This window comes from Moorella mulderi DSM 14980, from assembly GCF_001594015.1.
Taxonomy (GTDB): domain Bacteria; phylum Bacillota; class DSM-521; order Neomoorellales; family Neomoorellaceae; genus Neomoorella; species Neomoorella mulderi.
This window is the reverse complement of sequence record NZ_LTBC01000014.1, coordinates 1-57671: the sequence shown is the minus strand read 5'-3', so window position 1 is coordinate 57671 and position 57671 is coordinate 1. Positions and strand designations below refer to the sequence as shown.

Below are 57671 nucleotides of genomic sequence, written 5' to 3'. Positions count from 1 at the left end.
CCAGTTCCGTTTTCATGAGGTCGCAGAAAAGGCAGCGTTCTTTTTCCTGCCAGTAAGCTTTGATCCTGGCCATCTCCTCGTTAACGGCTCCCGGCACCAGGGGGGTGGCAATGAGCTGGCTGTGGGGGTGTTCCAAGGAAGCCCCGGCGGTAGGGCCGTGGTTTTTAAAGAGCTGGATGTATTGCAGCCTTTTGTCCCGCTCCAGTTGCAGGTAACGCTGCCGCCAGGCTTTGAGAACCTGGACAGCATGCTCGGGAGTCAGATCGGGGAAAAAGGTATCATGATCGGGACCCTCGATGATAACCTCATGCACACCGGTACCGGACATAGTCCGGTACATCCCTTTACTTTCGCTGGCCACCTCCCCGCCGGCCACCAGGGCGGCAAACTTGTTGGGCACTACCCGTACCTGCCAGCCAGGGGTATCAGGTTCAGTGTTAGCGGCGCGGAAGGCCAGAACTTCCGGCGGTGTTTCCTTTTCGTGGCCGGGACAGAAGGGGCAGCTGGCGTTGCCATTCTTTTCTTTATGAGGAGGCTTGAAGTCCGACGGTCGTTTGGCCCGCTCAGTGGCAATGATTACCCAGCGCTCGCTCACCGGGTCCTGGCGTAATTCGGGCATACTGGAACCTCCAAATCAGTAACTTGCTACTAGGTTTTATCTATCCGGGGCAAATTATGCGGTATAAGATTGGCCGGCACTGCCAAAATAAGAAGGTAGAAATTTAGTGAAGGTGGCAGGTTATGCGTATCTTAATGCTTTCCTGGGAATATCCCCCGCAGAGTGTCGGCGGGCTGGCCCGGCATGTGGAGGACCTGGCCATATCCCTGGCGCACCTGCGCCATGATGTCCATGTGCTGACCCTCGGACGGCCCGGCCAGGTTTGTGAAAACCGGGAAAACGGGGTAATTGTCCACCGGGTGGAAGCCTACCCTGTTCATGCCCCCGATTTTCTCACCTGGGTGCTGCAGCTCAATGCCCGCTTTCTGGAGGAAGCAATGATCCTCATGCGTAAGTATGGCCCCTTCCAGATTATCCACGCCCATGACTGGCTGGTGGCCTTTACCGGCCGGGCTTTAAAACATGCCCACCGCTTGCCCCTCATTGCCACCATTCATGCTACCGAAGCCGGCCGCAACCGCGGCTTATATAATGACATGCAGCGCTACATTAACAGCGTGGAATGGTGGCTGACCTATGAGGCCTGGCGGGTAATCGTCTGCAGCCAGCATATGCGCCAGGAAGTCCAGGGATTATTCCAGTTGCCGGCCGATAAAATTACCATTATCCCCAACGGGGTTTACAGCCAGAAATTCCGGGTCGTGGCCGTTGACCCAATGGTGCGGCAGCGTTACGCCGCCCCCCACGAAAAGATCATCTTCTTCGTCGGCCGCCTGGTAATCGAAAAGGGGGTCCAGGTCCTCCTGGAAGCCATGCCCCGGATCTTAACCGCCTGCCCGGAGGCCAAGCTGGTGGTGGCCGGCCAGGGGCCCATGGAAAGCCAGCTCCAGAACCGGGCCCGGGAGCTGGGCATCAGCCACAAGGTCTATTTTGCCGGCTATATTGACGATCATACCCGCAACCAGCTTTACCATGCCGCCAGGGTGGCCGTTTTCCCCAGCCTGTACGAGCCCTTTGGCATTGTGGCCCTGGAGGCCATGGCGGCCGGGACGCCGGTGGTGGCCAGCGAGACGGGCGGCCTAGTGGAGATTATCACCCATGGCGTTGACGGTATGCGCGCCTTGCCGGGTAATGCCGGTTCCCTGGCCGATAATATCCTGGCCGTATTACAGGATGAAGCCCTGGCGGAAAGGTTACGGGCCAACGGCCGCCGCCTGGTAACGGAAGTTTACGACTGGGAAAATATTGCCCGGCGGACGGTTGATGTCTACCAGGAGGTTTACAGCCAGTACCGGCGCACCCCCTGGCCGGAGCGGCCCTCAGTGGTCGCCCGCCTCTGGCGCTTTACGCCCCCCACGGGGGCAGAACCGCCCCGGGAACAGCCGTTACCACTGGCAGGTCGCTATGACCTGCCCCAACGCCGGGCCGCCCTGGTGAACCAGCGCCGGGGTAGAGGGGAGGGGTAGAGTTCTGCAAATGGGAACTTTTTCCCCTGTCCGGCGTCTATATAGTCAGGAAGGACGGAGCCACCGGGTGGAGACCGGGGAAGGAGGGAAATGCTCATGATCTGAAGGGACGGATAAATTTAACGCTTCTGGCAGGTTTAAAAGCGCCCGATCTTAGACATATCCCAAGGAGGAGCTAAAGGAGGAAGAGCAAGGTGGTAAGAATTTGGCGACGCTTGCTGGCCTGGGGCCTGATGGCCTTATTACTATTGTCCTTTTTTCCCGGCATAGCCGTAGCGGGCGATACACCAGCTGTTTCCCTGGAGGAAGCTATTCGCGCGGTTAAAGACAACTTTAATATTCCTAAAGAGTATAATATTTTTACCTCTAGTTACAACAGCTACGATAACCGCCAGACCTGGTCCCTGCACTGGAATGCTCCCGGCGAGCCGGGTGGCAGTTTTAACGCCGATGTGGATGCCAAAACGGGTGAAATCTTAAATATGAATACCTGGAAACCGGAAAAACGGCCCGAACCGGGCCTGCGGCTGCCGGTTATTTCCGCCGCCGAGGCCCGCCGGGTGGCGGTTGAACTGTTAAACCGTCTGGCTGCCAGCTATGTTCCTGAATTGCAACCCCTGCCCGATGATAATCAACTAATTCCCTTGAACAATTATGGACCGGTTAGTTATACCTTCCGCTGGCAGCGGGTAGTCAATGGCATTCCCTTCCCGGGTAATGGCGTGACCATAACCGTCCGCGGCGATGACGGCCAGGTAACGAACTACAACCTCAACTGGACGAAAGTCGATTTCCCTGCGGCCACAGGAGCCATATCTCCGGAAAAGGCGCGGGAGGTATTTGCCAGCGCCGGCATGCTGGAACTGCAGTATTACCTGCAACCCCCTGTCAGGCCCCTGGCCGCCGGTGAGAAACGCCCGGTGTTGCTGGTTTACCGGCTCAGCCATCCCTCCCGGGGGTTGATTGATGCCCTGAGCGGTAAACCACTAGATTTGGGAAACGGCGGGTGGTTTGATAAAGGCGGCGCCGGGGGGATGGGAGATGCTTCTCTGGAGATGGCCCGTAAGGCCGCGGCTTTACAGGGTGGCACCCAGTCCAAACCCTTAAGCCCTGAAGAAATGAAGGAAATCGAAAAAACCGCCAAATTAATCAGCCGGGAAGAAGCTATTGCCGCCGTTAAGAAGTGGGTGGATATCCCGGCCGGCCTCACCTTACGCAGCGCCAACCTCTACGCCGACTGGCAGGACCCGGAAATCCGCAGCTGGAATTTAACCTGGAGCAGCGATAAACCCCAAACGGGAAAAGTCAATTTTATGAGCGCCAGGGTCAATGCCGGCAATGGTGAATTGCTGGGATTTGACCTGCCCTCTACCCCTTCCGGCAATGACAGGAGCGGCAAACTGGACCGCAAAGCGGCGCAGCGCCTGGTCGAGGATTTCCTGCAAAAGGTACAACCGCAACGCTTCAAGGAAGTTCGGCTGGATGAAAACAGCCGGCCCGGCTGGGAGCCGGTAATCATGGAGGACGGCAAGAACCCGGCGGTCCAGTACTTTTACTACCGCCGCCTGGTCAACGGCATCCCATTCCCCGGCAACGGCATCAACGTGACGGTGGACGCAGTGGCCGGGCGCATCACCAGCTACAACCTTAACTGGGGCAATTTTGATTTTCCGGCAGCCACGAAAATCCTCGATGGGCAGCAGGCAGTAGAAACCTTCCTGAAAAACCGTCCCCTGACCCTGAGCTATACCCGCATCTACAGCCCGGGCGGTCCGGGTCAGGGTGAATTACGCCTGGTCTACCAGCCCCTTGGTGATACCAGCAGTGCCACCTCCGACATGATAGATGCCAGGACCGGCCAGTTCCTGGACTGGGAGGGCAAACCCATCGCCCAGCAACCCCGGCCCTACCGTTTCAACGACATCGCCGGCAATTTTGCCGAAAAGGAAATCAACCTCCTGGGCCAGGCCGGGCTCTTCGGGGAATACGGCGACGCTTTTCGTCCTGATGAAAACATCACTGTTGTTTCTATGTTACGGGCCATGCTCATGGCCAGGAACGGCGTCTGGGGTTATAAAGACATGAAGGACGAGGAGATTCTGAAGCGGGCCCGGGATGAGAAGTGGCTGCAGGAAGACTTGCAGGCCGGGGCCACCGTCAGCCGGGAACTCTTGGCGAAGTTCTTGATCCGTTTCTTAAACCTGGAGCGCGCCGCCCGGGTGGAGGGGATCTATAAAGTCCCCTACAGTGATGCCGGCTCCCTCGCCCCCGGTTCCCTTGGCTATGTGGCTCTGACGTGGGGCTTAGGTATCTTGAAGGGCAATGGCTCTACCTTCGAACCGAACCATACTGTGACCCGTGCCGAAGCTGCTGCCGCCCTGGTCCGGGCCCTGCAGGTAAAACAGTAACCGGAAACGATGCCCGTTAACTTCCGCCAGCCTGGCGGAAGGACAGTAGCCATGGCATGAGGAGAATTCCCGGTGGGTCTTAAGGATTAAAGGCCCGCCGGGAATTTTTTATGGGGAGAAGGGGCAAAATGCTAAAAAGTGCTAATCTGGATCTTGCAGGAGGTAGACTATGAAGGCGATTATCATGGCCGGCGGGGAGGGGTCGAGGCTCAGGCCCCTGACCTGCAAGCGGCCCAAACCCCTGGTGCCGGTGGCCAACCGGCCGGTAATGGAATACTGTGTGGATCTGTTACGTGACCTGGGTATCAAAGAAGTAGGGGTGACCCTGCAGTACTTACCGCGTTTAATAGAGGAATACTTCGGTGACGGCAGTGATTTTGGCCTGCACTTGCATTATTTCGTGGAGGATAAACCCCTGGGTACCGCCGGCAGCGTTAAAAACGCGGCTTCCTTTTTAGATGAAACCTTTGTGGTGGTAAGTGGCGACGCCCTGACGGATTTTGACCTGCGGCCGGCTATTGCCCGGCACAAGGAAAGCGGCGCCCTGGCCACCCTGGTACTGACGACAGTTGACAACCCTCTGGAGTACGGGGTGGTGATTACCAATCCGGACGGCAGCATTCGCTCCTTCCTGGAAAAGCCCAGCTGGGGGGAGGTTTTCAGCGACCGGGTCAATACCGGCATCTATATACTAGAACCCGGGGTCCTGGAACTGGTGCCGGAGGGGCAGCCCTTTGACTTCAGCAAGGACCTCTTCCCCCGGTTGCTGAAGGAAAAACGGCCCCTTTTCGGGGTGACCCTCTCCGGCTACTGGTGCGATATCGGTAATTTAACGCAATACAGGCAGGCCCAGGAGGATATCTTGAGCGGTAACGTTAAAGTAAGGGTGGTGGGGGAAGACCGGGGTAAGGGTATTGTTACCGGTGAAGGAGTGGAGATTGACCCTGCGGCCAGGATAGCAGGCCCGGTTCTGATAGGCAGCTATTGCCGTATCGGCCCCGGGGCTGCGGTCGGTCCTTTTAGCGTCCTGGGGCCATACACCCGGGTGGATGAAGGAGCCAGCGTCAAAAGGTCCATCCTCTGGGATAATGTGTATGTCGGGGAAGGAACCAGCCTCCGGGGGGCAGTGGTCTGCAGCCGGGCCAGCCTGCAGCGGCAGGTGCGGATTTATGAAGGCGCGGTTATCGGTGACGGCAGCCTGGTAGACGCCGGGGCGGAGGTGCGGCCGGAGGTAAAGGTCTGGCCTGAGAAAATCCTGGGACGGGAGACGGTGGTCCATGAAAGCCTCATCTGGGGCCAGGGGACGGGCCGGCCCCTCTTTGTTGGCAGCCAGGCGCCAGGTTACCTGAAAGGAGATTTAACCCCCCTCCAGGTCACCCGCATGGGGCTGGCCTATGGGGCCAGTTTTAAACCAGGGGCCATGGTGGGCTTGAGCACCTTTGCCGGCGGGGCCGGGGAAATGCTCTTTAAGGCCATGGCCGCCGGCCTGATGGCTGCCGGGGTCAAGGTGGCCGACCTGGGCCAGTTACCAACTCCGCTCCATCGTTTTGCCGTCCGCTCTTTAAGGCTGGCCGGTGGCTGCCATATTAAACAGGATGCTGCTAACCGGGATAAGGTCTGGTTGCACCTGGTCAATGAGCGCGGCCACGATTTAGCCCCTGGAGCGGTGCGTAAAATCGAAAACCTCTACTGGCGGGAAGACGGCCGCCAGGTGAAAGAGGTACAGGCCACTACCTATTTCCCGACCCTGAAGGAAGCTTACCGCGAGTGGTTACTGTCGACCCTGGGGGACAATGGGCTAAAGAGAAGGCCGGTACGGATAGCCCTGGGGTGCCAGGGAGAAATAGCCGCCCTGGCCGCCGAGGTTTTACAGCGGGCCGGCGCCGACGTGGTCCGGCTGGATTTCGACCCCGGGAAAGGATGGGGGGCTATCCAGGAGGATATGCCCTTTTTCGCCGCAGAAATCGAACGCTATGGTGCGGGGCTGGGAGCAGCCCTTGATCAAAATGGCGAGGAATTAATACTTTTTACCGGTGAAGGCCGCCGGTTGACAACCTCCCAGCAACAGGCCCTCCTGGCCCGGGTCTACCTGGAAGCCAACCGGGAGGCGCGCCTGGTCCTGCCGGTGACGGCATCCCGGGTGGTGGAACTGGTGGCCGGGCGCCTGGGGGGAAGGGTGGAGCGAGTGAAGAGCCATCCCGGTATCCACCAGGAAGCCATGGCCAGGGTGGATGGTGAAGCCGCCCCGGAGCAGCAGCACCTGCAGCTGGATGCCCTGGCAGCCCTCCTTTATATCCTGGACTGGCTGGCCCGGCGGGATGAGAGCCTGGCTGAAGCGGTGGCCGGCCTGCCCGCATTCCATACCGTTACCCGGACCGTACCCTGCCCGTGGGAAGCCAAGGGCCGGGTTATGCGGACCTTGATCAGCGAGGAACCGGCCGAAAGGGTGGAACTGCTGGACGGAGTCCAGATACGCCATAAAGATGGCTGGTCCCTGGTATTCCCCGACGGGGAAACACCCCATTACCGCATTTACAGCGAAGCTTTTTCCCAGGAGATGGCTGAAGAGCTGGCCGGTTTTTATGAGCAGCGCTTAAGGGAATTAATCGCCCGGGAGAAGGATTGGGAGTAAGGGCCACCTTACCAAGGTGGTCTTTTTTATCGACAAATATTACTTGCTACTGATATTACCTGGTGGTAGAATAGGAAGGTAGGGGGTAGAAAAATGTTACAGATTCGCTGGCATGGTCGTGGCGGCCAGGGCGCCGTTACTGCGGCGCGCATCTTTGGCCTGGCGGCAGCTGTCTATGGGGACTGGTATGCCCAGTCTTTTCCTTCCTTTGGCACGGAAAGGCGGGGAGCGCCGGTGACGGCCTTTACCCGCCTGGATGACCGGCCCATTCGCGACCGCAGCCAGATCTATAACCCTGATTATGTGGTGGTACTGGACGCCACCTTGCTGGAGAGCACTGATGTCTTTGCCGGCCTGGCACCAGGGGGGACGGTCCTCATCAATGCCGGCCGGGAGAAGGCGGCTGTACGGGCGTTGGACCGCGCCCGGGTCTATTACCTTGACGCCACCCGTCTGGCCCGGGAAGTACTGGGCGTTCCAATAGTCAATACAGCCATGGTGGTGGCCCTGGCCGGGGCGACCGGCCTCCTTTCCCTGGAGGCGGTAGAAAAAGCCATCGCTGCCGTCCTGCCACAAGAGCTGGTTGCCCAAAACATTGCCCTGGCCCGGCGAGCCTATGACCTGGCAAAGGTTCTCGGCGGTAAGGAGGCAATAGCCAGTGGCAGCCGGGTTAAGAGGGAGGCGTTAGTGAGTGCTGACTGAAGGTGATTTAAGGAAGGGGCCCAACCTGGCAACACCCTTATTGAGTACGACTACCGGTTCCTGGCGCTTGGTACGGCCGGTTCTAAATCCTAAACGCTGTAATAATTGCCTCACCTGCTGGCTCTTTTGCCCGGAAGGCTGCTTTACCAGGGGCGAAAGTATAGTTAGCCTGAATCTAGATTTTTGCAAGGGCTGTGGCATCTGTGTGGCGGAGTGCCCGCGGGAAGCCCTGACCCTGGTGGAAGAAGGTAGTAACGATGCGCGCCTATCTGAACGGTAACGAGGCGGTGGCGGCGGCCGTTAAACTCGCCCGGACGGAAGTGGTGGCCGCCTATCCCATTACTCCCCAGTCGACCATTGTGGAGAAAATAGCAGAATACATAGCCGCCGGTTCCATGGAAGCGGACTATATAAGGGTGGAATCTGAACATGCCGCCCTGGCGGCCTGCTACGGGGCGGCAGTTACGGGAACGCGGGTCTTTACGGCCACCTCTTCCCAGGGGCTGGCCTACATGTTTGAAATGCTCCATTATGTCAGCGGCTGCCGCGTACCCATGGTCATGGCTGTGGCCAACCGCGGCCTGGCGGCTCCCTGGACCATCTGGGCCGATCACCAGGACGCCGTTGCCTGCCGCGATACGGGCTGGATCCAGCTCTACGTGGAAACGGCCCAGGAAGCCCTGGACACCTGCCTGCAGGCCTATAAAATTGCGGCCCACCCGGAGGTGCTGACGCCGGTTATGGTCTGCCTGGACGGCTATGTCCTCTCCCACACGGAAGAAATTGTGGACGTGCCGGACCAGGAGGCCGTGGACCGCTTCCTCCCGTCTTACCGGCCGGAGTATAGTGTGGATACGCAGCGGCCCTATGTCTTTGGCGTCGGTGCGGGGCCGGACCTGTATTCTGCCTTTAAGTATTACCAGCAGCAGGCCATACTGAAAGCGAAAGAGGTTATTAAGGAAGTAGACCGGGAGTTTCAGGCCCACTTCCAGCGCAGCTACGGCGGCCTGGTGGACCTTTATTATTGCCATGATGCCAGCGTGGTGCTGGTCGTCATGGGTGCCACCGCCGGAACGGCCCGGGAAGTGGTGGAGTATTTACGCCGGCAGGGTGAAGCGGTAGGCCTCTTGCGCCTGCGGAGTTTCCGGCCTTTCCCGGTGGAAGACCTCCGGGCGGCCCTTAGCAGGGCGCGAGTAGTTGCCGTCCTGGATCGCGATTGCTCCTTCGGTTATGAAGGGGTGCTGGCCACGGAAGTAAAGGCGGCCCTGGCTGATCTACCGGCGCAGCCGCAGGTGGCCGGCTTCATCGGCGGCCTGGGTGGCCGCGATATCAGCCAGGAGGAACTGGCAGGTATTTTCCGCCATTGCCTGGAGGCGGTACGGCGCCAGGACAGGGGTGAAGAACTGGTTGTTAGCGGCGGCTGGCAGAAGTAAAAGCCTGGAGGTAGGTACCAATGGTTAAAATAAAAGAATTACCTGATGCCGAACTGGTGCAGGGTTCTTACGCCTGCGCCGGCTGCGGCGGGATACTCGCCGTCCGTCTGGCCCTGAAGGTCCTGGGGCCGGAAACGGTCATCGTCACCACGCCGAGCTGCCTGCTGGGGGTAACCACATTCTATCCCCAGCTGGCCTTCAAAGTTCCCTGCGTCAATGTCACCTTCCCCAGCACGGCGGCGGCCGTTTCCGGGGTGGTGGCCGGCCTCAAACGCCGGGGCAAAAAAGGGGTTAAAGTCGTAGGCCTGGCCGGCGACGGCGGTACCGTCGACATCGGGCTCCAGGCTTTATCCGGTGCCCTGGAGCGGGGCGACAATTTTATCTTCATCTGCTATGACAACGAAGCCTACATGAATACCGGGGTACAGCGGAGCGGGGCTACACCTTTAGGGGCGCGGACGACGACGACCCCGGTCGGTAGCATCGGCCGGGGGGAAGAACGGCCCAAAAAAGATATGCTGGGTATTGTGGCTGCCCATAATATCCCCTATGCGGCTACGGCCAGCATCGGCTATCCCCAGGATTACCTGAGCAAGGTGCAGAAGGCCATGCAGGTGGAAGGCCCGGCCTACCTCCAGGTCCTTTCCCCCTGCCCGCCGGGCTGGGGCTACCGCAGCGACCTGACGGTGAAACTCGCCCGCCTGGCCGTCCAGACCGGCCAGTGGCCCCTGGCCGAGTATGAAAACGGGAGGCTGACGGTAAAAGAGATCGCCAACCCCAGGCCCTTACGCGACTACCTGGCACCCCAGGCCAGGTTTGCCCACTTGCTAGGGTAAATGGGTTAAAATAGCACGCATTAGCCTGGCTCTGCTAGAGCCGGGCTTTTTCTTTTAGGTTAATTTATCAACAGAAACGGGTCGCCCATTTTTCCTGGCCCTCTTTATTTACAGCTTTAGCCTCTCCGCATACCGCCCCAGTTGTGGCACCATCTTCATTTTTTGTTCGGGCGTTAGCTGTTTAAAGTATTTAATGAGGTTTTCCTTTTTTTTATCCACCTGGGATCACTCCTGTTAGAAGCGGGGTTGTTCTCCCGCCTTTTTTGATCTAAACTACGGTAGAAAACAATTTTTGCGGAGGCTGAACTATGGCTTATCTGCCGGAGAACCCCCTGGTAGTCCAGAGTGACCGGACCATTCTCCTGGAAGTGGATAACCCCCTCTACCCAGAGGTGCGGGACGCCCTGGCCCGCTTTGCCGAGCTGGTCAAGAGCCCTGAGCATATTCACACCTATCGCCTCACCTCCCTCTCCTTATGGAATGCTGCCGCCAGCGGGCTGGATGCCGCTACTATCATCGAGGTACTGGATAATTATAGCAAGTACCCGCTGCCGGCCAACGTGGTCGCCGACATCAACGAATATGTCGGCCGTTACGGGAAAGTAAAGCTGGTGAAGCAAGGTGACGAGTTACACCTGGTAACGGCCGACCCGGTGGTGGCCACGGAGATCATCAACAACAAGGGCGTCCAGCCGTACATCAGGGAGCGCCGCGATGACTGCACCCTGGCCATTGAGCCCTGGCAGCGGGGGCCGGTCAAGCAGGCTTTGATTAAAATCGGCTATCCGGTAGAAGACCTGGCCGGCTATGTTTCTGGGGCACCTTTGCCATTCAGCCTGCGCGGCAGGACGTTGAGTGGGGAGGCTTTCAGCCTGCGCCCCTACCAGGCGGAGGCGGCGCAGGTCTTTTTTGCCGGGGGCAGCTCCCGGGGCGGCAGCGGCGTGATCGTCTTGCCCTGTGGTGCGGGGAAAACCATTGTCGGCCTGGCCGCCATGGCCCTCTGCCAGTGTTATACTTTAATCCTGGTGACCAGCGTTACAGCGGCCCGGCAGTGGCTGGCGGAGATCCGGGATAAGACGGACCTGCCGGCGGATCTGCTGGGTGAATATAGTGGGGAAAAAAAGGAGATCAAGCCCGTCACAGTGGCTACCTATCAAATCATCACTCACCGCCGCCGGCGCAACGAGGACTATCCCAACTTCCAGCTCTTCAACCAGCAGGACTGGGGGTTGATTATCTATGACGAAGTCCACCTGTTGCCGGCGCCCGTTTTCCGCATCACGGCAGAACTCCAGGCGCGCCGGCGCCTAGGCCTGACGGCCACCTTAATCCGGGAAGACGGTCACGAAGACGATGTCTTTTCTTTAATCGGTCCCAAGAAATATGATTTGCCCTGGAAGCAGCTCGAGGCCCAGGGCTGGATCGCCAAGGCCACCTGTTATGAAGTAAGGGTTAATCTACCGCCTGAAGTTCAGCTGGATTATGCTGTGGCGGGCGAGCGCGATAAATACCGCATAGCCGCCACCAATCCCCTTAAAGAGGCTATTGTTGAGACTATTATCCAGCGCCATGAAGGCGAGCAAGTCCTGGTCATTGGCCAGTATCTCGAGCAGCTGGAGCGCCTGGCCCGGCGGCTGGAAGCGCCTATTATCACCGGGAAGACCGGCAACCGGGAACGGGAAAGGCTTTACCAGGCCTTCCGCGAGGGGACAATGAAGTGCCTGGTAGTTTCCAAAGTGGCCAACTTTGCCATCGATCTGCCGGAGGCCAGCGTGGCCATCCAGGTATCGGGAACCTTTGGCTCCCGCCAGGAAGAGGCCCAGCGCCTGGGCCGGATTTTAAGGCCCAAGAAAAGAGGCCTGCCGGCCAGCTTTTATTCCCTGGTAACCCGCGAAACGGTGGACCAGGAGTTCGCCGTCCACCGCCAGTTATTTTTGACAGAGCAGGGTTACCGCTATGAGATTGTCGGGCCGGACCTGCAGCCGGAAAAGGTTTATTCTTTGTCAGCCCGGAGAGAAAAAACCGATCCCGGCAGGCAGGAAATCCGGCAGGAAAAGGCGCCGGTAATGCTTGCAGTTGAGCCGCAGCAGGAACAAATTACGCAAGGTAAGGTCATTAATCTCGCGGCCTGGCGACAGAAAGCAGGACGTTAAACGGGGTGAGGAAATACACATGGACAGTTACCAGGACATATTAGCGGCAATACCCCTGGATTTTTTGCAGCGGTTAAGCCAGAACCTCAACCTGAAGGTAAAAATGGAAAAACCATCAATCGCCCAGTATAAAGAAAAGTTGCGGGAAAAATTATATACAGAGTTGCTTTCTTTTTACAGTTCCCCGGCGAATATAGGAAAACTATGGCAAAAAGCAGGCCCGCCGGGCCAGCTGATGCTGGAAACAATCCTTTTCAATAGCAGTCTGGGTGGCCATATCAACCGAGTCCATGAAAGGATTAATCAGGTACTGGGCAAGGGTACTGCCAGGGAGGTGGGTAATAAGCTTTTAAACCAGGGTTTGCTATTTATCCAGGACGGCGGCTATGGACAGAAGTATTATTACCTTCCCGCGGAAATAAGGGCTTTCATTTACTATAAAAAAGCGTTCTCCCTGCTGGAGCAGGAAGAGAGAACCGCCCCGGCGTCCATTGAAGACCAGGGCCAGTTCCTCTTAGTGGATTTCTATATCTTGCTGGCCGCTGTTTTTCGAGGGGACATAAAAATAGCCCAGGCGGGCCATATTTACAAGCGGGACCGCAAGAAAATCATGCTTTTACAACACTACCAAGCGGAAGAACGCTATGAATTGCTAGAACAGCTGGCGATAAAGATCGGTTTCATAGGAGAGGAAGATGGCAGGGCTATTTTGAGCGCAGGGGCCTGGGATTGGCTGCAACTATCCCGTTTTGAGCAATGGGCCTACTTCGTCGACTGGCTGGTGGGCAGTGAAGTTAAAGATAACTGGCAGGTATGGCCGGCCCATATTTTAAGTTTGCTCCTGGCGGCGCCCCCTGACCGCTGGCTATCCCTCCCGGCCCTGTACCAGCTCATACCCACCTATTACAGTAAATCTGATTGCGAATATATCACCCAGAAACTCAGAACCCTGTTACAAAAGTATCTTTGGGTTGGCCTGATAGCCCGGAAAGGTGACGAGGAAACCGGAGCTATAAAAATGACCGAGGTTTTTCGCAGTTATTTCTTGGCGGGCGAGAATTGGGAAAAGGATATAGAGACAAATGAGGAAGAGCAGGAAGAGGCAGAAGCAGAATACTATAAGGCGCTGATGGCCCCTTATTTCCCGGAAGAAAGCTCCTTTGTCGTCCAGCCCAATTTTGAAATCATCGCCCCTCTGGAGATTGCCCCTGCCCTCCTCCTGCAGTTGAGCAGCTTTGCCGACCTGGCCAGCGCCGACCGGATGTTTATTTTCAACCTCAATGAAAAATCCTTCTATCGCGGCTTTCGTTCCGGCTGGCAGCCGGAAGAAATGATTGACATGCTCCAGGAACACAGCAAATACGAACTCCCGGCCAATGTGCTTGCTTCCCTGGAAGAATGGGCTGCCAGGATGGGTAAGGTTTCCCTAGTCAGGGGAGTGCTGGTGCGATGCCAGCGGCCCGAGCAGGCGCTGCAGGTGAAAGCCCTGTTGGAAAAGAACGGCTGGCTGCTTGAAGCCATAACTCCCCGGGATTTTCTGATTCCTGCAGCTATAGCCCCGCACGTCCTGGATATTTTGGAAATAGAGGGTTATATGCCCTACCCCAGGATTATCGGCGATGAAGCGACAGACGAGGATTACTACGAGGACGAATATGACCTGCAGGATCTGTTGACTGGAGCGGTGGAGGCTATTGTAAAAGGCAAGTCCCTGGATTAAGGCAGCCGGAGGATGGCCCGGAAGCGATGCGATACCCAGGGACGGGCAGCCTCAGCTGCCCGTTAATAGCACTCTGTCGTCGGCAAAGGAGCTGCCGCTGGCCTGTTCAAACATTTTCAGGAGGTCGGCTACCGTGGTTCTGGCCCGTTCCGGGCCGGACAGGTCCAGGATAATACGCCCCTCGTGCATCATAATGGTGCGGTTGCCGGTGCGCAGGGCCTGCTCCAGGTTGTGGGTAACCATCAGGGTGGTGAGCTGGTGGCGGGCTATGATTTTTTCCGTTAGTTCCAGCACCGTCCTTGCCGTCCGCGGGTCCAGGGCCGCCGTATGTTCGTCCAGTAAGAGCAGCTTGGGTGTGGCAATGGTGGCCATGAGCACCGTCAAGGCCTGGCGCTGGCCGCCGGATAACAAACCCACGCGCGTGGTCAGGCGTTCTTCCAGGCCAAGCCCCAGGAGGGCCAGGTGTTCTTTGAACTTTTGGCGTTCGGCCGGGGTGATGCCGGGGTGTAAACGGCGGGGACGGCCCCGCCGCAGGGCCAGGGCCAGATTTTCTTCAATAGTCATGGAAGCAGCCGTACCCCTTAAGGGGTCCTGGAAAACCCGGCCAATCAAGGATGCTCGCATATGCTCGGGCCAGCGGGTAATATCCCGGCCATCTAAGTGCTGTTATTCTGCCTTCCCCAGCAGCAAACTTAGAATTAACATAGCCAGCACATAAGTAGTAATCAGTACATAAGGGCGGTCGCGATCAAAGATAAAGGCAATAATCGATGCGGCGACGCGGAAAATGGGAGTGGCGATGAGGAGTAAAAGCCCCAGGTCAATAATGGCAAAGGACTTAAAATGCACCACATCCCTGAGCGCCTGGAGGGGGCTGGTGGGGAAGAAACCGGCCGGGTAGCCGCTGTCGCCGGTGAGTAAATATAGTACCAGGCCGGCAGCAATTATTACGGCGCTGATAACTACGCCCCAGCGTAAAGACTGGCTGATGATATCCTCGACGACGATGGCATGGGATTCTTGAGGCGTACTTTTACTTTGGTTATTTTCCATTACTTATCACCCTGATCTATATCAGTATAAGATGCCTTTTCTTTTTTTCTATAGTTTTAACCCCTTAGCCCTTTTAAAAGCATCTGCAGGGAAACATAGAGCAATACCGGCACAAAAATCTTTCTCAAGGTGGTGTTGCGCAGGCGAACCATGAGGCGGGTGCCCAGGGTGGCCCCGATAACTACGCCCAGGGCTACTGGAGCGGCAATGGCGGGGTGGATATCACCCCGGGCGAAATATATACCGGCACTGGCGGCGGCGGTGACACCGATCATGAAATTGCTGGTGGCGGTAGACACCTTCATGGGTAATTTCATAAACATGTCCATAGCCATGACTTTAAAGATCCCATTGCCAATGCCCAGCAGGCCGGAAATAACGCCAGCCCCGTACATAATGCCAAAACCCTCGTAAACCCCTGTTGCTGTATATTCTACCTGCCGGTTCAGGACCTGGTCGTAATAACTTCCCTCTAATTTCAATTTTTTCGCCAGGGGATGGGCGACGACTCCTTCCGGAAGCTCAAGGTTGCGCCGTTTAAACATGGCCAGGGTAGAATAGCCCAGGACAACGGCAAAAATGATATAAAGATAGTGGGGGCTAATTAAACCGCCTAAATAGGCTCCGGTAATAGCCCCGGTGGTAGTGGCCATTTCCAGGAACATGCCGATGCGGATATTGGTAATACGGTCACGAATATAGGCAGCTGCAGCACCGCTGGAAGTAGCGATAACGGAGACGATGCTGGCGCCAATGGCATAACGGATGTCAATATTGAGGAGCAGGGTCAGTACAGGGATGATGATAATTCCGCCACCCAGACCCAGCAGGGCTCCCACTATACCGGCAAGAATTGAACCGGTAAAAATCAGTAGTGCCATGGAAAGACTGACCAAAATAAGGACCTCCCGGGAAACCTGGTTTTAAGTGTTTATTTACGTTAAAGACATCGAAATTGCGCGCCATGTTGGCGCCGATGGCCTGAAGCATAAGGATGGGATTGGTTCCCATACCCGGACCATAGTGAAAAGTTCTGGGTAAACCCAAAACCATGATATCAAATTTATCTTTAATGTCCAGATAGAGATTGGTGCGGCGCTCGGCCAGCTGCCAGCTGGTTTCCTGTACTTCTTTGGCCGGAAGCGAGCTTATTTTTGACCATGGCCGGGCGGCCTATGCTGCGGCCGGCTTCCCCGACGAATGGCAGCGCCATCACCAGGGGGGAGCCATTGGCTACGCGCCCCGGGAATACCGGGCCGGGGAAGGTGGCGGGTAAACTGCCCGATTCCCGCCGTACAAGTTTGTAATTTTTAGCCACCAAGTATATAATGATCCTAAAGACACATTTAGGAGTGATTCTAATGCATATAGTAAACGTAACAGAGGTCAGGAGAAATATCCGTGAGATCCTGGCAGAAATCGCCAGGACAAAAGCTCCGGCGGTCATTGTCCAGCGGTCAAAGCCTGTCGCGTATCTGGTTGATGCAGACACGTTTGAGAGGATGCGACAATACGATGCCGTGGATATTTTATCCCAGGCCAGGAGAGAAAGCCTGGACAGGATGCTCCGGTTAAGGGCGAGGGTTGCCAGGAAAACAGAGGCCCGGGGAGATTCCGTGGCTGTGATCCGCGAACTGCGGGAAAGGTTGGGCAGGCATGAGTAGCTATATCTGCCTGGATACTTCCGTTCTAATGAAAGTGCTTGTCGAGGAAGAAGACAGCGATAAAGCCACGGTGCTGATGCGAAGGATAATTGAAGAACGTAAAATAATTGTCCTTCCTGCGTTTGCCTGGGCCGAAGTAGGAAGCGTTTTGCGGCAAAAATGCAAGAGAGGGGAATTGAGCACCCCGGATGCTGACGATTTATGGGCGGAGTTCCAGCAGTTTCCCGGGATTGAATACCTGAACGACAATATGGTGATGGGACGGGCCTGGGAGCTCGGTAAGCATTTTGATATGCCTACGCTGTATGATGCAGCTTTCATGGCCGTCGCGGAAATAGTAACCGAAAATACGGGCGAAACCTGTGAATATTGGACAACTGACGAAAGGCTTGTCAAAATAGTCAGCGAGCAAAAAGAATATGTAAAATGGCTGAAAGCGCTGCCACAGGCAGGTGAGTGTGTTGGGCTAAAAAAGTAAGCCCCGGGTTACCCTAAGCAAAGAATAGTACTTCAAGGGGGACCGTTATGACTGATTATCCTGGGTATATCGATAGCTCCAGGAGCGGCAGGCTAAAGGACCTGGCTGCCGGGCTTATGGAGCTACTCAAGGATTGCACTGTTTGTCCCCACCATTGCCATGTCAACCGGCAAAAAGGGGAGCTTGGCTTTTGCCGGGCCGGCCGGGAGGTGGAAATCGGCGGCTACGGCCCCCACTTTGGCGAGGAGCCGCCCCTGGTGGGCAGGGGTGGCTCGGGGACCATTTTCTTCAGCCACTGCAACTTAGCCTGCGTCTTTTGCCAGAACTTCGATATCAGCCGCGGTCAACATGGCGAAAAGGTTTCCCTGGAGAAGCTGGCCCGCATTATGCTATCGTTGCAGGACCGGGGCTGCCATAACATCAATCTGGTAACGCCGTCCCATTATGTCCCCCAGATTATCGCCGCCCTGGCCATTGCCGCCGAAAAGGGCCTGGTGTTACCCCTGGTCTATAACTGCGGTGGTTATGAAGAGAAGGCGACCTTGGAGCAGATTGATGGCCTTATAGATATCTACATGCCTGACTTTAAGTATGCCGATCCTGAGGTTGGCAAACGTCTTTCCCATGTGCCGGATTATCCCCAGGTGGCTAAGGAAGCCATCAAAGAAATGCAGCGCCAGGTGGGCGACCTGCAGGTGGATGACGAGGGAATAGCAAGGCGAGGGTTAATTATCCGTCACCTGGTCCTACCGGAGGGCCTGGCCGGAACCAGGGAGGTCATGGAGTTTATCGCCCGGGAAATCTCACCCCATGCCTATATCAACGTCATGAACCAGTATTACCCGGCCTGCGAGGCCTATCGTTACGGCCCTTTGAGCCGGCGGATTACCCGAGAAGAATTTAAAGAGGCTTTAGAGGCGGCCCACCGGGCCAGCCCCTATTTCCGGCTGGCGGAGTAGCTTTTTTATGGACGGCGCATAAGCTATAAAGAAACAACTTCCAGGGAGGATATAATATGGAAGAAGCACAAAACTTCTGGCTATCTCCTCCCGTGCCTCCCGGCGGGCACCGGTTGCCGCCTTTACCTTATCCTTATAATGCTCTGGAACCGGTCATCAGCGAGAGGCAGTTGCGCCTCCACCACGACCGCCACCATCTGGCCTATGTTGAGGGGCTCAACAAAGCGGAATTAAAGCTGGTTGAGGCCCGGCAGAAGGGCGACTTTGCCCTGGTAAAGCACTGGGAGCGGGAGCTGGCCTTTCACGGGTCCGGGCATATCCTGCACAGCATCTACTGGACGGTAATGGCCCCCTGGAGCGGGAGCGGGCCGGGGAGTTTACTGCAGGAGAAAATTTACGGCTATTTTGGTAGTATGGCCGCCTTCCAGGAACAGTTTAGCCGGGCGGCTGTAGATGTGGAGGGCTCCGGCTGGGCTATCCTGGCCTGGCAGCCGTCCTGGGGCCGCCTGGAGATTTTGACGGCAGAGAAACACCAGGATTTGACCCAGTGGGGAGCCATTCCCATCCTGGTGCTGGATGTCTGGGAACACGCCTATTACCTGGACTACCAGAACCGGCGAGGCGATTATGTTAAAGCCTGGTGGCAGCTGGTCAACTGGCCGGAGGTTGAAAGGCGCCTGCAGCTGGCCTTGCCAGCTTCAGTACCATTAACGATATATAACGTCTAGTTTGTGCTTGCAAAAACCCTGTAGTGTATATCCGGAAAGATATTATTAGCCTCCTCCATGGCCTGTACCTTTTCGGGGTCCAGGTCGTTATTGTCAACTGCCCGCGTGAGATCCCAAAAATTCAGCAGGTGTTTTTTCGTTCGCTGGACAGCGTAATCTACCATGGTGCCGGTTTTCATGATAAAGGCCCAGTCACTGCTCTGGGCCACCAGGAGTTCCCGGGCGGCCTGGTTTAAGGCGCGCAGCAGCAGGCCTTGGGCGGTCTGGTACTGGTTGGCCAGGCGGATCATTTCGTCAGCGGCGTGGTGGAGATGGCGGTAAATCCAGTCGTTGGAACCCTCCAGCCAGACCTCGTTATAACCGTTATTCCCCCAGCTGGACATGCAGGGCGTGGCCGGCTGGTTTACGGGGAAACGCTCCAGGTACTCGCTCGGCGTGATAAAGGTAAAGGGTTGATGGGCGAGCCCCGCCACCTGGCGGAAGAGTGATTCCAGGAACTGGGGTCCTTCGAACCACCAGTGCCCGAAGAGCTCGGCGTCATAGGGGCAGACAATGAGGGGCGGCCGGTCCATGTAACCGGCCAGGTAGTTAATCTGGTGTTCCCGGTTAAATAAGAAGTTGCCGGCATGGGTGTGGGCTTTGAAGCTCGCCCACTCCGGTACATAAGGCTCTTTATAATTGGATTTCCCGGTGATGCGGTAGTACTTCAGGCCCGTATCCACCCGCAGGCCGGAGGGATGGATGTACGGCTTGATATATTCATAATCCAGGTCATAGCCGATATCCCGGTAAAACTCCCGGTAATCGAAATCGCCGGGGTAGCCTTCCTGGGCACTCCACACCTGCTCTGAAGACTCCAGGTCGCGGCCGAAGGCAGCAACTCCTGCCGGGGTGTAGACGGGGGCAAAAATGCTGTAGCGGGGCCGCGGCGTGGCGTAAAGGATGCCGTGGGCGTCGACGAAGAAGTATTTGATGCCGTAATCCCTTAAAATGGCGTCATCTCCCGGATTATAGGCACATTCGGGCAGCCATAGACCCGCCGGCGGACGGCCGAAGAAGCGGCGGTGGTTGTTGACAGCCACCTCCACCTGGGCGCGGACTACCTCCCGCTGCAGGCCGATTAAAGGCAGGTAACCATGGGTGGCGGCGCAGGTGATTATCTCCACGTTGCCGTTGTCCTGGAGTTCCCGGAAGGCATTGATCAGGTTGCCTCCGTATGCCAGGTAAGTGCGGTAGATGCTTTCAAAAAGGTCCTGGTACATGCGGGCCACCAGGTGAAAACGCGGGTCGCTCCTGGTACGCCAGACCTCCCTGGCGGACAGCTCCCGCAGGCGCTCCAGGTAACGGCGGTAATGCTCCTGGACCAGGTTATCGGCCATCATAGCAGTCAAAGGGGGGCTTAAAGAGATGGTCAATTTATAGGGTACCCGGTCCCGGTTCAGGCGCTGGCAGACATGGATCAAGGGGATATAGGTTTCGGTGACGGCTTCGTGGAACCATTTTTCGGCCAGGGAAAAGTCGTCTTCCGTATCACGGACGTAGGGTAAATGAGCGTGTAAAACCAGGGCGACATAACCATGGGGCATAAGTTTCTTCCTTTCATGGTACAGTTATTTAGTGAAGGTTAGTGAACCTGGTCATCATAGAAACTGGCATAGCCAGTTACAACGGAAATTCTGACTCCCGAATTTTTGCTTCAGACTTCTATGTAATAGGGACGGGTCCTTGATTAAAGGGGATCCGTCCTTATTTTTGTGTTTTTACCAGCTGGGGAGAGCTGAAACCCCTGGCTTTACCGTAACGTTCCACCGCCTGCCAGCAGGCTTCCAGGGGCGGCCATAAGGGGTCAATAACGCTGCTGGGCTTATCGGCCGGGGTAGTGACGATATTGGACCGGGCTATGGTAACAAAACCATATTCCGGAAACCAGCGTCCCAGGTCAACGCAAAAGGTGCTGGAGGGTTTACCGGTATGGATATACCAGTTGTCGGCCATGTCCGTAATGGCAATTTCAAAAAAGGGTGCCTGGAGAAAATCATAGGGGTTGTTGGTAAGGTCGTAAACCCTGAGTAAAGGACGGGACTTTTCCCAGGCCCCCGGGCCAAAGCGGCGCATAAGCTCCTCCTTTTTGGCATCGCTTAATTCCCAGTAGGCATAGAGCCAGTAGGGGTCCTTGACCATGAGGACAACTTCGTCCTTACCATATTTTGCCGGCAACTCCCGGCCTCCCGGTGCCGGGACTGGCAAGGGTTTGGCGGCCGGGTGGGCGGCCTGCCAGCGCCGGTACCAGAAGAGCGCCCCGGCCAGGATGGCTATGATTAACAGGGCAATAAAGGTTATCATGCAATAATCCCCGCTCTCTGGTGGAATAATGCTAAAGGACCGTTAAACTCATCGCTTAGTATATCCACTTACCTTTACTTTATTGCCGTTAAGATGAGGAAAGTTAAGGGGCGAGAACCATGCCGCGAGAACTGGCCCTGGGGAACGGGCGTTTGTTGATTAATTTTGATGCTGAATTTAATATGCGTGACTTATATTACCCTTATGTTGGCTGGCCCAATCACATCGGCGGGGAAAGAAATCGCCTGGGCTGCTGGGTGGATGGCCATTTTAGCTGGCTGGGAAGCCGGGAGTGGGAGCGGCAGGTAGGTTATGAAGCGGATACCCTGGTAGGCCATTGCCGGGCCAGGCATAAGGAAATGGAACTGGAAATAAATATTAACAACGCCGTCCATTTTCAGGAAGATATTTACCTGGCCCGGATCACGGTTCACAACATGGCGGGCCGCTCCCGGGAAGTGCGGCTGTTTTTTTATCATGATTTTACTTTAAATGAATCCCCCATCGGCGATACAGTCACTTACCTGCCGGACCAGAAGGTGTTGCTTCATTATAAAAGGGGACTCTACCTTTTAATCAATGGCCGCGCCGGGGCCAATATTTTTTTCCAGTATGCCACCGGCAACAAGCGTTTTCGCGGTGCCGAGGGCACCTGGCGGGATGCCGAGGACGGCTGGCTGGAAGGCCATCCCATCCACCACGGTTCGGTAGACAGTACCTTCAGCTTTCGCCTGCAGCTGTCCGCGGGAGAGAGGGGAGAGATTACCTACTGGATTGTGGCTGCCGAGAACTTTACGGCTGCCGGAGAGCTAAATAACCGGGTGCTGTCCCAGGGGGTAAAAAACCTGCTGGCAGCCACGGCGGCCTATTGGCGGGGCTGGGTCTATAAAAATGGACGCGACTTTGCCGATTTACCCCCGGCGGTAGTTGCCCTCTACCACCGCAGCCTTTTGGTCGTGCGCACCCAGATTGATAACCGGGGGGCGATCCTGGCGGCTACCGATAGCGACATCCTGGCGGAAGCTCGGGATCACTACGGCTACTGCTGGCCCCGGGATGGGGCCCTGGTAGCCAGTGCCCTGGACCAGGCGGGGTATAGCGAATTAACGGCCGGCTTTTTTTATTATTGCTCCCGGGTGCTGGAGCAGGACGGCTTTTTTTATCAAAAATACAATCCCGACGGCAGCCTGGGATCCAGCTGGTTACCGCCGGTGCACCGGGGTGAGCGCATTTTGCCCATCCAGGAAGATGAAACAGCCCTGGTCCTCTGGGCCCTGGGCCAGTCCTTCCGCCTGGGGCGGAACTGGGGTCTCATCCACGACCTCTACCCGGCCCTGGTACGGCCGGCAGCCGATTTCCTGGTGGATTACCGCGATCCAGACCTGGGCCTGCCCCTGCCGAGCTATGACCTCTGGGAAGAGCGGCGAGGCATCTTTGCCTTTACTTCTGCCGCCGTCTACGCCGGGTTGATTGCCGCTGCCGATATGGCGCGCCTGGCTGGTGACGTAGGCCGGGAAGACCGTTACCGGCGGGCGGCGGTGGAGGTCGGTGTGGGTATTAGCGAACACCTCTATTCCCCGGACCTGGGGCGTTTCATCCGGGGTATTTACCGGGAAGATGATGGCCGCCTGGTGCCTGATTTTACCCTGGATGCCAGCCTAACGGCCCTGGCCCTGCTGGAAGCAGTGACCCTGGCTGACCCGCGCCTGACCCGGACCATGGCGGCAGTGGAGGAAGGACTGCAGGTCAAGACGGAAATAGGAGGAGTGGCCCGCTATACCGGGGATTACTACTTCCGTAAAAGCGATAACCTCCAGGTGGCCCCGGGGAACCCCTGGTTTATCTGTACCCTGTGGCTGGCCGAGTGGCACTCCTTACGGGCGCAAAATTTAAATGACCTGGCCGCGGTCCGCGCCATTCTCACCTGGGCGGCAGAACGGGCCACGCCGGCGGGGATGCTCCCGGAGCAGCTGCACCCCTTTACCGGCGAACCCCTGTCGGTTTCTCCTTTAACCTGGTCCCATGCCACCTTTGTGAGCGCCGTAGAAAAATACCTCGCCCGGAGGCGGCAGTTGCAGGCATAATTTCTATTAAGGCTTTTCAAACAGCCGGGGTTATTATATATTTAGGCCGTAAGGCCCCTTCAGTTAAAGGCTCAACGAGGTGGAAAAGATGACAGGAGAAACGGAGAAAATACCCTGGAATTTACGGCAGTGTCTTCTGGTATTACTGGGGATGCTGGCGGCAGGTTATGGTACGGCGTTAATGGTCCGGTTCTTTGCTTCCTGGTTACCCCTGGCCTACCGTTACCTGCTGGTGGGACTGGCCCAGGGGGCGGCCGTCCTGGGGGGACTGCATTATTTCGTGCGCAAGAAAAACGGCCTGGGATTGGAAGTTGTGGGTTTAAAAGCCGCTTCTTTGGTCCGGGCCATAGCTTCAGGCGTGGGAGGCGGCCTGGTTTTATTTTTACTGGTAGTTATTGTCGGCAGCCTGTTACAGTTCTTTTTACCCGACCAGGCCCCCCAGCCCTTTACCGAACTGGTCATCAACGCCCGGCAGCCCCGTGACCTGGCTATACCGCTATTTCTCGGTGCTTTTCTGGCTCCCGTTACGGAAGAACTTTATTTCCGGGGGTTTCTCTTCCCGGTCCTCAAAGCCCGCTACGGCTTCGGCAGGGGCCTTCTGGGGAGCGGCCTGATCTTCGCCCTCCTGCACCTGGACCTGGTGCGTTTCTTGCCCCTTGCTCTCGGCGGCATGGGCCTGGCTTACCTTTATGAGCGGACAGGAAATATCCTTACCCCCATCGTTGCCCATGCTACCTGGAATACCATTATGATTCTTCTACTTTATTTTGCCTTGCGGTAGGTTGGAAGATATGGAATGCTGTGCACTGCTCATAAGGGGAGGAATGCCTGGCCGGATTGCAGTCAGGGGAACGAAATGTTAACATAATGAGAGAACAAGGCTGACCATACAGGGAGGGGAGAATAATGGCCGGGACTGCCAGGGATTTCTGGGGAGAAACCTTTAATGCGCTGCAGCAGGGAATGATCTATGTCGACGCCGGCGGTCACATCCTGGTGGCCAACTCCCTGGCTGCCGCCATCCTGGGGCTGGCTGGCCGGGATTTAAAGGGCCGGCGGCTGACGGAGGTTTTCCCGGAGACGCGCCTGGCCGAGGTCTTTACCCACCGGCGCCCCCTCCAGGGAACCTGTTTTGCCGCCGGGGGTAAAAACTACCGCGTCGATTATTTCCCCGACGGCCAGGGGGGAGTCCTCGTTCTTTTTACGGAAGAACAGCCGGACGCAGCCTACCTTCAGGCCCTTAATGAACTCTACGCCGCCCTCCTTGATGATTTTCCCCTCAACCTGGTAGTGGTTAACCGCCAGGGGGTAATCGTTAGTATCAACCAGATGTATGCCGAACTCCTCGGCCAGAGGGCTGATGTCCTTACAGGCCGGGAGATAGAAGATGTTTTAACCTTTAGCCGCCTGCGGGAGGTCCTGGCTACCGGCCGGCCGGTAGTCGGTCACGAGGTCCATTATGCCGGCAAGAAACTGCTATTGTCGGAAATGCCTGTCAAAGATGCCGCGGGCAACCTCCTGGGTGCGGTTGGCAAGGCCATGGCAGTTGAAGACCTGGCCGCTGCAGGCCTAAAAGATATTTCCCGGCGCTTGCAGGTTTTAGAGGGCAAGGTCCTCTTTTACCAGCAGGAACTCGCGTCCCTCCATGGGGAACAGGACGCCTGGCAGGGGATACTGGGGACGAGCCCGGCCGTGGTGCAGCTGAAAAAACTGGCGGCCCGGGTGGCCCGGGGCGAGGCTAACGTTTTGATTACCGGCGAGAGTGGTACCGGGAAGGAACTGCTGGCCCAGGCCATTCACCGGGCCAGTTCCCGCCGTAATGAGCCCCTGATTAAAATAAACTGTGCCGCCATCCCGGAGAACCTGCTCGAAGCCGAGCTTTTCGGTTACGAGGAAGGGGCCTTTACCGGGGCGGCCCGGGGCGGCAGGCCCGGCAAGTTTGAGCTGGCCGACGGCGGCACTATCTTCCTGGATGAAATCGGCGACCTGCCCCTCAGTATGCAGCCCAAACTACTGCGGGTCCTGCAGGAAAGGGCCTTTGAACGGGTCGGGGGACGCCGGACCATCAAGGTTGATGTGAGGATTATTGCTGCCACCAACCAGGATCTCCTGTCCCTGGAGGCGGCCGGCAAGTTTCGCCGCGACCTTTATTACCGCCTGGCGGTGGTGAACCTGCATATACCGCCCCTGCGGGAGCGGCCGGAGGATATCCAGGTTTTGACGGCGGCCATTATCCAGCGCCTTAATAACCGGTATGGGATGGCTGTCAGGGGCCTGGCCCCGGCGGTGCAGGAGCTTTTTTACCGCTATACCTGGCCGGGTAATGTCCGCGAACTGGAGAACGTCCTGGAGCATGCCTTTAATTTCCTGGAACCGGGAGAAGAGATCATCCGCCGGGAGCACTTGCCGGCGAACCTGCAACAGGTGGGCGGTAAAGCTGCAGGCCTGGAATTGAAGGAGGCCGTTGCTGAAGCTGAAAGGGCAGCCATCCAGCGGGCCCTGGCGGCCGCCGGGGGTAATAAGCAGGAGGCGGCAAAGCTCCTGGGCATCCATCCTTCCGGCCTGTACCAGAAATTAAAACGCTACAGTATTGAGTGAACTTTTCCGGGACAAACCCCAGAGTTTTCCGGGGCGAATTTCTGGCAATAAACGAGGGATTGCTGATGGCACTGGCAGAGTTACAACAGGGGATAGTTAGCCTGTTCCAGGGCCAAGGGGAAGCAGCCGTGGATCGGTGGGTGGCTACTACTTGCGGTTATTGCGGTACCGGCTGCGGCCTCTACCTGGGGGTTAAAGACGGCCGGGCAGTGGCCGTTAAACCTGATACCACCGCGCCGGTAAATAAAGGCCACCTGTGCCTCAAGGGCCTTTATGAGTGGAAAACCCTGCACCACCCGGAACGGGCGACGGTACCCCTCCGCCGCCGGGGTAAGGAGATGCACCCCGTGACCTGGGAAAGGGCCCTGGAGGAGGTGGGGCAGCGTCTCCGGGAAGCCCTGGCAGCCGGCGGTCCGGAAGCCGCCGGCATTTACCACGGCGGGCAGCTGACCCTGGAGGAATACTACGCCATCCACAAGCTGGCTAAAGGCGTCCTTGGTACGCCCAATATTGATGCCAATACCCGGCTCTGTATGGCCTCCACGGTAAGCGGCTATATCCGCTCCTTTGGCGTTGATGCCCCGCCGGGTTGCTACGAAGACCTGGATGTGAGCAGCCTCATCTTTATCTTTGGCGCCAACCCGGCGGAGATGCACCCCCAGCTCTGGCAGCGGATTTTACGCAACCGTAAACTTAACGGGGCTAAAATCGTGGTGGCCGACCCGCGCCTTACCCTGCCGGCCCGGGTGGCCGATCTCCACCTGCGGCTGCGCTGCGGCAGCAACATCCCCTTGCTGTATGGCTTGATTAATATTCTGATTAAGGAAGACATGCTTGACCGGGACTTCATCCGGCGGGCGACGACTGGCTTTGAGGAACTGGCCCGCGCCGCTGCCGCCTTCCCGCCGGAGCGGGTGGCCGGGCTGACCGGCGTGCCGGCGGCGGATATTGTGGCCGCCGCCCGCCTCTTCGGCCGCTCCCCCAGCGCCGTGACTGTCTTCTGCCAGGGGGTAAACCAGAGCAGCCAGGCGGTTGATACGGTAACTCTGATTAACTCCCTGCACCTGATAACCGGTAAAATCGGCCGGCCGGGGTCGGCCCCCTTTTCCCTGACCGGCCAGGCCTCGGCCCTGAGCATGAGGGAGATTGGCGGCGGCGGTTCTTTGCCCGGTTTCCGCAACCCGGAGAATCCTGAACATCGCCGCCAGGTGGCAGATTATTGGGGTATCCCGGAAGAGCGGCTACCCCGGCGGGTCAATGATATCAACCGTATGCTGGAGCTGGTGGAAGACGGCAGGCTCAAGGTCCTGTGGGTCATCGGCACCAACCCGGCCGTCTCCCTGCCGGATCTGGGTTTCAGCCGCCGCCAGCTGGAGAAGGTCTTTTTGATTGTCCAGGATATCTTTTATCCTATGGAGACGGCGGCCTTTGCCGATATCTTCCTGCCCGGTGCCGGGTGGGGAGAAAAGGACGGGATAATTACCAATTCCGAGCGGCGGCTGAATCTCGTCCGACGCGCTGTGAATCCCCCAGGAGAGGCCCGGGACGACCTGACCATCATCAGCCAGGTGGCCCGCTACCTGGGTGCCGGGGAGCTCTTTGCCTGGCCGGGGCCGGAGGATGCCTTCCGGGAGTTGCGCGAGCTAACCCGCGGCCGGCCCAACGACATGACAGGGGTGGATTACGCCCTACTGGAACGCCTGGGGGGCGTCCAGTGGCCCTGCCCGGAGGGCGGCCGGGGTACGTCCCGCCTTTATACGGGCTGCTTCTTCTTTACCAGGCCGGAAGAGGCCCAGGGTTACGGTGAGTTCAATCACCCGGAGGGCAGGGCGCGTCTCTGGGCTGTTCCTTATACACCGCCGCCGGAAGTACCTGACGGAGAATTTCCCTTCTGGCTCAATACCGGCCGGATTATTGAACATTACCACACCCGGACCAAGACCAAGCGCATACCGGAACTCCAGGCCCTGGTACCCGGGGCCTATGTGGAAATTAACCCGCAAGACGCGGCACGTTTAAAGGTGGCTGAGGGCGAGTTGGTCCGGGTGGTGTCCCGCCGGGGCTGGATTGAGGTGCCGGCCAGGATTACAGAGGTGGTAGCGCCGGGGGAGGTCTTTGTCCCCTTCCACTTTGGCGATCTGGACCCCGGCGAGAGGGAAAGGCGCCAGGCGGCCAACCACCTCACCGGCCGGAACGTCGATCTCCTTTCCGGCCAGCCCATGGCCAAGGCCGGCGCCTGCCGGATTGAAAAACTTCAAGCTGGAAGTGCGGGGCAGGAGGGCCGGGGTGAAAAGGGCAACGGCACGAGGATTTTCTATAAATCTAGAAAGGGATTATAAAATTTTAGAGACCTCATCAGCTCAGGACGGTAAAAAGTCCCGGGAAAACACGCCCCGGGGCTTTTTTTTTGCTGGCATGAAACTTGCATTAAAAAATGTATAAATGAACTACTTTCACAAGGCGGTGGAGGGGCAAAAAATGACCGGAAATACTATTGGGGATGCCGGAAGCGGGTCCCGGAATGTACCGTGGAGGTGACAGGCAAAGTTATGAAGGACAAAAATGAGAAGCGAGAATTCAGGCTCAGCCGGCGCCAGTTTTTAAAGGCGTCGGCGGCGACGGCCGTCCTGGCGGGTACGGCGGGGACAAGTAAATATTTTATTTCCCAGGCTGTGGCAGGGGGGAGTCCAACCCCATTAAAAGAAGTTAAATACGTTCGCAGCACCTGTTCGCCCAACTGTACTTCTTCCTGCGGGATAAGGGCTATGGTAGTAGACGGGCAAATAAAGGCCTTATTTCCTACCAATGATTATCCCGAGCCCGAGTACGGTCCCCGGGGTTGTTTAAGGGGTTTGAGTTATATTAACGTTATTTATGGCCCTGACCGGATCAAGAAACCCCTCATCAGGACGGGAGAACGGGGTAAAGGAGAATTCAGAGAGGTTTCCTGGGAAGAAGCGCTGGATTACACGGCCGGTCGCTTACAGGAAATTGCCACCAAATACGGCCCGGAAACTGTTTGTTTCAGCTTTCAGGTAGGCGGGACCGGCCACGTCCAGAAAGGAGCGTGGATCGCTCTCTCTACCCTGGCTGGATGGAATTTGAACCATCCTTATGATAAGAATGGCGACCTGCCCATGTTCTGGCCCCAGACTTTTGGCGTCCAATCAGAGGAACTGGAACCCCTTGAATGGGCCAATTCCCGTTATATTGCTGTTTTTGGTTCCAATATTATGGTAACGCGCTTGATTGATTCTGACTTCTTAATCAAAGCACGTAATAACGGCGCTAAACTTGTTGTTTTTGACCCTAACTACTGCCCGACTGCTGCTAAAGCGGATGAGTGGATCCAGCTTAAACCCAGTAGTGATGCGGCTCTAGCCTTAGGAATGGCCCGGGTGATAATTGAGGAAAAGCTGTATGACGAAGAATTTATTAAAACCTTTACTGATATGCCACTTTTGGTTCGCCTGGATACCAGAAAGCGCCTGAAAGCTGAAGAGGTTAAAGGTCTGGACAAACCGGCAGATATACCGCCATACCGGGATGTATTTGTCGCTTACAATGGGCAGTTCCTGGCGGTACACCCGGAAAAACTGGAACTACCCCTTAATGTAATCCTGGAAGGTGAAATTGAAGTAGAATTGAAGAATGGCCAAAGGGTAAAGGCCAAACCGGTCTTCCAGTTGCTAAAGGAACACTTAAGCACTTACACACCGACATATGTAGAGCAAGAAACCGGTGTACCCGGGGATACAGTTGCCCGCCTGGCCCGGGAGATGGCGACCACGAAACCACTGCACGTCATCTACGGTGCCAGCAACTACCAGTGGTATCACGGCGACTTGAAGGGCCGCGCCCTGGCCCTGTTGCCGGTGCTGACCGGTAATATCGGTAAACCGGGTGCGGGTATTTCCACCTATGCCGGCCAGTACAAGATCCGGTTTAATGTTAAAGAATGGTGGTTCCCTAAGCCGGCCAGGTGGCTTCCTTGGCTCTATATCCTGCATGGTCCCACTAAGGGTATGAAAGCCCAATGGCCCAAGAATGGGGTGAAGGCACTGATATTTGGCTGGGGTAACCCTTTCGACCAGCATAATATGGCCGACCGTTTACGGCAAATGGCAGCCAGGGGAGAAATAGAATTTATCGTCGGCCTGGACCACCAGATGACCACCAGCTGTCTTTATAGCGACGTAGTATTCCCGGTAGCCAGCTGGTATGAAAAGACCGAGCTGACAACCACACCTTTACACCCTTATATACAGTTGCAGCAGCCGGCCATTAAACCTCTGTACGAATCGAAATCCGAACTTTGGATTGCCAGGGAGATTGCTAGGAGGCTTAACCCCGACTTTGAGAAACACTTTTTTCCTGGCCTTGATGAGAATATGGCGGCCGAAAAGGTAATAGAACTGCTCCTTAAAACCGGCGGCCCGCCGGTGGCCGGGATTACCCTGGAGCAGCTTAAGAAAGGCCCGGTGCGGCTGAAATCAGAGGTACCGGGGAATCGCCAGATCCCCTTTTACGAGCAAGTGCAGTTTAAAAAACCCTTCCCCCCGGTTAGCCGGCCGGCGGCAATTGAAGCTACAGCTAAATTTGTTAAAAGCGGCAGGATTGAATTTTACAAGGAAGAGGATACCTTTATGCAACTCGGCGAAACCTTGCCTGTGCACAAGCCGCCCTTTGTAGAAAGCGAGTATGCCTTAAACCCGGGAACCAAAGGCAAGTACCAGTTTGCTTTCATTACCCGTAACTCCCTTTACCGTATTCACTCCAATCACTCCAATAATATCTGGATGAACGAGCTGCAGGATAATAGGCCAAAGGTTTTCTTAAACCCTGAGGACGCGGCTGAAAAAGGGATTAAAGAGGGAGACCTGGTCGAAGTTTACAATGACCGCGGCAAGGTTAGAGGCTATGCCGTCCTGGATCCCGGCCAGGGGAGGAAAATCATCGTCTTTGAGCAGGGCTGGTGGAGCCGCTATCTCAAAGGAGATTCTTATAACTCATTAACCTATCCCTTTATCAAGCCCACCCATGAGGTCTACTTTGTACCCGGGATATGGGCCCCCAATACAGCCTGGAACGAAGCCCTCTGCGACGTACGAAAGGCAGGTGAGGTGTAATGAAGCTGGGAATGGTCATCGACCTGGACCGCTGTATCGGCTGCCGTACCTGCGCGGTGGTCTGTAAAGAGCATAATTCGCAACCGCCGGGCACCTGGTGGAACCGGGTATTTACACCGGGAAGTAAGGAGCATCAGATCCCCCTCGCTAAAGACGGGGAAGCGCAGATGTACTTTTTACCCGTATCTTGCCAGATGTGCGAGAACGCTCCCTGCGAAAAGGTCTGCCCGGTTGGGGCGACTTATACCGACGAACAGGGCCGGGTGTTGGTTGACTACGAGCGCTGCATCGGCTGCCGTTACTGTATGGCCGCCTGTCCCTATGGCGTGCGCCAGTTTAATTGGGAAGACGCCAGAAAAGCCAAAGAGAAAGCCGGTTACATGCCGGGCTATGATTACGGGTATCCCTTCGAGCACCGGGATAAAAGGGGGCGCCTGGTCTACACGCCGGATCGTCCTAAAGGTATTGTGGAGAAATGTACTTTCTGCGTGCAGTATACCGATAAGGGAGATCCACCTATTTGTGTTCAGGCTTGCCCTGCCGGGGCCCGCTTCTTTGGCGACCTCGATGACCCCAGGTCGGAGGTAAGCCGCCTGGTGCGGCAACGACAGGCCCTAAGGCTGAAAGAAGAACTGGGTACAAAGCCCAAGGTCTTTTACCTGCCGCCCACAGGACCGCGGAAGTAAAAGGAGGGAGAGCTTGTGAGGAAACTAAATGTGGCTTTTGTCCCGGGCCTGGTTCTTTTGCTGGTAAGTTTATTTACCTGGGGCTACCAGCTTAAAAGCGGCCTGATTGTGACAGGTATGCGCAATCCCTTTAGCTGGGGACTGTATATTGCTACCTTTGCCTTCTTTGTGGGGATTGCCGCCGGGGGGTTGATTGTTTCTTCTTCAGTTTACCTTTTCAATCTTGAGCAGTTAAAGCCATTTACCCGCATTGCTTCCCTTTCCGCCTTTGCCAGCATTATGGCCGCGGCGGTAGTCATCCTGCCGGACCTGGGGCGGGTAGACAGGATTTACAACCTGCTGCTGCACCCCAATTTCCGGTCGCCTTTAATCTGGGACGTAATAGTTGTTTCCGCCTACACCGTTTTAACTTTCTTGAGCGTTTATTTTCAGCTTTTACCGGACTGGAAAAAGGAAGGACGCGGTTTTCTTAACGGCTGGACAAGGAAGCTTTCCCAGGAGGAAGTAGAAAGCATTTCTGCCAGGTGGTCCCGGCGGGTAGCCATGGTGGGGCTCCCGGTGGCGATTCTAATTCACACCATCACGGCCTTGATTTTTGCCACCCAGGCCTCCCGCGGCTGGTGGTATACGGCGGTTTTACCCCCGGATTTCATTGCTGTGGCGGTGGCTTCCGGGACGGCCCTGGTGCTGGTGATTGCCCTCCTGGTGGCCGGGAAAGAGGGGTTTAACCAGTATGCAGGCGCCTTTAATACCCTGGCCCGGATTACAGCCGGCGCCCTGGCCGTCCACTTCTTTTTCGTAGCCATGGATATCTTAATTCACTGGTGGTGGGGCAGCCCCGAAGCCTTAAGTACCCTGGGCCTGGTTTTCAAGCGTTATGGCCCGGTCTACCTGGTGGAAATCGCCCTGCCGGCCCTGGTCATGGTTTACTTCTTCAGCGAGAAAGGCGGTCGGTCGGCCGGTTCCCTCTTGCTGGGATGCGCCCTGCTTTTTACCGGCGTATTTGCCCACCGGCTGATGTTGATGTTCCCGGCCTTCAACCAGTTCCCCTTAAGCCTTTCCCTCCCCGGCATGGAGGTCGAGGGCTGGAATTACCCCATAGCAGTTGGTGAATTTAAAGCAGGAGCGCCGGTATTTGCCGGCTCCTGGCCCTATGTGCCCACCTTATTTGAAGTTGCCGTTGATCTTTTACCCTTTGGCCTGGCCTTGTTGATTATTACCTTGATGGTAGGTTGGTATAATTTCTTGCCGGATAAACGTTAAGCCGGGACGACGGTCCCGGCTTTATAGTTTTCTTCTTCGGTTTCCCCGGCATGTTCTGCTAGCAACGACCGGACCAGGCTGGTTTCACCCTTTAACGCTCCGTACAACCGCACGAAGGGTTTTTCCTTCAGGGGGACCAGTACCAGCTTTCCCTCGGCCACCTGCACCTCAAACTTGTCCCCTTGCTTAATGGCATATTTTTTTCGGATGTCAGCGGGGATAATTAGCTGCCCTTTTGAAGATATCGTCACTACCGGCACTGCTTACTTCCTCCTCAACTTACATTATAAAGGTAAGGCCGAGGAGAATCAACGTATACGAAAGTCCATCTGGCTATTAATAGAAATTTCCATGGGAAGAAAAAATATCAAACCTGAATCCATGACAACCCAATAACAAAACAGTTTTTGTATGGCTCAAAATTTTTCTAGAGAAAAAGTTTGCCAGGCTGGACAAAATAGGGGCACCTGGGTTCCCCGGTAATTTCGCGGCTGATGATGACCAACCCTTGAAAATGGCCGTTTTGGCTTAAAGGGATAAAATAGTTCTGTACCCAGCGGTGGCCATGGTAAATGGTGTGCTGCCATATAGAGGGGGATTATTCTGTGATTTTTTGCCAGCACGCCTGAATTCGCCCATGCAAATGGGGTGGGTGGCAGTCCAGGAAGGTGGCTGCGGTGCCGTCGGCATTTACCAGGCAGCAGCGGGCCGGTGCCAGCCAAGCCTGGGTTATAATAGTTTCTTTGCTAATCCCCTGCCCGTGCAAATAATCCCGGAGATTTTCCAATTGGGCTACCAGCTTTGCAATCGTTACCTTTTCTATCTCTTCGGTCAGGGTGGGGGTGATGCCCCAGGAGATAATACCGCCTTTTTGCAGAAACTTTATTACTTCTCCGGTATAACGGGTAAAAATGTGCCCCCACTGCAGGGCATCGAGGGAGATAATGTCCAGATCCAGGCCCAGCAAAAAGGACCAGTCGGGATTGCCACAGAGATGTACCCCTTTAGGTCCGGGGAGCATGGCCAGGAAATGGCGGTAATCCTCCCTGGCCCTTTCAGAACTGTAGCCGGTAAGGGCCATAAAGACCAGTTCCAGGCCCGGTTCATCCACCCAGACAAAAGCCCGGGGGTTTTTGGCTACCATGTCCTGGTAATGGGCCTGGATTTTTTTAGCTATTGCCAGTGTGATCCTTATCACATGTTTACACCCTTGACAGGGAAGTTATTACCAGTCATAATGTAAGTAAATATTTACTTATAAAGGAGGGCGGCGATGAAACGGAAGCATTCACTCCAGCACTGGCGCCTGGGGGTGCAAATCCTCGCGTTTCTGTTGTTCGTTTACCTGCTAATAAGCGGGAAAAACAAGCTCTGGATGCTGATCATGATGGCTTTCCTGCTCATAACTCCGTTTTGGGGGCGCCTCTACTGCGGCTGGCTCTGCCCCCTTAATACCCTCTTGCGCCCCGTCAACTGGCTGGTGAGTAAAAAGGCCCGGCGGTTGGCAAAAGACATACCACCTGTAGGCAAGAGCCCATGGTTGCGGGCTGTAATTTTTATCCTTTTCCTCCTTGTTTTCTTGATGACGCTGCGGGGTATTATCAAAATAAACCTCATTGTGCTCCTTGCCCCCTTCGCCATTTTGACCACCCTCTTTTTCACCGAGTCTGCCTGGCATCGTTACCTTTGTCCCTTTGGTGTACTCTTTAGCTTGCCCGCAGGCGTTAGCCGCTGGAGATTCCATATTAACCCGGATCGCTGCCTAGCCTGCGGCCGCTGCCGGCGGGTATGCCCGGTGGGGGCCATCGCTACCAATGAAGCCCCGGGAAAAAGCTACCGCATCCTGCCCCGTTACTGCCTTTTTTGCTTCGCCTGCCTGGAGGTTTGCCCGCGCAGCAGCATTGAGCTAACTGCTGCCAGGCCGGGTAGTTCCAGGGAGAAAATGACTAGAAACCTTTGAATCTACCAGCAGGGAAGGTGATAGCATGACTGTGAAAGAGACCAGCGCCACCAGGCAACAACAAATAATAGCCGCTGCGCTGGATATTATAGCTAAGCGCGGGCTGGCCAATCTTACCACCGCCGCCATCGCCCAGGAGGTAGGGTTCAGCGAGGGGGCTATTTTCAAGCATTTTCCCGGTAAAGAGGCCATCCTGGCCGCGGCCGTTAAGAGTGTCGGCGGCCGTTTGGCCAGCCAGGCTGCAGCCATAGCCGGCCGCAAGGACGTGCCGCCGGGGGAGAAATTGAAATTAATTTTAGACCTGCACCTGTCCCTGGCGGCAACCAGCCCGGCTATGCCGCGCATTCTCTTTTCCGACGAATTATATACCAGCTATGCGAGCCTGAAGGAAATCATCAGGGGGATTATTGCCGGCTATACCCGGGCCCTGGAAGCGATTTTTAACGAAGGGATGGAAACGGGCGAATTTAAGCGTTTTTTCCCTGCCCATACCCTGGCCTTTATCTTTATTGGCCTGATCCAGAGCACCATAATTCGCTGGCGGCTTGACGATGGCATTGATCCCCGGGAGCAGGGCCAGCACATCTACCGGGCTATCATGTTTATGGTCGGACGGTAGCCAGGTCAAGGCCGGCCATAGCTGGTTTCTTACAGGATTACAATCTAAAGTAAGTAATCTAAACCTCCCGCGTACGCGGTCATATTCAAAAGATCCTCGGGCCGTTCGATCATTCCTCTAAAGCTTGCTGGAGAAAATCCTTAATCCTTTGACCTCGTGAAAGGGTGCGCTAAGTAAGTGTAGATGCATGTTCCAGGTTGATAATGTCAAGTACATTCTAATTGTAAAGGGGGTAACATTATGGAGATCAAATTAAAGTTGACCGGCCTGCTCAGGAAGGGAGTGACATTTTTACTTATTGGCCTGGTGATCTATGCCGGCGGCAGGTTGACCTATAACCGGGTCACAGCCTTGCGCAGCTCACCACCCGTGACCGAGGCGGCAGGGCTGCCGGTAAAAACGGCCCGCGTGACTTCCGGACCAATCCAGGAAACCCTCACCTATGTGGGAACAGTACGTTCTGACCATGAGGTGTTTTTGGCTGCTAGGATAACAGCTACAATCCTCAGGCAGGAAGCCCGGGAAGGAGACTTTGTCCGGGCGGGTACGCCCCTAGTGATCCTCGACGATAAAGAGCTGGTAGCCAGCACCAATACCTTAAAGCAAAAGGTAGCCAACGCCCAGGAGAACGTGACCTACTGGCAGAAAGAAGTGGCCAGGAATAAATCTCTTTATGAACAGGGTGCTATACCAGCTAAACAATATGAAGATACCAGGTATGCCCTGGAACAAGCAGAAGGTAATCTCAAAGTGGCCGAGGCTATGCTGGAAGAATCTTTGACTAATTTACGTAACGTAACCCTGAGCACACCGGTAGATGGAGTTGTTACAGATGTGGCTGCCTATGCGGGTGATCTTGCTGTTCCAGGCAAACCGCTGGTGACCATCGCCGACGTCAAGCGGCTTAAAGTAGAGGTCAAACTGGTGGAAGGGGACCTGCCCAAAGTCCAGGTAGGCACCAAAGTCATGTTGCAGATGCGTACTGGCTCGGTGAAACCAATTATTTCCCAAATAAGCAAAATCCATCCGGCTGCCGATCCGGTTTCCCGGACTACTGTAGTGGAAATCCCTTTACCAGGGGAGGTTGGCAAGGACCTGAGGCCAGGTAACAGTATGGACGCAATCTTTATCCTCAAAGAAAAAAAGGATGCCATCCTGGTTCCCCGCCAGGCCGTAATTGAGGATGGTGATAAAACCTATATCTTCGTCGTCGCTGACGGTAAGGCACAGCGCCGGGAAATTAAGAAAGGGATCGTCAATAATGACTATGTTGAAGCCCTTGGTGGCGTGGGCAAAAATACAGTGGTAGCGATCACTAATTTAACGGAATTATATGATGGCCGTACCGTTTACCTCTACGACAGGGGGCAGGAGCAATGAATTGGGCTGCCTATACTCTCAAACACCGGTACACTATTTTTGCCCTAGTTATTGGTGTAATTATTTTTGGCATCTTTGCCAGGAACTCATTGAAAATAGAACTTTTTCCGGAAACGGCGCCGCCGCTGGTAAATGTAGTTACCGCTTATCCGGGTGTAGCCGCCGAAGATGTTGCCAGAAATGTGAGCAAACCGCTGGAAGAAGAGATGGCCACCCTGGAAGGCGTAAAGAAAATATCTTCTACCTCCCAGGACGGTCTTTCCATAGTCCAGGTCGAATTTCAGTACGGCAAGGATGTCGATGTTGCGGCCGTTGATGTGCAAAATGCAATTAACCGTATTAAGAGGAGTTTACCGGGCGAGATTCAGGAACCCCAGGTGATGAAGTTCAGCTCGTCAGATAAACCTGTTGTCACCTACAGCGTCAGCAGTACCAAAGTCCCTATGACCGCCGTACGCACCCTGCTGGAAAACGATATTAAAAATGAAATCCAGATGGTCGACGGGGTGGCTGCCGTTGATATCTTTGGCGGTTATAAGCACCAGATCAATGTTTTTCTGGACCGCAGCAGGCTCGAGGCCTTACAGATACCCCTGGAAAAAGTGGTTGCCGCTCTCGGTACCCAGAATATAGCTGATCCCGGCGGCCACATTATCCAAAAGGAGAAAGAATATCTAATCCGCATTGTCAATGAGTTTGAAGGGGCCGCCGATATTGGCCGTACCGTTATAGAAAACCGCAATGGCAACCTTATTTACCTGAAGGATATTGCCCGGGTGGAGGACGGCCAGGCCGAAAACCGCAGTGAGTTTCGCTTTGAAGGCAAGCCGGCTCTATCCCTCCAGGTTATCAAGAAAAAGGACGCCAATACTGTGGCCGTAGTAGACGGGGTCAAGGAAAAAGTAGCGGAGTTGCAACAGAAATATCCCTTTTTGGATTTCGTGATAGCCAGTGAAGATGCCTCTTTTACCCGTTCGGTTGTCGACAATATGAGCAGCAGTATCGGTACTGCCCTTCTGTTTACAACTTTAATTATCTGGTTCTTTATTGTCAGCCTGAAAGAGAGCCTGATCGTGGCCCTTTCCATGCCCCTCTCGTTTTTAATGACTTTCGCTTTGATGAAGGTGACCGGGCTGGATCTGAACCTGATTACCCTTTCTTCATTGATCCTGGCCATCGGCATGGTAGTAGATAATGCTATCGTGGTAGTGGAGAATATCACCAGGCACCGGGTGGAGCTGGGCAAAGATGCCCTGGCGGCGGCCATTGATGGGACCGGTGAAATATTTCTCGGGGTACTGGCCGGTACTACTACAACTCTCATCGTCATGATACCCCTCCTGTTTATCCCCGGTTTTGTGGGGCGGGTTTTTGGTCCGATGGCTTTGACCCTGATCCTGGCCCTGGGTTCGTCATTTATTGTAGCTGTGACCATGATTCCCTTATTTACAGTGCTGTTGCAAGGATTGCGGTTTGCCTGGCTTGAAAAATTCCTCGGTTTTTTAGCCTGGCCCTTTGTCCGCTTGATGGATGCGACCCGGGATATTTATCTTGCCATATTACGGTGCGCGCTGGGGTTTCGCTGGTTAACCCTGGGGGTGGCCATTGCCCTGCTAATTATAGGCATCCGGATCCTGGCACTGATCGGTATGGAGGTTTTGCCAAAACTGGACGCCGGCTCCTTCTATATCACCCTGGAAACCTCACCGGGAACTTCACTGGCAGGGACCAGTGCTATTGTAAGGCAGGTAGAAGAGTTTCTGGCGGCAGAGCCCAGCGTTGTGACGTATCATAGCAGCATCGGCTATGAGGCAGGGGCCCATTACCTGGGCGACAGCGGCGCCCAGGGTGTTACCCAGGCTTACATAACGGTCACCCTGACTAGCAGGAAAGAGCGCACGGAAGACATCTGGACCATTGAAGAAAGGTTGCGGGCCAAAATCGCCCGGCTGCCGGGAGTGCAGACATTTGTCGTCAAAGAAAGCGGTGGTACGGCGATAGCAACCACCAGGGCGCCAATTGATGTCCGCATAACCGGTAAGGACCCCGAGGTTTTAAATCACCTGGCGGAGGAGATTGCCACTGCCCTGCAACAGGTACCCGGGGCTGTCAATATTTACCGGAGCTGGACCTTGAACACTCCGGAAATTGACTTAAAAATTGATGCTAAACGGGCGGCAGAGCTGGGCCTGACACCGCAGATGGTATCCCGGCAGGTATTTGCGAGCATTGAAGGAACCCGGGCCTCGACTTTAAAAATGCCCAATCAGAAAGACACGGACATTCACGTGCGTTATGCCCAGGAAAATCGTGATTCCCTGGAAGAACTTTTGAATCTCCGCCTGACCACGCCGGCAGGGGTACAGGTGCCCTTAAGGGATATAGCCAGTATAAATTTAACCCGGGGAGCAAATGTAGTCACCCGGGAAAATCTCAACCAGACCGTCGATGTCCTGGGATTTACCTACGGCAGGCCCTTTAGTCATGTCATCGGCGACGTTGAACGCGTTTTAAAAAACATAAAGGTGCCGGACGGTTATGAAGTGGCGATAACCGGTGAACAGGCCGATCTGCAGGCATCCGGTGCAGACCTGCGCTTCGCCCTGCTGCTGGCCGTGGTGGCGGTGTACCTGCTGCTGGTGGCCCAGTTCAGGTCCTTCCTGCACCCGCTGACGATCATGATTTCCATCCCTTTGATTGTTATCGGGGTCGCTCTGGCCCTGCTGTACAGCGGCAAACCTGTTTCCCTGCCGGTCATGTTTGGCTTTATCTTACTTGCGGGTACGGTAGTCAACAATGCCATTCTCCTGGTGGACTACATCCTGCGTGCCCGTGAACAAGGAGCTGACCGGGAGACGGCTGTTATCCAGTCCGTTAAAACCCGCTTTCGCCCCATTATGATGACGGCCCTGTCCGACGTTGTCGGGATGCTGCCCCTGGCCCTCGAATGGGCCCTGGGGTCGGAACGTTTTTCACCTCTGGCCACCACCGTCATAGGTGGTATTTTAGCGGCAACCCTCCTGACCATGGTCGTAGTTCCCGTCATCTACTCCCTGTTTGATGATCTGGGAGGCCTGTTTGTCAGGAAAAAACAACACCCTGTACCTACTATCACCCAAGCTTAACAGTTTTGAGGCACTGTGGAGAATATACTCGAATACAGTAAGTATGTACTTCGAACCGTTTAACGCAAAAATAAAAAAAGTACCACAGTCCGCTCTACGTGCAGTTGGCGCATAGCTTCCGGGCCTAAGAAACGCATAAGCCGCAGGCTCGTGTCCTGTGGCCCTTTGGCTGGGAAGAGGAGGTAGGTCAGGGAGGGCATGCGCCGGCTGGTGGACAGCATCAACCGCTTCCTGGGGCCTTTTTCTGAGGCTACGCAAAAAAGGGGAGAAGATGCGCGGGTTTTTCCGCGTCTTCTCCCTTCGCGTCTACTCCCTTTATTTCGCCGGGGACAAAAGCTTTAGGCCGGTGCCTGTTCCTGCTGCGCCGGGAGGGTATTGTTCCCGGCCGCGGGGCGGCCAGTTGAAACTAGCCGCTTTTAGCCATATTTTTCGGGTTGGGTGTCTTAATGACCAGGACGCTGAAATGGGTGCCGGCATTGGCGGCCAGGGCGTGGGGGATACCAGCCGGGCTGACTACTATCTCCCCGGCGCTGACTTTAGCCGTTTCCGGGCCGACAGTCACCGAACCCTCGCCTTCAATGATATGGAAGAGAACGTCTACCGGGGTGGTGTGGGACGGCACTTCGTCACCCGGCGCCAGGGTCAGGTTCATGATATTGATGTAGGGCACGTCCAATACGGCCCGCGCCTTGACACCCCTGGGGGTTACCTGCTGCGGCCGCTCATTAATGCGGATAATCTCCATGGTTTTTAAGCCTCCCCGGCGGCCTTGCGGCCGCCCTGTATTTTTATCTATAATTGTAGGCTTCCCTGTAGGGAAAGCAGTGATGTTGCGCACATAATCCAGAGTAAAATTTCACAGGTTAGCTTTACTGTAGGACCTGTTAGTAGGCAACCAGTTTTCCCGCCAGGACGGCCTTTTGTACTCCAGGATAAATCAGCATTATACGCTAAAGAACTTTTACCACCGGGCAAGGATCAATAAGAAAAGAGCGAAATAAAGATGTTGGGTTCAAAGGTTACACCCGGTACTCATGCCGGGCGGGGATTTACGTCAGTAATGTAGAAATAAACCGGGCTTTGACAGTATATGGAATTGATGTTAGAATAGTTTCAGAGAAAGGGGGCACCCCGGGATGTCTGTTAGCAAAGAGTTACTTGAGACCTTAATTCGTTTAGAGCCAGCCCAAGAACCTAATGAAAGTTTACGGAAATTGCTCCGGCAAAAAGTACTGAGTGATATCCGTAAATATGAAGTAATAAGCACTACTTTCCAAAAAAAATATGGTACCGATTTTAAGACCTTCCGACAATCATTACCACAAGGAGATTGGGAAGTTGAGCAGGATTATTTTGACTGGGAACTGGCTGAAACGAGGTTAGGGGAACTACGTAGTGAACTGGCTAGGCTGAGTAAACATGAATAATTGGATGGCTTTGCTTCAGGAAGCGGAGACTATTGCTAGAACACGCGCAATTAGTAAACTAATCATTATGGAGCGGGGTTACCAGGTATGTAAATTTCGCTTGCAGATTAATGAGGATTTATTTGTCCAAGTATATCGCAATGACAAATATGATACAACCAATTTTGCTCTGATTTTGGGGCGTATTAGGTTATATGGCCGGGATAAAATTAACGGTAAATGGCACCGGCATACTATAGAGAAACCATCGAGTCACGACCTTAGCCCTGAAGGGGCCAGGGAAGTGAGCTTGACAGAGTTCTGGGATGAAGTTGAAGCCATTATCCAGAATTTAGGGTTGGCTTCAATGTTATAAGCGCCACCCCCGCCATAACATATGGTGGGGGTGTTTTTATGGAAGCTATTATCCGCCAGGAGGCCGGCTGGATCCTTGCTCAGCAACTTCCCAGCGGGGCAGTGGTTACTGCTTACCCTGGCCGGCCGAAGATTGTCCCCTATTTTGCCCACCTGGCCCTCTACGGCCTGGCGACCTGGGGCTTTAGCCTTCCGCGGGTGCGGGCCTACCTGGATTGGTACCTGGCCCACCTGGAAAGGCCGGACCGCTATGGCATTACGGGTACCGTCTACGATTATTACCTGGACGAGAGTGGGACGGAGATACCTGCCTTGAGCTATGACTCCTCCGATTCCTACAGTGCCACCTTCCTCACCCTGGTGCGGTGCTATTGTGAAGCCAGCGGCGACAGGGAGTGGGTCGCGTACCACCTGCCGGAGCTCGAACTGGTAGCCGGGGCGATGCTGGCAACCTTGCAAAAGGATAACCTTACCCTGGCGCGGCCGGATTGGAAGGTTAAATACCTGATGGACAACTGTGAGGTCTATCAGGGGTTAAAAGATTACGCCTGGCTGCTGGCGCGCGTCAGGGGGTACGCCGGAGAAGCACGGATGCCAAACGGACACCTGGGGGCGGAGGGGGAGAAAAAGGTCAGTAAGTACGCCCAAGAAGCCGGTAGATATGCAGCCCTGGCCGCAAGAGTAAAAGATGCCATCCAGGCTAAAATGCTTCTCGATGGCGGCTACTGCCCCGCTATTTACCGCGCCGGCCTACGCCGGCGGCCCAACTGGAAAAAGTGGTACCCGGATGCCCTGGCGCAGCTGTTTCCCATTATAACCGGCGTCCTGTCGCCCCGGGAAGAGGCTGCCCGGCGCCTGTACGCCAATTTCCTGCGTAATTATCCCCACTGGTACCGGCAGACGGCGCCGGAGAATTTCATTACCACCCTAGTTGTGTACGCCGCCGCCCTGATGGAGGACCGCTGGCGGGTGCGCCAGTATGTGGAAGGGCTGGAGGAGAATATTATCGCCCGGGGTCACCCCTGGCCCTACCACGCCGCCGAAGCCGGCATTCTGCTCCTGACCCTGCGGTACTATCTCCAGTAGCCTGGCCCCTTGCATGGTCCCGCTCCTTGCGTTATACTCTATTCGGCAAAAAAAGAGGAACGGAAGGACCCTTATGGACCGGCAAAAGATCCGCAACCTGGCGATAATCGCCCACGTCGACCACGGCAAGACGACCCTGGTCGATGGCATGCTCAAGCAGAGCGGTATATTTCATGAAAAGCAGGTGGTCCAGGAGCGCATCCTGGACCGCAACGATCTGGAACGGGAACGCGGCATCACCATCATGGCCAAAAATACGGCTGTTTTTTATCGAGGTTATAAGTTGAACATTGTCGATACCCCGGGACATGCCGACTTTGGCGGTGAGGTGGAGCGCATCGTCCAGATGGTGGACGGGGCCCTGCTCCTGGTTGACGCCTTTGAAGGGCCCATGCCCCAGACGCGCTTTGTTTTGAAGAAGGCCTTGGGGGTAGGCCTGCAGCCCATTGTGGTCATCAATAAAATGGACCGGCCCAATGCCCGGCCGGCGGAGGTGGTCGATGAGGTGCTGGACCTCTTCATCGACCTGGGAGCAACCGAGGAGCAACTGGACTTCCCGGTGGTCTATACGGTAGCCCGCCAGGGGACGGCCACCCTGGACCCCGGCCGGCCGGGAGAAGATCTGCAGCCCCTCTTTGATACTATTATCCAGCATATTCCGGCCCCTTCCGGTGACCCGGCGGCAGCCTTGCAGGTCGGGGTGAGCATCATTGATTATGACCCCTATGTCGGCCGCCAGGCCATCGGCCGGGTGCATAACGGCACCATCCGCGCCAAACAGGATGTAGCTATAATCCGGGCCGACGGCAGTATGATTAAAGGCCAGGTGGCGGCCCTCCATGTTTTTAACGGGCTGAAGAAGGTTGCCGTTGAGGAAGCATCTGCAGGGGAGATTGTAGTCGTCAGCGGCCTGGAAGACATCAATGTGGCCAATACCATTACTTCCCCCGAAGACCCCCGGCCTCTGGACTTTGTGCAAATTGATGAGCCCACGGTGGCCATGACTTTTATGGTCAATAAAAGCCCCTTTGCCGGCCGGGAAGGGGAGTATGTAACCTCTCGCAAGCTCCGGGAGCGCCTTTTCCGGGAAGCCGGGTCGGATGTCAGCCTTAAGGTGGAGGAGACAGATTCCCCCGAAGCCTTGATAGTTTCCGGCCGGGGGGAATTACACCTGGCCATTTTGATTGAAACCATGCGCCGGGAAGGCTATGAGTTTGAGGTATCCCGTCCACGGGCCATCATTAAGGAAATTGACGGGGTAAAGTGTGAGCCCATTGAGGAACTGGTAGTGGAAGTGCCGGAAACTTATGTGGGTGCTGTTATTGAGTGCCTGGGCCCCCGCAAGAGCGAGATGGTTAATATGGAAAATAAGGGAGACGGCCAGGTACGCCTGACCTTTTATATCCCCACGCGAGGGCTTTTTGGCTTCCGCTCCGAATTCCTTACGGTTACCAGGGGTTTGGGTATAATGTACCATGCCTTTCACCATTACGCGCCCTATACCGGGGAAATAGTTACCCGTACCCGGGGTTCCCTGGTAGCCTTTGAAACCGGCGAAACGACGAGTTTCGGCCTGGAAAACGCCCAGGAGCGGGGTGAGTTATTTGTCGGGCCGGGAGTACCCGTATACCGGGGGATGATTGTCGGCGAGCACTCCCGCCCGGGTGACCTGATGATCAACGTCTGCAAGAAAAAGCAGCTTACCAACATCCGCAGTTCTACCGCCGATATTGCGGTGAAACTGGTACCGCCCCGGGAAATGAGCCTGGAGCAGTGCCTGGAGTTCATTGCTGCCGATGAATTGCTAGAAGTTACACCTAAATCCCTGCGGATGCGTAAACAGCAGGTGTGATTTTACCTTTATTCAGGTGTACAGTATACATGCCGGGATTCTGTTGACCTTCCTTCAGTCCTTGTGATATATTGCTATAGATCATATAGAGGGAGAAGGAAGGGAGAGCTTATGGGTAATACTTATGGTTTAGAGCGATTAGGTCTCATTAATCCCGGTACTGTTTACCGTAACCTGCCGGTGGCCCGGCTGGTTGAAATAGCTCTAGCCCGCGGAGAAGGCCTCCTGGCTCCCAATGGGGCATTAAGCGTGAATACAGGCAAGTATACTGGCCGTTCCCCTAACGATAGGTTTATCGTGGACACTCCCACCGTCCACGACAGCATCAGCTGGGGTACCGTCAACCAGCCTGTGAGCGAGGCGACCTTTGAACGCCTATACAGCCGCCTGACGGCCTACCTCCAGGGAAGGGATCTCTTCGTTTTTGACGGTTTTGTCGGGGCCGATCCTGCCTACCGCATGCCCATCAGGATTGTCAACCAGTATGCCTGGCAGAACCTGTTTGTCCACCAGCTTTTTATCCGGCCGACGGCGGCCGAACTGGCCGGGCATGAACCCCAGTTTACCGTTATCTGTGCCCCAGGTTTTAAGGCCATTCCGGAACTTGACGGCACCCGTTCCGAGGCCTTTATTGTCCTCAACTTTGACCGGCGCCTGGTTATCATCGGCGGTACCTCCTACGCCGGCGAGATGAAAAAATCCATCTTTACCGTTATGAACTACTTGTTACCAGCTCAGGGTGTTTGCCCCATGCACTGCTCGGCCAACATGGGCCCGGCAGGCGATACGGCCCTTTTCTTCGGCCTTTCCGGCACCGGCAAGACTACCTTGTCGGCCGATCCGGAACGCTTCCTTATTGGCGACGATGAGCATGGCTGGTCGGACAAGGGCATTTTTAACTTTGAAGGCGGTTGCTATGCCAAGTGCATCAAGCTTTCCGCCGAGCATGAACCCCAGATCTGGAATGCCATCCGTTTCGGCAGCGTCCTGGAGAATGTTGTTGTAGACCCCGATTGCCGGACCATTGACTACGACAGCGACGCCCTGACGGAAAACACCCGCGTCGCCTACCCGGTAGATTTCATCCCCAACGCCGTCATCCCGGGGGTGGGCGGCCATCCCCGGACGGTAGTTTTCCTCACCGCTGACGCCTTTGGCGTTATGCCGCCCATAGCCAAACTCACCCGGGAACAGGCCATGTACCATTTCCTGTCCGGTTATACCAGCAAGCTGGCCGGTACCGAGCGGGGGATTACCGAGCCCCAGGCGACCTTTTCCACCTGTTTCGGGGCACCCTTCCTGCCCCGGTCGCCCATGGTTTACGCCAACCTTCTGGGGGAAAGGATAGCCAGGCATAACGCCAGCGTCTACCTGGTCAATACCGGCTGGACGGGTGGGCCCTACGGCACCGGCCGGCGCATGAGCCTGCCCTACACCCGGGCCATGGTCCGGGCGGCTTTAAACGGTGAGCTGGATGAGGTGGAATTTACCCCCGACCCTGTATTCGGTTTCCTGGTACCTAAAGCCTGCCCCGGGGTCCCGGCGGAAATTCTCAATCCCCGCAATACCTGGGGGGAACCGGAAAAATATGATGCCATGGCTCGCAAGCTGGCCGGCCTCTTCAGGGAGAACTTTGCCAAATTCAAGGACGTCCCGGCCGGCATCCTGGAGGCTGGACCTGGCGGTAAATAGAAATAACCCTGCTAAGAATATCAAAAAGCCGGCTGTATATGATATACACCGGCTTTTTGATTCCGGAAGCTATGTTAATCTTCGCTGGCCGCATTGGAAAGGGTAACGACCATGCTGACTTCGCCTGCTGAACTGGCCCGGTCGAAAAGGGAGCGGATACCGGTCCAGACCTGTTCTTCGGTACCGTGGATTTCGGTGCTGAGGGGGCCGACATTGTAGCTAACGCCCTGCTGGGCCAGGGACTGGATAGCGTCATTGATAATTTCGCTGGCCCGGATTGTTTTCTGGGGGTAAAGGCTTACTTCCGCGCTGAGCATTGCGGCTTCCTCCTTTCGTTTGTAACTATTTTTTATCAAGGAGAAAGTGGTTATGCAAAAGGGTAGAGTAGAAGCAATTCTGGAGGCTTTGCGGGTTGCTTACCCGGGGGCGCGGTCGCGCCTCAAGTACAGCAATGCCTTTGAACTCCTGGTGGCGGCCATCCTCTCGGCCCAGACCACCGATGACCAGGTAAACAAGGTGACAGCGGAGCTTTTCCGGCGTTATCCCACGGCGGCAGCCTTAGCGGCAGCAGACCCGGAAGAGGTGGCCGCCTGTATTAAAAGCCTGGGCCTGTACCGGATGAAAGCCGCCCACCTGGTGGCTGCCTGCCGGATTCTGGTCAGTGAGTATGGCGGCCGGGTTCCGGACAATTTGCAAGACCTCCTGCGCCTCCCCGGGGTAGGGCGGAAGGTGGCCAATGTGGTTCTGAGCAACGCCTTTGGCCGGGATGTCATCGCCGTCGACACCCATGTCTTCCGGGTGGCCAACCGCCTGGGTCTGGCACGTGCCGGTGATGTCCTGGAAACAGAAAAGCAGCTTATGGCTATTCTGCCCCCCGGTACCCGCGGTGAAGCCCACCACTTGCTAATCCACCACGGCCGGGCGGTCTGCAGGGCCAGGCGTCCCGAATGCCGGCAGTGTGTGGTTAGTAGTTACTGTAGTGATGCGGATCACAATGGCCGGGGCAAGACATCACAATGAGCTTTTCGTAAAGTAGATAAAATATAGGTAAGCAAAGCAGCTTGATAAAAATCTAAGTCTCCCAAGAAGGTGATCTTATGAAACGCAAGATTGTCCGTATTGACGAAGAGAAATGCACCGGCTGCGGCCTGTGCGTATCGCCCTGCGTCGAGGGGGCCATTGAGATTGTTAACGGCAAGGCCAAAGTCCTGCGGGAGGAACTGTGCGATGGCGCCGGGGTCTGCCTGAATGTCTGTCCCACCGGCGCCCTGACCATCGAGGAGCGGGAGGCGCCGGCCTTTGACCCGGTGGCCGCAGAAAAGAACCTGGAGGCCAAAAGGGCTCAAGGCGCATCGCCCCGCTGCCTGCGTTGCGGCGCCGATGAAACCAAGGCCGTCCTTCTTTTTGCCCGCCACCACGGTGAAAGCACCTGGGTCTGCACCCGCTGCCTGCCGGTATTGATCCACGGGTAATGGTAAGATATCGCTTCAGGCTGGGAAAAGAGGCCAATAACCGTGGTCAGGGGCCACGTTACGGCTTCCTGATAATGGCCATATCAAAACCACCCGGGTTTAATCCTTCCCGGGTGGTTTTATTTCTACTTTATTCATTTCCGCTATGAAAGCACTATGGTCAGTTCCCTTTTGCTTGCTGCCTGGTATAGTTCAATAGACCCCCGGCCAGGATGATTGCCTGCTGGCGGGGTGAAAGGCCGTGGCGGACTTTAAAGGTAAAGCCCCTGGTAACGTTGGTAACTGCGATTTCCTCCTGCCCCAGGCCGGCGCGCAAATCAATGGTTAATCTGTCGCCGGCTGCGATGCGGTCATAATCGGCCGGGTCGGCAAAGGTTAGTGGCAGGATGCCAAAATTTACCAGGTTGCTGCGGTGGATACGGGCAAAGGATTTGGCGATGACGGCCTTGATGCCCAGGCACATGGGGCAGAGGGCGGCATGCTCGCGGCTGGAGCCCTGGCCGTAGTTTTGCCCGCCGACAATTATTCCCTGGCCGGCTTCCTTGGCCCGCCGGGCAAAGGTCGGGTCCACTCCCTCGAAGGCGTGCTCGGCCAGGGCAGGAATATTGGAACGCAGGGGCAGGTATTTGGCCCCGGCCGGTGAAATATGGTCAGTCGTAATATTATCACCAGTCTTTAAGATTACCGGTGCTTCGATTAACTGTTCCGGCGGCTGGGGTAAGGGCAGCGGTTTGATGTTGGGCCCGCGCCGGATCTCCACCTGCGAACCATCCTCCGGCGGAAAGATAAACATGCCATCGTCTACGGGGAAGCTTGCCGGTAAAGTTATATTGATGGGGTCACCTAGTTCCCGGGGATCGCTTAAGTATCCATTGATGGCCGTCGCGGCAGCAACCTCAGGGCTGGCCAGGTAAACTAAAGCGTCGGCAGTACCGCTGCGGCCCTGGAAGTTGCGGTTGAAGGTACGCACCGAGACACCACCCGAAGGCGGGGCCTGTCCCATCCCAATGCAGGGGCCGCAGGCGCATTCCAGAATGCGGGCGCCGGCGGTGACCAGGTCGGATAGGGCACCGTTATCCGCCAGCATACGGAAGACCTGGCGGGAGCCGGGGGCAATGACCAGGCTAACATCCGGGTGGACGCGCCGGCCCTTAAGGATAGCCGCCACGCGCATGAGATCGGTATAAGAAGAATTGGTACAGCTACCGATGGCCACCTGGTTGACTTTAATGGGTCCTACTTCCCGGACGGCGGCCACGTTGTCCGGCATGTGGGGCCTGGCCACCAGGGGTTCCAGGCTTCCCAGGTCAATATCAATGACCTGTTCATAGGTAGCATCGGCATCCGGTAGTAATTCTACCCAGTCATCAGCCCGTCCCTGGGCGGCCAGGAAGGCCCGGGTAACCTTGTCGCTGGGGAAGATGGAGGTGGTGGCGCCCAGCTCGGCGCCCATATTGGTAATGGTGGCGCGTTCCGGTACGGAAAGGGTGGCAACACCATCCCCGCCGTATTCGATGATTTTACCCACCCCGCCTTTTACCGTCAGGCGGCGTAAAACCTCCAGGATAATATCCTTGGCGCTGACCCAGGGGGATAAACGGCCGTGTAAATTGACACGGATCACGGCCGGCATGTTAAAATAAAAGGGTCCACCGGCCATGGCCACGGCGACCTCCAGACCGCCGGCGCCTATAGCCAGGGCGCCTACCCCCCCGGCGGTGGGTGTATGGCTGTCAGCACCCAGGAGAGTTGTCCCCGGGACGGCAAAGCGCTCCAGGTGAACCTGGTGGCAGATGCCGTTGCCGGGACGGGAAAAGATGATGCCGTATTTAGCGGCTATGCTTTGCAGGAAAAGGTGGTCATCGGCGTTTTCAAAGCCGGTCTGGAGGGTATTATGGTCGACATAGCTGACGGAAAGTTTGGTCCGCACCCGGGGGATGCCCATGGCTTCCAGCTGCAGGTAGGCCATGGTGCCGGTGGCGTCCTGGGTCAGGGTCTGGTCGATGCGAATGGCAACTTCCTCCCCCGGTACCATCTTGCCGGCCACCAGGTGCTGGCTGATTATTTTCTGGACTAAATTCTGGCCCAAGATAGTTTCCTCCTCTCCATAAATAGATAAATAATTAGAAGTGGGAAGTGGGAGGTCAGATATAATAAATATAACAAAAGTGGGCCGAAATGTGAACCCATTGCCGGTATGAGGGAACATAAAAATAACCCTGGTAAAAAGGGAAAATTTAGGGGGAAGGAATGAGGGGAATGGTAATAGGGGTAAGTACAGCGACCCTGCGTATTGCCGGGGCAAGGAGCCTGAAGGATAAGCGGCGGGTGCTGAAGAGTGTCCTGACGCGGTTGCACAACCGCTTTAACGTCGCCGCCGCCGAAGTAGGGCGCCACGACAGCCACCAGGAGGCCGAGGTGGGCATTGCCTGCGTCAGCACCGCCGGCAGCCATGCCGACCAGGTCCTGGCCGCGGTCATGGGCTTTTTGGAGGCTGAAGGTGAGATCGAGCTGGTGGATTATCATACGGAGTTACTTTAGTTTGGAATAATCCTTCAACGCGGGCTGGATACCGCTAGTGAACCCTGAAAATTAGAGGGCTGACTTTTATTTAAGTGAAAGAGCATTTTCAAAGGAGATTAGATTACCTTGCCACTGCACGTTGTCCTCTACCAGCCGGAAATCCCCCAGAATACCGGCAATATTGCCCGTACCTGCGCGGCTACGGGGACGGTCTTACATTTAATCCATCCCCTTGGCTTCCGCCTGGATGAAAAGCACTTGAAGCGCGCCGGCCTGGATTACTGGGAGGAAGTAACTATCCATGAACATAACAGCTGGCAGTCTTTCCTGGAAACCTACCCCCAAGCCACTTGTTACTACCTTTCGACTAAGGGCCATCGCCATTATACGGATGTCAATTATCGTCCGGGAGACTTTCTCGTCTTTGGCCCCGAAACCCGTGGCCTGCCTGCCTCCATCCTGGAGCCGGCAGGGGAGAAGGTATTGCGCATTCCCATGCGCCCGGGGCTTCGTTCGCTAAATCTAGCCAATACCGTCGCCCTGGTCCTTTACGAAGCCCTGCGCCAGCTTGCTTTCCCCGGACTGGTATAAAAAAGGGCCAGGTTGACCTGGCCCCGGATTAAACTTGACCATTTTTTTTAATTGTCACCGAAGAACAGCAGGATGAGGATCAGGAAAAGGATGAAAGCAAAACGTCTGTCTAAAGCTCCCAGGCCGCCCATGTAACTTCCCCTCCTTGATTGGTTTCAATATATCTTATGTCGGCCGCCTCAAATGGTGATGACCTAAATTAAAAAGGCCCATCTCTTGCTGAGATAGGCCTTTTATCTTTCTAAAACAATGGTCGGGATGACTGGATTCGAACCAGCGACCTCACGGTCCCGAACCGTGCGCTCTAAGCCAAGCTGAGCTACATCCCGGCAGCAAAACTTATTATAACCCAAAAACCACGTGAAGTCAATTGTAGCTTTTTTCCTTTGCTCTGGAAAATATCCTTATAACTTCTCTGTAGTTTGCTATAACTTTTCTTAACTTTCTAAACCAGGTATCGCTGACTTTCCAGGTTATATTTTACTGTTTTTCCAGGCAAGATAAAGATAGCATTTTAAGGAGAAGAAATCCTGATGGCTAATAAATCCTGGCGTTACCTGGGACATAGGAATAAGGCCGTTCCCCTGGTCGATGAAGGGCAAGCGGCAGCACTGCCGTTGCAATATAGCCTGGCGGTTAATCTAGAAACGTTACAGGCCATTTTCACCGCCTGCCAGGATGTTGTCTTCAGGCGGATGCGAATTGGCGGGGCTATGGGGCATCAGGCGGCTCTTGTTTATGTCGACGGGCTGGTAAACAATGATCTAGTCAATGATCAGATTATGAAGTCAATCCTCCTGGAAGGGCCCCAGGCGATGTCGGTATTGACGGGGGCACCTTATGAACTTTACCGCCAGGTCAGGGACTCCCTTTTAACTGTAGCCAATGTCCGAGAAATAATTGATTTCCGGGAAGCGGCCCGCTGTATCCTGAGCGGTTTTGCCTTATTTTTACTTGATGGTGTCAACCGGGCCCTGGCTATTGAGGTTTGTGGGTGGGAACACCGGGGGGTGGAAGAGCCGCCTACCGAGGCCTTAATCAGGGGGTCTCGTGAGGGCTTTTCTGATTGCCTGCGGACCAATACGGCCCTCTTACGGCGCCGCCTGCGGGACCCTCAGCTTAAATTAAAGACTTATTTTTTGGGCCGGCGCAGCCAGACGACAGTTGGTTTAATGTACATTGAGGGTATAGCTAACCCTGGGTTAATCACTGAAGTGGAGCAGCGCCTCAACGTAATCGATATCGATGGTATCCTTGAAAGCGCCTATATCGAGCAGTTTATCGAGGATAAATGGTATTCGCCCTTTGCCCAGATCCAAAATACCGAAAGGCCCGATGAAGCTGCCGCCGCCCTTCTGGAAGGGCGGGTAGTTATTCTAACCGATAATACACCTTTTGCCCTGATTGTACCTGCGACTTTCAACTCCTTAATGCATAGCCCGGAAGATCATTACCACCGCTGGTTTATTGCTGTCCTGATTCGCACTTTGCGTTTTTCCGGCTCTTTCCTAGCCCTGCTGCTACCATCCTTCTACATTGCCATGGTTTCCTTTACGCCGGAAATGATCCCTACCTCCCTGGCCATTTCCATCGGCGCCGGTCGCGAAGGCCTACCTTTTCCAACTATTATCGAAGCCTTTATCATGGAAAGCGTCCTGGAGCTGTTGCGGGAAGCGGGTATCCGCTTGCCGGGTCCGCTGGGGGAAACCCTGGGGGTGGTGGGGGCGCTTATTTTGGGCCAGGCGGCGGTCCAGGCGGGTATTGTCAGCTCGGCCATGGTAATTGTTGTGGCGCTGACAGCTATAGCCGGGTTTGTCGTTCCCAGTTATGACGCTGCTATCTCCTTACGGATCTTGCGTTTCTTTTTAATGATCATGGCGGCTGTTTTTGGCCTCTATGGCGTTATTTTAGGGTTGATGTTAATCCTTACCCACATGGTTTCTTTAAAAAGCTTCGGTGTACCTTATCTTAAGCCCTGGGCACCCTGGACAGCCGCGGATCTTAAAGATAGTATTTACCGGACCGCCCTTTTCAGGGAGCGCTTGCGCCCCGCTTATCTCAGACCCCTGGAAGCCAGGCGCATTGGTAGGGGGAAGAAAAAGCAATGAACCGGAGGAGCCTGTACCGGGCCGGCCTACTTCTATTATTGTTAACAATAATTACAGCTGGTTGCTGGGATAACAAAGACCTGGAACGCCGGGCCCTGGTGCTGGGGGCAGCAGTTGACCTGGCTGCTGCCGGTGGTAGTTTGGTGGTGACAGAACCATGGAAAATTACCCTGGAAATGCCGATCCTGCGCCGCATGGTTACCAGGGGTGAGGGCGGTGGTGGCGGTGGCGAAGGGCAAGACGAGAATACCATGCCGACCTGGCGTCTAACTTTAACGGGAACTACCTTTGCCGAGGCCATAAATAAGGCGGCTACCCGGTCGGAGCGGACCCTTTTCTTTGGCCACCAAAAAATACTTCTCATGGGCGAAGAACTGGCCCGCCGGGGTGATTTAAGGTCGGTATTAGATTGGTGGGCCCGCAACCGGGAAAGCTATCTGGCTATTGATGTCCTGCTGGCCGAGGGGTCTGCCGGGGATATTATGGAAGCCCGGCCCAAATTTGCCCGCAGTGTCAGCCTGTTTTTACATGAACAGATGCAGCAAGTCATTAAGACTTCCCGTTTTGTCAAGCATTCTTTAGCTGAAGTGCTGGCCGCCCTGGACGCCGGCCAGGATATTTTACTGGCAGGGGTTAAGATGGTACCCCGGCAAGAATTAGAAGTTAGCGGTGCGGGTGTAATTCGCGAAGGGCGGCTGGCGGGGTGGCTCACTCCCGAAGAAACCCAGGCCGCCCTCTGGATCACCGGGGAAACTAAAGGTTGCGACATCCTGGTAGTACCGGTACCAGAGTTACAGCAAACTTTAAGTGTAGAATTTGGTAAGCTCCAGGCGGAAGTAAAGCCTCTAATGGAAGAAGATAAATTAAGTTTTACTATAAAAATAAAGGTTGAAGGCAAAATAGCCGAAAAAATGGGCAACCCTAAGTTGTTTGCGGCTGCCGACCTGCATCAAGTGGAAAACAGGGCGGCCAGATTAATGGAGGAGCGTATCAGGCAGGTACTGGGCAAATTACAGCAACAGTACCAGGCTGATGTACTGGGCTTTGGTCGCAAGGTGGAAAAAGTTAGGCCGCGCCAGTGGGAAGCAATGAAAGGGCAGTGGCGGCAAATATACTCCAGCCTGCCAGTTACGGTACAGGTAAAGGTAAGCATCAGGCGTACAGGTATGGTGAGCTAAATGCTATCGCAAGAAAGAATTGGTACCAGTGAAGCCTTCTTTTTAATTGTAGCCGCAATGATCGAAGTTGGGACCTTAACCGGCGCCAGAGATATAGCCGATCAGGTAGGGGTGGACATGTGGCTGGTTTCACCCCTGGAGACTTTTTTCAGCCTGGGAGCAATCTACATTCTTACCCGCCTGGCCATGAAGTTTCCCCAGCAGGATTTTTTCGGCTTCAGCCGGCAAATTGCCGGCCGTTGGGTGGCCTGGCCCCTGAGTTTAGGTTTACTTTTTTACTGGCTTGCTTTGACGGCCCACGTTACGCGGGTTACTACTGATGTAATCAAAAATTCCCTGCTGGCGCGCACGCCGGCCGAAGTTATCCTTTTATCTTTACTTATTGCGGCGGCCTACCTGGCCAGCCGGGGCCTGGAACCCCTGGCGCGCGCCTGCATTATTATCATCATAGTCACTTTACCGTTGATTATGATCCTTTTTTTACTGGTCCTGCCCCATTTTCGCTTTGAGAATTTCTTACCAATCTTACCCAGAGGTCCCTGGCCGGTCCTGCGCCTGGCCTTTTGGCGCATTAGCAATGCCGAAGAAATGAGCCTGTTTCTAATCCTGGTTCCATTCTTGCAGCAACCCCGGGAAGCCTGGCAGGCTGCCAGCCGGGGTTACCTGGTGGTAATGGTCATCGTAATCACTGTCCTGACCACCTGCCAGGGTGTCCTGGGAATTGAGCTCCTTAAGTATGCTTTAATTCCGGGGTTAAGTGTTACCCAGCTGGCCGAGTTTGCCGGCACCTTTATTGAACGCATCAGCCTGGTTTTTATCTCCCTGTGGATTATTCTGGCGTTTCCTACGGTAGCGGCTCTTCTCTGGGCCAGCGCTTACCTGGCCGGGCGCCTGGTCAATTTAAATGATTACCGCCTGCTGGCCTTTTACCAGTTGCCCCTGGTCTTTTTCCTGGCCCGGCATCCAGGGAACAACCTTGAAGTGAAAAGCTTTTATTTCTTCCTCCAACCCCTGGGCTTTGCTTACTTGCTAATTATACCAGCAATCCTCTATCTTATTGCTATCATACGTTTTCCTCCCGCCGGGTCTTCCTGAAAGCACCGGAATACAAATCCAGGTTAAAAAGCCGGGGAACATTCCCCGGCTTTAAGTGTGTACGCCTTTTAAAGTAACGTAGCCCTATTTACTTGAAGTAGCGGTTAAGCAGACCTTCCAGGGCCAGGGCGTGGCGGCCTTCGTCCCGGGAGGACTCGTCAAAGAAGTCGTGGGCATGGTCGATGTTGTTTTCCTTGGCCTTGATAGCAGCCTCACGCTTGCCCTTGTTGGCCCCCAGCTCACCGGCCAGCATCTTTTCCAGGTTTTCCTTGGTGCTGGCGCTAATTTTGCCATTCAGTTCGGCAAAGTGGGCGGCGTGCTCGGCTTCTTCCCAGGCGATTTTCTCCAGGGCCAGGGCCACTTCGGGATAACCTTCCCGCATGGCCTGGCGGGCCATGGCTAGATACAGGCCAACCTCCATGGTTTCCCCTTTGAAATTGGCCTCGACGGCGTCCTCGACTACCGTGCCCTTGGTTACACCCAGTTTGACGTCATTGACCAGTTCTGCCATTGCCAATTTCCTCCTTAATAATAGTAATGGTTACTGTTAATATTTACGATTTTATTATATATATTGTGCCCATTCCTGTCAACCTTTTCATCAAAAAATGTGTGATCCATCTGTGATATTTAAAACTGTAAGCAGGAATTTCCAATGATATGGAGAATTAAACAATAAATATCCTAATGTTATAACCAATTATGGGGTGTAAAATATGCCAACAATCGCCTTAACAATGTCGGAATTTGTAGCAGAACTTTCCTACAATGACCTCCCAGATGCAGTTCGCTTTAAGGCCAAGCTATGCCTGCTTGATACTTTGGGTTGCGCTTTGGGAGCCTGCCGCCATCCCGATATTGCTAAACTGATAAAGGCGATGCGCTTGCTGGCAGGGGAGGGCAATAGCACCATCTGGGGAGAAGAGCAACCGGCCTCCCTTGGGGCAGCCATTATGGCCAACAGTAGTATGGCCCATACTTTTGATTTTGATGATTTTCATAAAAAAGGCAAGGTCCATTGCGGCGCCATTATTATCCCGGTTGTACTTGCAATTGCTGAACATGAGAAGATAAGCGGTCGGGAAATTATTACTGCCATTGTCGCCGGCTATGAAGTAATGTTACGGGTGGCCATGGCTGTAGATGCTGCTGCCCACCGGCTGCAGGGGTGGCACGGCACAGCTACCTGCGGGACTTTTGGTGCTGCTGCTGCGGCAGGTAAACTACTGGGACTGGATAAGTACTGGCTGGCCAATGCCCTGGGAACGGCTGGCACCCAGTCCGGGGGATTATGGGCTTTTACGGCTGATGGCGCCATGACTAAAAAATTCCACGCCGGCCGCGCTGCCTGGAGCGGCACCCTGGCAGCTTTAATGGCCAGGGCGGGTTTTACAGGAGCCACTAAAATTTTTGAGGCTGAAGACGGCGGCTTTCTACGGGCATTTTCCGGCAATCCCCATCCTGATCTCTTAACGGATGGCCTGGGAGAGAACTGGGAAATACTAAAAGTCGGCTTTAAACCATACGCTTGTTGCCGGACGGTGCATCCGGCTATTAGCGCCGCCATTGAGTTGAGCAAAAAGCATAATCTGAACTGGGAACAAGTTAAGGAAGCCCAAAAAATAAAAGTTTATACTTACCTGGTGGCCAAAAAGCAAAATGATCTGCCATTACCGCCGTTAAACCCGAATATGGCCCAGTTCAACCTGCCCTTCCTGGTGGCCCTGGCTTTGCGTGAAGGAACAGTACAGGTTAATCATTTCAATGAGCAGACCATCGGTGATCCCGATTTACTGGCAGTGGCCAGTAAGGTTGATGTTGAAGTAGATCCGGAAATAGAACGTAAATTCCCGGAACAGTGGAGCTGCCGGGTGGAAATTATTAATAAAAGCGGCGAAGCTATAGGTTTAGCTATTGAATCTGCCAAGGGGGACCCCGGTAATCCCCTGGATTTAGCTGCACATCATGATAAATTCAATGGTTTGTTAGCAGTTTCTCCCTACAGTCATTTAACCAGTTTATTAGAGGAAATTGTGTTAAAACTGGAGGAAGAGCAAAGCGGGCAAATGTTATTATCTTCTTTGTCACTTTAAAAAAATATTTGTCACACAAGCATTCCTGTAATGAATTAAGGTAGGTGTTGCCAATAAAAAAGCCTCCTGGTAAAAAGAAAATAGACCAAAACAAACAAACCCACCAGGAGGCGAGAAACCGTATGAATGAGGTGCAAAAGAAATTACTGGTCCATGGCGATG

General features: G+C 55.2%; 48 protein-coding genes, 1 tRNA gene and 2 pseudogenes (1 of these 51 running past the window's edge). 38 read left to right on the top strand and 13 right to left on the bottom strand.

The features are described 5' to 3' along the window. On the bottom strand, positions 1-619 hold the 5' portion of the coding sequence (gene galT, locus MOMUL_RS12680) for a galactose-1-phosphate uridylyltransferase (protein ID WP_062285346.1). The gene continues 398 nt to the left of window position 1, outside the view; 619 of the gene's 1017 nt are visible here — the first part of the coding sequence; its start codon is at positions 617-619; its stop codon lies beyond the left edge, outside the window. A 122-nt stretch (positions 620-741) separates the two neighbouring features. Between galT and MOMUL_RS12675 the strand changes: the two genes are divergently transcribed. From MOMUL_RS12675 to MOMUL_RS12635, 9 genes are all read left to right on the top strand, one after another. Continuing rightward, complete coding sequence (locus MOMUL_RS12675; protein ID WP_062285345.1) at positions 742-2085, top strand: glycosyltransferase family 4 protein; 1344 nt, start codon at positions 742-744, stop codon at positions 2083-2085. A gap of 194 nt (positions 2086-2279) precedes the next feature. Continuing rightward, positions 2280-4493 carry a YcdB/YcdC domain-containing protein gene (locus MOMUL_RS12670; RefSeq protein WP_064774424.1) on the top strand — a complete coding sequence of 738 codons (2214 nt, stop codon included), beginning with the start codon at positions 2280-2282 and terminating at the stop codon, positions 4491-4493. A 169-nt stretch (positions 4494-4662) separates the two neighbouring features. Next, positions 4663-7125, top strand: coding sequence for a sugar phosphate nucleotidyltransferase (locus tag MOMUL_RS17570; RefSeq protein ID WP_062285343.1), 2463 nt, complete (start codon positions 4663-4665; stop codon positions 7123-7125). Between the two features lie 93 nt (positions 7126-7218). Continuing rightward, positions 7219-7827 (top strand): 2-oxoacid:acceptor oxidoreductase family protein, encoded by a 609-nt coding sequence (locus tag MOMUL_RS12660; RefSeq protein ID WP_064774423.1) that lies wholly within the window; start codon positions 7219-7221, stop codon positions 7825-7827. Then, a complete protein-coding gene (locus MOMUL_RS12655; protein ID WP_153018399.1) occupies positions 7817-8107 on the top strand; it encodes a 4Fe-4S binding protein in 291 nt (96 codons plus the stop codon). Before MOMUL_RS12660 ends, MOMUL_RS12655 begins: the two co-directional genes overlap by 11 nt. Beyond that, on the top strand, positions 8085-9260 hold the full coding sequence (gene porA / locus MOMUL_RS12650; RefSeq protein ID WP_062285342.1) for a pyruvate ferredoxin oxidoreductase: 1176 nt from the start codon (positions 8085-8087) through the stop codon (positions 9258-9260). Before MOMUL_RS12655 ends, porA begins: the two co-directional genes overlap by 23 nt. A 20-nt stretch (positions 9261-9280) precedes the next feature. Next, positions 9281-10096, top strand: coding sequence for a thiamine pyrophosphate-dependent enzyme (locus tag MOMUL_RS12645; RefSeq protein ID WP_062285341.1), 816 nt, complete (start codon positions 9281-9283; stop codon positions 10094-10096). 308 nt (positions 10097-10404) lie between these two features. After that, positions 10405-12249: a DNA repair helicase XPB gene (locus MOMUL_RS12640; RefSeq protein WP_062285340.1), complete on the top strand. Its 1845-nt coding sequence runs from the start codon at positions 10405-10407 to the stop codon at positions 12247-12249. Between the two features lie 19 nt (positions 12250-12268). After that, complete coding sequence (locus MOMUL_RS12635) at positions 12269-13969, top strand: helicase-associated domain-containing protein (RefSeq protein ID WP_062285339.1); 1701 nt, start codon at positions 12269-12271, stop codon at positions 13967-13969. A gap of 51 nt (positions 13970-14020) precedes the next feature. Here the strand turns inward: MOMUL_RS12635 and MOMUL_RS12630 are convergent. The 3 genes and pseudogenes from MOMUL_RS12630 to MOMUL_RS12620 all read right to left on the bottom strand — a co-directional run. After that, positions 14021-14629: pseudogene (locus MOMUL_RS12630) on the bottom strand (ABC transporter ATP-binding protein); the annotation flags it as partial. A gap of 6 nt (positions 14630-14635) precedes the next feature. Beyond that, complete coding sequence (locus tag MOMUL_RS12625; protein ID WP_084785641.1) at positions 14636-15022, bottom strand: DUF1634 domain-containing protein; 387 nt, start codon at positions 15020-15022, stop codon at positions 14636-14638. A 56-nt stretch (positions 15023-15078) separates the two neighbouring features. Then, positions 15079-15903 (bottom strand): sulfite exporter TauE/SafE family protein, encoded by an 825-nt coding sequence (locus tag MOMUL_RS12620; RefSeq protein WP_062285356.1) that lies wholly within the window; start codon positions 15901-15903, stop codon positions 15079-15081. A 254-nt stretch (positions 15904-16157) separates the two neighbouring features. On the opposite strand from MOMUL_RS12620, the pseudogene MOMUL_RS16700 reads away from it, so the two are divergent. The 5 genes and pseudogenes from MOMUL_RS16700 to MOMUL_RS12595 all read left to right on the top strand — a co-directional run. Further along, a pseudogene (locus MOMUL_RS16700) lies at positions 16158-16289 on the top strand (M24 family metallopeptidase); the annotation flags it as partial. A 94-nt stretch (positions 16290-16383) separates the two neighbouring features. Then, complete coding sequence (locus MOMUL_RS12610; RefSeq protein WP_062285337.1) at positions 16384-16686, top strand: type II toxin-antitoxin system Phd/YefM family antitoxin; 303 nt, start codon at positions 16384-16386, stop codon at positions 16684-16686. After that, the gene (locus MOMUL_RS12605) at positions 16679-17164 is read left to right on the top strand and encodes a type II toxin-antitoxin system VapC family toxin (protein WP_062285336.1); all 486 of its coding nucleotides are present in this window, start codon (positions 16679-16681) and stop codon (positions 17162-17164) included. Before MOMUL_RS12610 ends, MOMUL_RS12605 begins: the two co-directional genes overlap by 8 nt. 47 nt (positions 17165-17211) lie before the next feature. Further along, positions 17212-18123 (top strand): radical SAM protein, encoded by a 912-nt coding sequence (locus MOMUL_RS12600; RefSeq protein WP_062285335.1) that lies wholly within the window; start codon positions 17212-17214, stop codon positions 18121-18123. 56 nt (positions 18124-18179) lie between these two features. Beyond that, entirely contained in the window at positions 18180-18851 is a 672-nt protein-coding gene (locus MOMUL_RS12595; RefSeq protein WP_062285334.1) for a superoxide dismutase, read from the top strand. Here the strand turns inward: MOMUL_RS12595 and MOMUL_RS12590 are convergent. Beyond that, a complete protein-coding gene (locus MOMUL_RS12590; protein WP_062285333.1) occupies positions 18848-20437 on the bottom strand; it encodes a glycoside hydrolase family 57 protein in 1590 nt (529 codons plus the stop codon). The genes MOMUL_RS12595 and MOMUL_RS12590 overlap by 4 nt on opposite strands. 160 nt (positions 20438-20597) lie before the next feature. Beyond that, positions 20598-21194, bottom strand: coding sequence for a DUF4912 domain-containing protein (locus tag MOMUL_RS12585; protein WP_062285332.1), 597 nt, complete (start codon positions 21192-21194; stop codon positions 20598-20600). A 119-nt stretch (positions 21195-21313) separates the two neighbouring features. Here MOMUL_RS12585 and MOMUL_RS12580 point away from each other — a divergent pair, with 119 nt between their 5' ends. The 7 genes from MOMUL_RS12580 to nrfD all read left to right on the top strand — a co-directional run bounded on the left by MOMUL_RS12580 (position 21314) and on the right by nrfD (position 32954). Beyond that, complete coding sequence (locus MOMUL_RS12580; protein ID WP_062285331.1) at positions 21314-23278, top strand: glycoside hydrolase family 15 protein; 1965 nt, start codon at positions 21314-21316, stop codon at positions 23276-23278. Between the two features lie 88 nt (positions 23279-23366). Beyond that, a complete protein-coding gene (locus MOMUL_RS12575; protein ID WP_062285330.1) occupies positions 23367-24059 on the top strand; it encodes a CPBP family intramembrane glutamic endopeptidase in 693 nt (230 codons plus the stop codon). A gap of 125 nt (positions 24060-24184) precedes the next feature. Further along, positions 24185-25876, top strand: a complete 1692-nt coding sequence (locus tag MOMUL_RS12570) for a sigma 54-interacting transcriptional regulator (RefSeq protein WP_062285329.1) — start codon at positions 24185-24187, stop codon at positions 25874-25876. A 65-nt stretch (positions 25877-25941) separates the two neighbouring features. Beyond that, on the top strand, positions 25942-28215 hold the full coding sequence (locus MOMUL_RS12565; RefSeq protein WP_236713108.1) for a molybdopterin oxidoreductase family protein: 2274 nt from the start codon (positions 25942-25944) through the stop codon (positions 28213-28215). 210 nt (positions 28216-28425) lie between these two features. Next, positions 28426-31005 (top strand): molybdopterin-dependent oxidoreductase, encoded by a 2580-nt coding sequence (locus MOMUL_RS12560; protein ID WP_062285328.1) that lies wholly within the window; start codon positions 28426-28428, stop codon positions 31003-31005. Then, positions 31005-31691 carry a 4Fe-4S dicluster domain-containing protein gene (locus tag MOMUL_RS12555; RefSeq protein WP_062285327.1) on the top strand — a complete coding sequence of 229 codons (687 nt, stop codon included), beginning with the start codon at positions 31005-31007 and terminating at the stop codon, positions 31689-31691. Before MOMUL_RS12560 ends, MOMUL_RS12555 begins: the two co-directional genes overlap by 1 nt. Positions 31692-31706: 15 nt before the next feature. Then, a complete protein-coding gene (gene nrfD, locus MOMUL_RS12550) occupies positions 31707-32954 on the top strand; it encodes an NrfD/PsrC family molybdoenzyme membrane anchor subunit (protein WP_062285326.1) in 1248 nt (415 codons plus the stop codon). On the opposite strand, the gene MOMUL_RS12545 is transcribed toward nrfD, so the two are convergent. Continuing rightward, positions 32951-33214 (bottom strand): AbrB/MazE/SpoVT family DNA-binding domain-containing protein, encoded by a 264-nt coding sequence (locus MOMUL_RS12545; RefSeq protein WP_064774422.1) that lies wholly within the window; start codon positions 33212-33214, stop codon positions 32951-32953. The two genes, nrfD and MOMUL_RS12545, sit on opposite strands and share 4 nt — an antisense overlap. A 338-nt stretch (positions 33215-33552) precedes the next feature. Next, a complete protein-coding gene (locus MOMUL_RS12540; protein ID WP_201786523.1) occupies positions 33553-34152 on the bottom strand; it encodes a uroporphyrinogen decarboxylase/cobalamine-independent methonine synthase family protein in 600 nt (199 codons plus the stop codon). A gap of 75 nt (positions 34153-34227) precedes the next feature. On the opposite strand from MOMUL_RS12540, the gene MOMUL_RS12535 reads away from it, so the two are divergent. From MOMUL_RS12535 to MOMUL_RS12520, 4 genes are all read left to right on the top strand, one after another. Continuing rightward, entirely contained in the window at positions 34228-34914 is a 687-nt protein-coding gene (locus tag MOMUL_RS12535) for a 4Fe-4S binding protein (RefSeq protein ID WP_062285325.1), read from the top strand. A 25-nt stretch (positions 34915-34939) separates the two neighbouring features. Next, a complete protein-coding gene (locus MOMUL_RS12530; RefSeq protein WP_062285324.1) occupies positions 34940-35533 on the top strand; it encodes a TetR/AcrR family transcriptional regulator in 594 nt (197 codons plus the stop codon). 240 nt (positions 35534-35773) lie between these two features. After that, complete coding sequence (locus MOMUL_RS12525; protein WP_062285323.1) at positions 35774-36913, top strand: efflux RND transporter periplasmic adaptor subunit; 1140 nt, start codon at positions 35774-35776, stop codon at positions 36911-36913. Continuing rightward, the gene (locus MOMUL_RS12520; RefSeq protein WP_062285322.1) at positions 36910-40038 is read left to right on the top strand and encodes an efflux RND transporter permease subunit; all 3129 of its coding nucleotides are present in this window, start codon (positions 36910-36912) and stop codon (positions 40036-40038) included. Before MOMUL_RS12525 ends, MOMUL_RS12520 begins: the two co-directional genes overlap by 4 nt. Before the next feature lie 406 nt (positions 40039-40444). Here the strand turns inward: MOMUL_RS12520 and MOMUL_RS12515 are convergent, their stop codons facing one another. Next, entirely contained in the window at positions 40445-40783 is a 339-nt protein-coding gene (locus MOMUL_RS12515; RefSeq protein WP_062285321.1) for a cupin domain-containing protein, read from the bottom strand. 391 nt (positions 40784-41174) lie between these two features. Here MOMUL_RS12515 and MOMUL_RS12510 point away from each other — a divergent pair, with 391 nt between their 5' ends. The 5 genes from MOMUL_RS12510 to pckA all read left to right on the top strand — a co-directional run bounded on the left by MOMUL_RS12510 (position 41175) and on the right by pckA (position 46449). Next, positions 41175-41465, top strand: coding sequence for a hypothetical protein (locus MOMUL_RS12510; RefSeq protein ID WP_062285320.1), 291 nt, complete (start codon positions 41175-41177; stop codon positions 41463-41465). Positions 41466-41469: 4 nt separating this feature from the next. Then, positions 41470-41820 (top strand): glycosyl hydrolase 43 family protein, encoded by a 351-nt coding sequence (locus MOMUL_RS12505; protein ID WP_161485017.1) that lies wholly within the window; start codon positions 41470-41472, stop codon positions 41818-41820. A 38-nt stretch (positions 41821-41858) separates the two neighbouring features. Continuing rightward, positions 41859-42905: a hypothetical protein gene (locus tag MOMUL_RS12500; protein WP_062285318.1), complete on the top strand. Its 1047-nt coding sequence runs from the start codon at positions 41859-41861 to the stop codon at positions 42903-42905. Positions 42906-42978: 73 nt separating this feature from the next. Further along, positions 42979-44757, top strand: a complete 1779-nt coding sequence (typA, locus tag MOMUL_RS12495) for a translational GTPase TypA (RefSeq protein WP_062285317.1) — start codon at positions 42979-42981, stop codon at positions 44755-44757. Positions 44758-44868: 111 nt separating this feature from the next. After that, on the top strand, positions 44869-46449 hold the full coding sequence (gene pckA, locus MOMUL_RS12490) for a phosphoenolpyruvate carboxykinase (ATP) (RefSeq protein ID WP_062285316.1): 1581 nt from the start codon (positions 44869-44871) through the stop codon (positions 46447-46449). 74 nt (positions 46450-46523) lie between these two features. Here pckA and MOMUL_RS12485 read toward each other — a convergent pair whose 3' ends face one another. Continuing rightward, the gene (locus tag MOMUL_RS12485; RefSeq protein WP_062285315.1) at positions 46524-46766 is read right to left on the bottom strand and encodes a thiamine-binding protein; all 243 of its coding nucleotides are present in this window, start codon (positions 46764-46766) and stop codon (positions 46524-46526) included. 52 nt (positions 46767-46818) lie between these two features. Between MOMUL_RS12485 and nth the strand changes: the two genes are divergently transcribed. Next, on the top strand, positions 46819-47469 hold the full coding sequence (gene nth, locus MOMUL_RS12480; RefSeq protein ID WP_062285314.1) for an endonuclease III: 651 nt from the start codon (positions 46819-46821) through the stop codon (positions 47467-47469). 77 nt (positions 47470-47546) lie between these two features. Further along, complete coding sequence (locus tag MOMUL_RS12475; RefSeq protein ID WP_062285313.1) at positions 47547-47921, top strand: ATP-binding protein; 375 nt, start codon at positions 47547-47549, stop codon at positions 47919-47921. Between the two features lie 160 nt (positions 47922-48081). On the opposite strand, the gene MOMUL_RS12470 is transcribed toward MOMUL_RS12475, so the two are convergent. Then, positions 48082-50010: an aconitate hydratase gene (locus MOMUL_RS12470; RefSeq protein WP_062285312.1), complete on the bottom strand. Its 1929-nt coding sequence runs from the start codon at positions 50008-50010 to the stop codon at positions 48082-48084. Positions 50011-50171: 161 nt separating this feature from the next. Between MOMUL_RS12470 and MOMUL_RS12465 the strand changes: the two genes are divergently transcribed. Then, entirely contained in the window at positions 50172-50462 is a 291-nt protein-coding gene (locus MOMUL_RS12465) for a DUF503 domain-containing protein (protein WP_084785640.1), read from the top strand. A gap of 108 nt (positions 50463-50570) precedes the next feature. After that, on the top strand, positions 50571-51035 hold the full coding sequence (trmL, locus tag MOMUL_RS12460; protein WP_062285311.1) for a tRNA (uridine(34)/cytosine(34)/5-carboxymethylaminomethyluridine(34)-2'-O)-methyltransferase TrmL: 465 nt from the start codon (positions 50571-50573) through the stop codon (positions 51033-51035). Positions 51036-51285: 250 nt separating this feature from the next. On the opposite strand, the gene MOMUL_RS12455 is transcribed toward trmL, so the two are convergent. Then, positions 51286-51364: transfer RNA gene (locus tag MOMUL_RS12455), tRNA-Pro, on the bottom strand. A 204-nt stretch (positions 51365-51568) separates the two neighbouring features. Between MOMUL_RS12455 and MOMUL_RS12450 the strand changes: the two genes are divergently transcribed. Genes MOMUL_RS12450 through MOMUL_RS12440 form a run of 3 tightly spaced genes read left to right on the top strand, consistent with a single transcriptional unit; the run spans position 51569 to position 55416 of the window. Further along, entirely contained in the window at positions 51569-53143 is a 1575-nt protein-coding gene (locus MOMUL_RS12450; RefSeq protein ID WP_062285310.1) for a spore germination protein, read from the top strand. Next, the gene (locus MOMUL_RS12445; RefSeq protein ID WP_062285309.1) at positions 53140-54321 is read left to right on the top strand and encodes a Ger(x)C family spore germination protein; all 1182 of its coding nucleotides are present in this window, start codon (positions 53140-53142) and stop codon (positions 54319-54321) included. The genes MOMUL_RS12450 and MOMUL_RS12445 overlap by 4 nt, the downstream gene beginning before the upstream one ends. Then, a complete protein-coding gene (locus tag MOMUL_RS12440; RefSeq protein WP_062285308.1) occupies positions 54322-55416 on the top strand; it encodes a GerAB/ArcD/ProY family transporter in 1095 nt (364 codons plus the stop codon). An 88-nt stretch (positions 55417-55504) separates the two neighbouring features. Here MOMUL_RS12440 and MOMUL_RS12435 read toward each other — a convergent pair whose 3' ends face one another. Beyond that, positions 55505-55927: a ferritin-like domain-containing protein gene (locus tag MOMUL_RS12435; RefSeq protein WP_062285307.1), complete on the bottom strand. Its 423-nt coding sequence runs from the start codon at positions 55925-55927 to the stop codon at positions 55505-55507. 205 nt (positions 55928-56132) lie between these two features. Here MOMUL_RS12435 and MOMUL_RS12430 point away from each other — a divergent pair, with 205 nt between their 5' ends. Then, on the top strand, positions 56133-57509 hold the full coding sequence (locus MOMUL_RS12430; RefSeq protein ID WP_064774421.1) for an MmgE/PrpD family protein: 1377 nt from the start codon (positions 56133-56135) through the stop codon (positions 57507-57509). The last annotated feature ends 162 nt before the right edge of the window (positions 57510-57671 follow it).

Excerpts from the sequence above, each read along its gene's own strand:
- MOMUL_RS12595 (WP_062285334.1), top strand. The coding sequence starts at position 18,180 with ATGGAAGAAGCACAAAACTTCTGGCTATCTCCTCCCGTGCCTCCCGGC.
- pckA (WP_062285316.1), top strand. The coding sequence starts at position 44,869 with ATGGGTAATACTTATGGTTTAGAGCGATTAGGTCTCATTAATCCCGGT.
- MOMUL_RS12520 (WP_062285322.1), top strand. The coding sequence starts at position 36,910 with ATGAATTGGGCTGCCTATACTCTCAAACACCGGTACACTATTTTTGCC.
- MOMUL_RS12560 (WP_062285328.1), top strand. The coding sequence starts at position 28,426 with ATGAAGGACAAAAATGAGAAGCGAGAATTCAGGCTCAGCCGGCGCCAG.
- MOMUL_RS12530 (WP_062285324.1), top strand. The coding sequence starts at position 34,940 with ATGACTGTGAAAGAGACCAGCGCCACCAGGCAACAACAAATAATAGCC.
- MOMUL_RS12585 (WP_062285332.1), bottom strand. The coding sequence starts at position 21,194 with ATGATAACCTTTATTGCCCTGTTAATCATAGCCATCCTGGCCGGGGCG.
- MOMUL_RS12570 (WP_062285329.1), top strand. The coding sequence starts at position 24,185 with ATGGCCGGGACTGCCAGGGATTTCTGGGGAGAAACCTTTAATGCGCTG.
- MOMUL_RS12485 (WP_062285315.1), bottom strand. The coding sequence starts at position 46,766 with ATGCTCAGCGCGGAAGTAAGCCTTTACCCCCAGAAAACAATCCGGGCC.
- typA (WP_062285317.1), top strand. The coding sequence starts at position 42,979 with ATGGACCGGCAAAAGATCCGCAACCTGGCGATAATCGCCCACGTCGAC.
- MOMUL_RS17570 (WP_062285343.1), top strand. The coding sequence starts at position 4,663 with ATGAAGGCGATTATCATGGCCGGCGGGGAGGGGTCGAGGCTCAGGCCC.
- MOMUL_RS12580 (WP_062285331.1), top strand. The coding sequence starts at position 21,314 with ATGCCGCGAGAACTGGCCCTGGGGAACGGGCGTTTGTTGATTAATTTT.
- MOMUL_RS12610 (WP_062285337.1), top strand. The coding sequence starts at position 16,384 with ATGCATATAGTAAACGTAACAGAGGTCAGGAGAAATATCCGTGAGATC.
- MOMUL_RS12440 (WP_062285308.1), top strand. The coding sequence starts at position 54,322 with ATGCTATCGCAAGAAAGAATTGGTACCAGTGAAGCCTTCTTTTTAATT.
- porA (WP_062285342.1), top strand. The coding sequence starts at position 8,085 with ATGCGCGCCTATCTGAACGGTAACGAGGCGGTGGCGGCGGCCGTTAAA.
- MOMUL_RS12450 (WP_062285310.1), top strand. The coding sequence starts at position 51,569 with ATGGCTAATAAATCCTGGCGTTACCTGGGACATAGGAATAAGGCCGTT.
- MOMUL_RS12645 (WP_062285341.1), top strand. The coding sequence starts at position 9,281 with ATGGTTAAAATAAAAGAATTACCTGATGCCGAACTGGTGCAGGGTTCT.
- MOMUL_RS12430 (WP_064774421.1), top strand. The coding sequence starts at position 56,133 with ATGCCAACAATCGCCTTAACAATGTCGGAATTTGTAGCAGAACTTTCC.
- nth (WP_062285314.1), top strand. The coding sequence starts at position 46,819 with ATGCAAAAGGGTAGAGTAGAAGCAATTCTGGAGGCTTTGCGGGTTGCT.
- MOMUL_RS12435 (WP_062285307.1), bottom strand. The coding sequence starts at position 55,927 with ATGGCAGAACTGGTCAATGACGTCAAACTGGGTGTAACCAAGGGCACG.
- MOMUL_RS12505 (WP_161485017.1), top strand. The coding sequence starts at position 41,470 with ATGGCTTTGCTTCAGGAAGCGGAGACTATTGCTAGAACACGCGCAATT.
- MOMUL_RS12600 (WP_062285335.1), top strand. The coding sequence starts at position 17,212 with ATGACTGATTATCCTGGGTATATCGATAGCTCCAGGAGCGGCAGGCTA.
- MOMUL_RS12475 (WP_062285313.1), top strand. The coding sequence starts at position 47,547 with ATGAAACGCAAGATTGTCCGTATTGACGAAGAGAAATGCACCGGCTGC.
- MOMUL_RS12465 (WP_084785640.1), top strand. The coding sequence starts at position 50,172 with ATGAGGGGAATGGTAATAGGGGTAAGTACAGCGACCCTGCGTATTGCC.
- MOMUL_RS12535 (WP_062285325.1), top strand. The coding sequence starts at position 34,228 with ATGAAACGGAAGCATTCACTCCAGCACTGGCGCCTGGGGGTGCAAATC.
- MOMUL_RS12620 (WP_062285356.1), bottom strand. The coding sequence starts at position 15,903 with ATGGCACTACTGATTTTTACCGGTTCAATTCTTGCCGGTATAGTGGGA.
- MOMUL_RS12575 (WP_062285330.1), top strand. The coding sequence starts at position 23,367 with ATGACAGGAGAAACGGAGAAAATACCCTGGAATTTACGGCAGTGTCTT.
- MOMUL_RS12625 (WP_084785641.1), bottom strand. The coding sequence starts at position 15,022 with ATGGAAAATAACCAAAGTAAAAGTACGCCTCAAGAATCCCATGCCATC.
- MOMUL_RS12605 (WP_062285336.1), top strand. The coding sequence starts at position 16,679 with ATGAGTAGCTATATCTGCCTGGATACTTCCGTTCTAATGAAAGTGCTT.
- MOMUL_RS12635 (WP_062285339.1), top strand. The coding sequence starts at position 12,269 with ATGGACAGTTACCAGGACATATTAGCGGCAATACCCCTGGATTTTTTG.
- MOMUL_RS12525 (WP_062285323.1), top strand. The coding sequence starts at position 35,774 with ATGGAGATCAAATTAAAGTTGACCGGCCTGCTCAGGAAGGGAGTGACA.
- MOMUL_RS12640 (WP_062285340.1), top strand. The coding sequence starts at position 10,405 with ATGGCTTATCTGCCGGAGAACCCCCTGGTAGTCCAGAGTGACCGGACC.
- MOMUL_RS12500 (WP_062285318.1), top strand. The coding sequence starts at position 41,859 with ATGGAAGCTATTATCCGCCAGGAGGCCGGCTGGATCCTTGCTCAGCAA.
- MOMUL_RS12565 (WP_236713108.1), top strand. The coding sequence starts at position 25,942 with ATGGCACTGGCAGAGTTACAACAGGGGATAGTTAGCCTGTTCCAGGGC.
- MOMUL_RS12510 (WP_062285320.1), top strand. The coding sequence starts at position 41,175 with ATGTCTGTTAGCAAAGAGTTACTTGAGACCTTAATTCGTTTAGAGCCA.
- MOMUL_RS12515 (WP_062285321.1), bottom strand. The coding sequence starts at position 40,783 with ATGGAGATTATCCGCATTAATGAGCGGCCGCAGCAGGTAACCCCCAGG.
- MOMUL_RS12555 (WP_062285327.1), top strand. The coding sequence starts at position 31,005 with ATGAAGCTGGGAATGGTCATCGACCTGGACCGCTGTATCGGCTGCCGT.
- MOMUL_RS12590 (WP_062285333.1), bottom strand. The coding sequence starts at position 20,437 with ATGCCCCATGGTTATGTCGCCCTGGTTTTACACGCTCATTTACCCTAC.
- MOMUL_RS12445 (WP_062285309.1), top strand. The coding sequence starts at position 53,140 with ATGAACCGGAGGAGCCTGTACCGGGCCGGCCTACTTCTATTATTGTTA.
- MOMUL_RS12675 (WP_062285345.1), top strand. The coding sequence starts at position 742 with ATGCGTATCTTAATGCTTTCCTGGGAATATCCCCCGCAGAGTGTCGGC.
- MOMUL_RS12660 (WP_064774423.1), top strand. The coding sequence starts at position 7,219 with ATGTTACAGATTCGCTGGCATGGTCGTGGCGGCCAGGGCGCCGTTACT.